This is a genomic window from Rhodanobacter fulvus Jip2 (assembly GCF_000264315.1).
GTDB classification, from domain to species: Bacteria; Pseudomonadota; Gammaproteobacteria; order Xanthomonadales; family Rhodanobacteraceae; genus Rhodanobacter; species Rhodanobacter fulvus.
In genome coordinates, this window is the sequence record NZ_AJXU01000015.1 from 57,672 (window position 1) to 101,318 (window position 43,647).

A 43,647-nucleotide genomic window follows, 5' to 3' on the forward strand; every position below is an offset into this window, starting at 1 on the left:
CCCGACCAGGTGCTGGTGCTGGTCAACGGCAAGCGCTTCCACACCTCGGCGCTGGTCAACACCGATACCAAGATCGGCCGCGGCACCACGCCGGTGGATTTCAACGCGATCCCGATCAGCGCGATCAAGCGCATCGAGGTGTTGCGTGACGGCGCCGGTGCGCAATACGGCTCGGACGCGATCGCCGGCGTGGTCAATATCATCCTCAAGGATTCGCCCGAAGGCGGCGAGCTGGAAAGCAGCTACGGCGTCAACCACACCTACTTTGCCCCGACCGGCAGCACCATAACCGACGGCCAGAGCAGCTACGGCGCCGCCAATTTCGGCACCCGGCTGGGCGGCAGCGGCTTCCTGCGTGCGGGCGTAGAAGTGACCCACCACGATGCCACCAACCGCGCCGGCCTGGACACGGTGCCGGACTGGCTGGCCGACCCCACGCCGGCCAACCTGGCGCTGCGCGACCAGCGCAACTACGCCGCCGGCGATCCGCAGAGCGAGAGCTACAACGGCTGGCTCAACAGCGAGATCCCGCTGGGTGACACGGCGAAGCTGTACTGGTTCGGCACCTATACGCAGCGCCATACCATCGGCGACAACTATTTCCGCTATCCGGACAGCAGCGCGAACATCGCCTCGGTCTACCCCGAAGGCTATCGGCCGGAATCGCTCGGCCACAATCGCGACGTGCAGACCGCCGCCGGCATCCGGGGCACCGCCGGCGAATGGAGCTACGACGCCAGCCTCGACTGGGGCAGCAACGCGTTCGACTACGACCTGCGCCACTCGCTCAACGTCTCGCTGGGCACGGACAGCCCCACCGCCTTCCATATCGGCAGCTACCGCTTCAACCAGGGCAGCGCCAACCTCGACGGCAGCCGCGAATTCGCCGTGGGCGAGCGTTCGCTGACGCTCGCCGTGGGCGGCGAATTCCGCCGCGAGAACTTCGCCACCCATCCCGGCGACCCCGCCTCGTACGCGGTCGGCCCGGTGCTCGGCGCGCCCGCCGGCGCACAGGCCGGCGGCGGCCTGCAGCCGCAGGACGCGGCCAACCTCTCGCGCCACGTCAAGGCGGTGTACGCGGAGGTTTCCAGCGACCTGACCGATCACGTGTTCGTCGACGCGGCCACCCGCTACGAGCACTACAGCGATTTCGGCGGCAACTGGAGCGGCAAGCTCAGCGCGCGCTGGGAATTCGCCCCCGGCTTCGCCCTGCGCGGCGCCGCCTCGAACAATTTCCGCGCGCCATCGCTGAGCCAGATCGGCTTCGAATCCACCAGCACCGGCTACGGCGCCGACGGCAAACTGGTCACCGGGCGCATCCTGTCGGTGAACAACCCGATCGCGCGCGGCCTGGGCGCGGTGTCGCTGACGCCGGAGAAATCGCGCAACTTCAGCCTGGGCTTCACCGCGCAGCTCGGCGGCGGTTTCGACGCCAGCCTGGACGTCTACCAGATCAGCATCGATAACCGCGTCACCCTGTCGCAGACCATCCGCAGCGACGGCCTGGAGGATTACATCCTGCAGACCTTCGGCGTGCCGGGCGTGCAGAGCGTGGCGTTCTTCACCAACGCGGTGGATACGCGCACCCGCGGCGCCGAACTGGTGGGCAACTACCGCACGCCACTGGCCGGCGGCCAGTTGCTGCTGACCGCGGCGTACAGCCACAACAGCACCGACATCCGCAAGGTGCGCGACACGCCGGCGCAGCTCACCGCGATCGGCGCCGGCAACGTGCTGTTCGGCGACGAGGAGCGCAATACGCTGACCGACGCCGCGCCACGCCAGCGCGGCTCGTTCAGCGCCCGCTGGGACAGCCCACGCTGGGGGCTGCTGGGCCGGGTGATCCGCCAAGGCGCCACCACCCGCGTGTTCGATTTCGGCGACGGCTACGAGCCGAAACAGACCTACGCGGCACGCTGGCAGCTCGACGCCGAAGTGGCGTTCCACGCCACGCCGCGGTTCACCCTCGCGCTGGGCGGCTACAACCTCACCAACCAGTACCCGACCCGCTCCAACAGCGACATCAACTACGCGGAGAATTTCCCGTACGACGTGATCTCGCCGATCGGCAACAACGGCGCCTACTGGTACGGCCGGGTGCGCTACGCGTTCTGAGGGAACGCTCGCGACGACGGGCGGCGACGCCACCAACAGACGCGCGGCCCGGTGCCGCGCGTTTCCTTTTGGCGGCCTCCGCTAACGGCATCGGCGGGATCGTGTCGAAAACGCGCGCCTTTGTTCGTCGCCCTTGCAAGCGCCACACTCTGACCGGCGCCCCACCCAGACCAAGGACATCGGCATGGCACGCACAACCCGCTTCGCAATTCCCACCGTCGGCCTGGCCGCCCTGCTGTCACTCGCCGCAGGTGCGGCCAGCGCCGCCAGCGTGCGTTACAACATCGACCCGGACCACACCTACCCCAGCTTCGAGGCCGACCATTTCGGCGGGCTGTCGGTATGGCGCGGCAAGTTCAACCGCAGCAGCGGCACGGTGATGCTGGACAAGGCAGCCGGCACCGGCACGGTGAAAGTCGTGGTGGACATGAAGAGCGCTGACTTCGGCCAGGATGCGCTGAACAAGGGCGCCCAGGGCAAGGAGCTATTCGAGTCGGACAAGTATCCCACCGCGACCTACGTGGGCAAGCTGGCCGGTTTCGTCGACGGCGCGCCGACCGAAGTGGTGGGCAACCTCACCCTGCACGGCGCCACCCACCCGCTGACGCTGAAGATCAACAGCTTCAAGTGCATGCCGCATCCGATGCTGAAACGCGAGGTCTGCGGCGCCGATGCGCTGGCCACGTTCAAGCGCGACGCATTCGGCATGGATGCCGGCAAGGACTATGGCTTCAGCATGGACGTGACGCTGCGCATCCAGGTCGAGGCGATCGCTGTTCCGTCCGCTTGAGCGAGCGTTCACGCGAAAGCGAGAGCAAGAGCGCCTCCATCCGCCCTGTCGGGCACCTTGAACTGATGCCATCCATGGCATCAGCCCTTCGGGCAGCGTTGCTGCTCAAGATGGCAATCCTGTCCCCGCTTCGCAGGGGAAGGAAACGTCTGGCTCCGCCCTTCGAGCCTCCCCCGCAAGCAGGGGAAGGAAAACCGGGTGCCGCACCAAGCACCGCAGGATGGGACTGGGCGCCTCAGCCCAGCGCCAGCACGTCGCCCAGCAAGGCCTGCGCCGTCACTTCCGGCCCCGCGCCCGGCCCCTGGATCACCAGCGGGGTGGTGTTGTAGCGGGTGGTGGTGAGGGCGAACTGGTTGTCGGTGCCGTTGAGGCGGGCGGCCGGGTGGGTGGCGGCGACTTCCACCAGGCCTACGCGGGCGCGACCGCGCTGGTTGAGGCGGGCCAGGTAGCGCAGCACGTTGCCGCGCGATTGCGCGTCGGCATGGCGGGCGGCCAGCGGCGCGTCCAGTTCTTCCAGGCGGGTCAGGAACTGCTCGGTGTCCAGATCGCGCAGGGATTCGGGCACCAGGCTTTCCACGTCCACCTCTTCACTGCCCAGCGCGAAGCCGGCATTGCGGGCCAGGATCAGCAGCTTGCGCGCCACGTCTTCACCCGAGAGATCGGCGCGCGGATCGGGCTCGGTGTAGCCGAGCTTGCGCGCGTCGCGCAGCAGCGCGGAGAACGGCTGGCTGCCGTTGTACTGGTTGAACAGGTAGGACAGCGAGCCGGAGAACACGCCTTCCAACGTGAGCAGGCTGTCGCCGCAACCGAGCAGTCGGCGCAGCGTGGAGATCACCGGCAGGCCGGCGCCGACGGTGGCGGCATCGCCATAGCTGCCGCCATGGGCACGGGCCGTCTGCAGCGCGCGCCAGCCGGAAAGATGACCGCCGGCCAGCGACTTGTTCGCCGTGACCACGTGATAGCCGCGGGCCAGCCAGTCGGCATGACGCGAGGCCAGCGTGGTACAGGCGGTGGCGTCGACCACGACCCTCAGCTCGCTGCCGCTGGCGTCCAGCGCCGCAAGCAGGGCGTCGTCGTCACGCGGCTGGCCATGCTGCTGCCAGGAGCCGTTCAATTCACGCGAAGCGATGCCGTCCGCGTCGATCTGCTGCTGGCGCGAATTGGCCACGCCGATCAGGCGCACGTGTTTCGCCACCGGGGTTTTCAGCAGCTCCAGCAGGGCGCCGCCCACTACGCCGGTGCCCAACAGCACGAGGGCGATATCGGACGTCTTGCGATGGGTGAACGGTGATGCGTCAGTGGCCGGCACACTCATGCGCTGACCCGACGTTTGGAGAGCACCGCCTGAGCGCGTTCCAGCGCGCCATCGAGATCGCGCAGCAGATCGTCACCGTCCTCGATGCCCACCGAAAGGCGCAGCAGGCTGTCGGCGATGCCAGCCGCGTGCCGCGCCTCCGCCGCCATTGAGGCATGGGTCATCGAGGCGGGGTGCGCCACCAGGCTTTCCACGCCACCCAGCGACTCGGCCAGCGAGAAATATTCCAGACCGTTGACGAAGGCCTCGACTTGCTGCAGATCGCCATCCAGCTCGAAGCTCAGCATCGCGCCGAAGCCCTGCTGCTGACGCGCCGCCAGCGCATGGCCGGCGTGGCTCGCCAGGCCCGGGTAGTAAACCTTGCGCACGGCACCGTGCGCCTCCAGCCGTGCGGCGATGCGCTCGGCGTTTTCCTGATGCTGGCGCAGGCGCACCGACAACGTGCGCAGGCCGCGCAAGGTGAGGTAGCTGTCGAACGGCGCGCCGGTGAGGCCATTGCAGTTTGCCCACCACTTGAGCTGCTCGAACACGGCGGCATCGCGCGCCACCACCGCGCCGCCGACCACGTCGCTGTGGCCGTTGATGTACTTGGTGGTGGAATGCAGCACCACGTCCGCGCCCAGCAGCAAGGGCTGCTGCAGCGCCGGCGAAAGGAAGGTGTTGTCCACCACCACCAGCGCGCCGACCGCATGCGCCGCCTGGGTGACGTGGCGCACGTCGGTGATCCGCAGCAGCGGGTTGGAGGGGGTTTCCACCCAGACCAGCGCCGGCTTGGTCGCCAGGCCGCGGGCCAGTGCCGCCGGGTCGGTGAGGTCGGCGAATTCGAGGGTGAAACGACCCTTCTTCGCCCAGGCGTCCAGCAGGCGCCAGGTGCCACCGTAGCAGTCGTGCGCCGCCAGCACCTTCGCCCCGGCCGGCACCAGCTCCAGCGCCAGCGCCACCGCCGACATGCCGCTGGAGGTGATCACGCCACCCGCGCCCTGCTCCAGCTCGGCCAGCGCATTGCCCAGCAGGTCGCGCGTGGGATTGCCGCTGCGCGAGTAGTCGTAGACGCGCTTGTTGCCGAACCCGGCGAAGCTGTAGTTGCTGGACAAATGCAGCGCCGGCACCACGGCGCCGTGCTGGGTGTCGCTCTCGATGCCGGCACGCACCGCGCGCGTGCTGGGGGCGGAAGTATCGCTCATGGGGTTCTCCGGATTACGGGTGTAGCGGCAGGTGCGCAAAAGGTTGAAGGCGGGCAGTCCGTGGCGGCGTTCATCGCAGCGCCTGGCGCAGCAGCGGTACGAGTTGTTCGGGCTCTTTCAGGAAGGCGTCGTGGCCGTACGGCGACTCGACCACTTCCAGCGTGGCCGGCCCGTGCAACCGGCGCTGCAGCTCGCACAGATCGGCCAGCGGCACCAGCCGGTCCGACGGAAAGCCGATCAGCGTGGACGGTGCGTGGACCTGTTCCGGTGCCACCTCGTGCAGGTCGATCGATTCGGACAGGGCCAGGAAACGGTCGGCGTCGAAGCGCTCCACGAAGCGCTGGCCGGCGTGGTCGAGGTAATCCTCCACCGGGAAATGAAAGCGGTCGCCACGCCATTGCGGCTCGCCGGAAAAGCGGCGGCCAAATTCGGCGCTGCCACGGTAGGTGGTCATCGCCAGCTGACGCGCCAGCGACAACGCCTGATCCACCTGGCCAGTGGCCTGACCCATGCGCACGATGCCGCGCTGCACGCTGCGCTGGGCCGTGGACAGCGGGTGGGAGCGATGGGCGCCGGCCAGCAAGACCAGCCGATTCACCTGGCGCGGATGGCGCTGGGCAAACGCCAGCGCGGTCATCGCGCCATAGGAGGCGCCCACGAAAGCATGCAACTGGGGAATGCCCAGCGCCTTCAGCAACGCGGCCAGCGCATCCGCCTGGTCTTCGCTGGATACCGCCCGGGCGTTCAATTCGTTCGGGGTCAGCCAGTCGATGGCCAGTACCCGGTAATGATCCAGATCCACGCCGCCGCCGGCGGACACCAGCGACTGCCACCAACCGGGCTTGCCGGCCTCGTCCAGCGAGGTGACGTCGCGGCTGGCCGAAATGCCGCCCAGCACCACCACCGTTGGCGCATCGGCCGCGCCGCACCACAGGTAGCGCACGTCGACTTCGCAGGGGCCATTACCGTACTTGGGGGTCAGCGTCAGTCGCCGGCTGCTGCGCTGCGCGCCGAGTTCGCCACGCGCACGCGTCGCCGGGAACTCCACGATGGAGGCAGTGTGGGCCGGGCTGATTTCGGGCTGACGGGTCATGCGGATCTCCGATCATCATCGTCTTGCGAAGACCGGAAGGGCCGCCCGGCGCAACAGGCGGAATCGCCGGTTACGCATGACGCCCATCTACCGGTTGATGCCGATCCGGCACCTCCGCAGGAGTTGGCACCGTCGCGAAATACATCCTCGCAGGTTGCCCCGGCATCCAAGGGCCTGTCCCTCCGCCGGTCTCGATGAGTGAAGCGCACACTAAATGCTTTATAGGGTGCTGTCAATAGCCGTCTAAACATCTAAACGCATATATGTTTATTCGAACATGCCATTAGCCTTCGGCGCGTCACGGAAGCATGCTCGTTGGCACCAACTACCGGAGAACCTTCCCATGAGCCTTCAGCTTGGCGACACCGCCCCCGACTTCACCATCGACTCCACCGCCGGGTCGACCAACTTCTACGATTACGCGGGCGACAACTGGGTGGTGTTCTTCTCCCATCCGAAGGATTTCACTCCGGTCTGCACCACCGAGCTGGGCGCGTTCGCCCGTCGCAAGGGCGAGTTCGACGCCCGCAACACCAAGCTGATCGGCCTGTCGGTCGACTCCGTGGACGATCATCACGGCTGGGCCAAGGACATCCAGGACGTCGGCGGCACCGCGCTGAACTACCCGCTGCTGGCCGACCAGGAGCGCAAGGTCGCCGGCCTGTACGGCATGATCCACCCGAAGGCCGATTCCACCGCCACCGTGCGCTCGATCTTCTTCATCGACCCGAAAAAGAAAGTGCGCACCGTGCTGACCTACCCGGCCAGTGCCGGCCGCAACATCGACGAAGTGCTGCGCATCCTCGATTCGCTGCAGCTCACCGACGGCCGCAAGCTGACCACCCCGGTCGACTGGAAGGCTGGCGAGGACGTGATCATCGCCCCGTCGGTGTCCGACGAAGAGGCCAAGGCGATCTACCCGAACGGCTGGAAGACCCTGAAGTCGTACCTGCGCCTGGTGCCGCCGCCGGCCGCCTGAGCGCGATCGCTGCGTGATACCCGTGCCTCCATCCGCCCTGCGGGTGGGGGCACCGTCGTTGATATGCATCACAATGAAAACTTTCGTCCACGGCCACACCGCTCATGAGCATTAGTCCCGACCTTTCCGCCAGCGTGGGACACACCCCGCTGGTACGCCTGCGCCACGCCTCCGAACTGACCGGCTGCCACATCCTGGCCAAGGCCGAGCTGCTCAACCCCGGCGGCTCGATCAAGGACCGCACCGCGCTGGGACTGATTCTCGACGCCGAACAACGCGGCGAACTGCTGCCCGGCGGCATCATCGTGGAAGGCACCGCGGGCAATACCGGTATCGGCCTGACCCTGATCGGCGCCAGCCGCGGCTATCGCACGGTGATCTTCATGCCGGAGACGCAGAGCCGCGAGAAGATCGATACCTTGCGCGTCTCGGGCGCCGACGTGCGGCTGGTGCCCGCCGTGCCGTACAGCAACCCCAACCATTACGCGCACCACGCCCGCGCCCATGCCGAGGCGCTGAACGCCGCCAGGCCCGGCAGCGCGTGGTTCGCCAACCAGTTCGACAACACCGCCAACCGCGATTACCACGAGGCCACCACCGGCGTGGAAATCTGGGAGGACACGGCGGGCAAGATCGACGGCTTCGTCTGCGCCGCCGGCACCGGCGGCACGCTGGCCGGCGTGGGCCGCGCGCTCAAGGCGCGCAACGCGGCCGTGCGCATTGCGCTGGCCGATCCGGCCGGCTCGGCGCTGGCGCATTACATCAATACGGGTGAGCTGCTGGCCAGCGGCAATTCCATCAGCGAGGGCATCGGCTCCAGCCGCATCACGGCCAACTTCGCCGACGCGCCGATCGACCTGGCCTGGTCGATCCCCGATGACGAATCGGTACCCCTGGTGCATCGCCTGCTGCACGAGGAAGGCCTGTGCGCCGGCGGCTCCAGCGGCGTCAACCTGGCCGGCGCGATCCGGCTGGCACGCGAGCTGGGCCCGGGCCACACCATCGTCACCATCCTGGCCGACGCCGGCACGCGTTATCAGGCCAAGCTGTTCAACCCGCCGTTCCTGCGCGAAAAAGCCATCCCGGTGCCGGCCTGGCTGGACCAGGCGTTCCCGGCCTGATCAGCCGCCTGCCGGGCGCGGCAGGATCAGCATCGCGTCGCCATAGGAGAAAAACCGGTAGCGCTCCGCCACCGCGTGGCGATACGCATCCAGGATCGCCTCGCGCCCGGCCAGCGCCGATACCAGCATCAGCAAGGTGGACTGCGGCAGGTGGAAGTTGGTCAGCAGGCCATCGATGCTGGTGAATGTGTAGCCGGGGAAGATGAAGATCTGCGTCTCGCCCGCGAACGGATGCAGTTGGCCATCCTTGCTGGCGCTTTCCAGCGCGCGCACCACCGTGGTGCCCACCGCGATCACCCGCCCGCCGGCGGCGCGGGTGCGGCGGATCTGCTCGATCAGATGCGCGCCCACGTTGAGCCACTCACGGTGCATGTGATGGTCTTCGAGGTTTTCCGCGCGCACCGGCTGGAACGTGCCGGCGCCCACGTGCAGCGTGATGTAGCCGGTATCAACGCCGCGCTCGCGCAGCGCGTCCAGCGTGGCCTGGTCGAAATGCAGGCCCGCCGTGGGCGCCGCCACGGCGCCGGGCTCGCGCGCGTAGACGGTCTGGTAGCGCTCCAGGTCGCTGGCGTCGGGATGCCGCGCGATGTACGGCGGCAGCGGCATTTCACCCAGTTTGAGCAGCAGCTTTTCCAGCGGCTCGGGCGCCTCGAAACGCAGGTGGAAGAAACCCTCGTCGCGCCCCAGCACCACCGCCTGGCTGCCATCGGCCAGCTCGATGCGCCCGCCCACCTTCGGCTTCTTGCTGACGCCCAGTTGCACCGTGGCCTCGTGCGCACCGGTGACGCGTTCGATCAATATCTCCACCGCGCCGCCGGTGCTCTTGTGGCCGAACAGACGCGCCGGCAGTACGCGCGTGTCGTTGAACACCAGCAGATCGCCGGGCCGCAACATCTGCGGCAACTCGCGAAACATGCGGTCCTGCAGCGCGGGCGCGGCGGCATCCAGCAACAGCAGACGGCTGGCGGAGCGCTCGGCCAACGGCGCCTGCGCGATCAGCTCGGGCGGCAACTCAAAATCGAAATCGGACTTCTTCACTGGGGACTCGTGCGGCACCCGCTCGTGGCGGGGAACGGAGCATTATCCCGCAGCGGACGCCCGCCGGCACGCCCGCGCGCCAATACGTCCCGGCGCCAGCGTCAAAGCCAGCCCTTTTGCCGCGCCAGCCGATAGGCCTCGATGCGGTTGCTGACGCCCAGCTTGCCGATCGCCTCGGACAGGTAATTGCGCACGGTGCCGTGCGACAGATTCAGCTGCGTGGCGATGTCGCCCGCGGCCTGGCCTTCGCCGGCCAGGCGCAACACCTGGCGTTCGCGGTCGTTCAACGGGTCGGCCTCCGACCACGCTTCCAGCGCCAGTTGCGGATCGATCGCGCGGCCACCGCGGTGCACGGTGCGCAGCGCCTCGGCCAGGTTTTCCGCCGGCGCATCCTTCAGCAAATAGCCCGATACGCCCGCATCCAGCGCGCGGCGCAGGAAGCCGGGGCGCGCGAAGGTGGTGACGATGACCACCTTGATCGGCAGCTCATGGCGCTGGATGCGCTGCGCCAGTTCCAGCCCGGTCAGGCCGGGCATCTCGATATCGGTGACCAGCAGATCGGGTTTCAGCCGCTGCAGCTCGCGCCAGGCGGTTTCGCCATCGGCCGCCGATGCCAGCACCTCGATGTCCGATTCCAGCCCCAGCAGGGCCGACAGCGCGCCGCGCACCATCGCCTGATCCTCGGCCAGCAGGATGCGGATCATGCCGCGACTCCGCAGCAGCTTGCGTGGCGTGGGGCGATGGAGGTGTTCGTGCTCGACAAGCAGGGAATTCTCATGCGGCCGGTTGCTCCGAAGCGGTGGCGGCGTGGTCTCGTGGCGTCGCGTCGGTAAACGCGGACGATGTCTCCACCAGGCGCAGTGTGGGCACCGGCACGATCACCTTCAGGCACGTGCCCCGGCCTCGCGGCGAGTCGATCGTCAACGTGCCACCCAGCGCCCGCACCCGTTCGCGCATGCCGCTCAAGCCATTGCCGTCGCCGTCGATGCCGCCGCGCCCGTTGTCGCTGACCTGCATGCACATGCGGGCGTGTTCGTGCACCCACTCGATCCGCGCGCGACTGGCCGCGGCGTGACGCGCGATATTGGTGGCCGCCTCGCGCAGCACCAGCGACAGGCCGCGCTCGATCTCGCCGGGCAATGCCGGTGGCGAGCCGTAATCCAGGTGCACCATGGAGGACGCCAGCAGCAGCCGCGCCGATGCCAGTTCGGCGGCGAGATCGGCCGTGCGGATGCCGGTCACCGCACTGCGCACTTCCGCCAGGGCGTGACGCGCGACTTTCTCGGCGTCCTCGATCTCGCGCCGAGCCGCTTCGCTATCGCGATCGAACAGTTTGCGCGACAGTTCCAGCTTCAAGGTGATCAGCGACAGCGTGTGGCCCAGCAGATCGTGCAGATCCCGACCGATGCGCTCGCGCTCGGCGGTCGCGGCCAGCCGGCGCACTTCGTCGTGAGAGAGCTGCAGCTGGGCATCCTTCTCTTCGTTCGCGCGCTCCGCGTTGATCACGATACCGACGATGAACGAGGTCACCGGGATGGTGAATATGGCCTGCCACGGATACTGCAGCAGCCACGTTTCCAGCAGCAGGGTCGCGTTGAGTACGGTCAACCACGCCAGGTACGAATAGAACCGCATGCGGCAGACGCGCAGCATCACGCAGCCATAGACGAAATAGGTCAGGCCACTGGGATACCAGGGCACCAGCACCATGCTCAGCAGCACCATCGCCAGCGCATAGCCGCGCGCCGTCGAGCGGGGCGCCACCACGCTCTTGTAATACAGCAGAAGAAACACCGGGTAGCTGACCAGAGTGCAGACCAGCCAGCGCGTGTTCCAACCCTCGCTGCTCCACAGCGGCGTGACAAACAACCAGAACGACCAGAGCAGGTGCACGGCATGCACCCACGGCGATTTGCCGTGCCGAAAGGCAGCCCCGGCCAGCGAGTCCGGTGCCGGCAGAAAAAATGCCGCGATGCGTCGATTCATGCCGCTTCCCTCGCCGAGCGTTCGAGCCTCGCCATGCTACTTCAACCGTGCCGGCGCAGGCGCCGCGCCGCTAGCAGCGTGAAGCCCGCGGTGACACCCAACAGCACCACCAGATGGCCCGCCAGCGGCTCGTCGTTCATCCCCACCGACGCCAGCGCCAGCCTGTCCAGGTGATAGGCGGGCCACACCGGCGCGACCTGCTGCAGAAACGTCGGCAGCATCGGCAACGGAAACCACAGGCCGGACATGAACGACATCGGCAGATAGATCAGTTGCAGCATGCCCGGCGCGCCCTGTCCCTTGATCAGCGTGCCCACGAACATGCCCAGTGCGCAGAACGGCAGTACGCCCAGCACGCCGGTGAGCAGCAACGCCGCGGCCTGGGCCACGCTCAACGTCACGTGCCCCAGCGATAGCGCCATCGCCAGCAACAGCAGGATGACCACCGCCGCGGCGGCCATCGCCATCAGCATCTTGCCCAGCAGATACGCGCCCGGCGGCATCGGCAACGCGCGCTTGAAGGTGAGCAGGCCGCCGTCGCGCTCCAGCGCCAGCGACACGCCGAAGCCGAACAGGCCCGGACTCATCACGCCGAACACGCCGTAGCTGGCCAGCAGGTAGCGCGCCGCATCGGCGCCGCCCGCTTTCGCCATCAGCACGCCGAACAGCAGATAGAACATCGCCGGAAACAGCATGATCGGCAGCATGAAACCGGGCGCGCGCATGTAACGCAGGCACTCGCTGCGCGCTTCTTCGAGATACGCGCCGAGGACGCGGCGACGCGGCATGGCAGGAACATGGGCAGACATGGCGGTTTCCATTCAGGCGGCCTCGCGTTGGTTGGCGGATGTTTCGGCGTCATCCCGGGTCAGTTCGGTGAAGGCCTCGGCCAGGCCGGCACGCTGCACCTCCAGTTCGCGCAGGTCAGGGTCGGCCGCCAGCAGGCGCCGCACCACCGCTTCCGCATCGGCGGCCGTGATGTGCAGGCGTTCGTTGTCCCGCTGCACGTCGGTGATTTCCGGCCAGGCACGCAAGGCGTCGATCGGCAACGTGCTTGCACAGCGAATGCGCCGCAGCGCCACCCGCGCCCGCAAGGCCTCGACCGTGCCTTCGTGGATCACCCGACCGCGCGTCATCACGCAAACGCGGTCGGCCAGCGCCTCGGCCTCCTCCAGGTAGTGCGTGGTCAACAGCACGGAGCAACCTTCGGCGATCAGCTGGCGGATTGCTGCCCACAGCTTCTGGCGCGCCTCGATATCCATGCCCACCGTGGGCTCGTCCAGAAACAGCAGCTCGGGCCGGCCACACACCGCCAGCGCGAATTGCACGCGTCGTTGCTGGCCGCCGGAGAGCTTCGCGTAGGGGCGCTTCAGCAGGTCGCCGATGCCGGCCATGGCGGCGGTTTCCTCCAGGCGGCGCGGCACGGGGTAATAGCTGGCGGTCAGCCGCAGCAGTTCGCCCACGCGCAGGGTCGGCGGCAATTCGGCGCTCTGCAGCATCACGCCGATGCGCCGGCGTGCCTCGATCCGCTGCGGATCCATCCCGAACAGCTCGACGGTGCCCGCATCGGCCCGCGCCAGCCCCAGCAGCAAACCGATGGCGGTGGTCTTTCCGGCCCCGTTGGGACCGAGCAAGGCCAGTAATTCGCCGCGCTGCACCACGAGATCCACGGCATCCAGCGCGGTCTGCTGTCCGTAGCGCCGGGTGGCGCCCGCAAGGCGTGCAACGGGGCGTGAGGCAAGGTCCATGAGGATCTCCGTGAGGGTGATTTATCGTGCACGGCACAAGAATTTTCAGGCAGTTGACGGCGTCAGCCATCACCTGTGACAGACGTCATGCGGGGGTACCGGGCGCCTGCGGCGCACGTTATCCTGCCTGGAACAATGTCGGTTTTTCCCCGCGAAACCTGGCTGCTGACGCAGAAAAACAAGCTCGGAAATGCCGGTTACCGCGTATCCCTTCCCGATACGTATTCACCCACTGGCCACTCCGGGCAACCGACGGCCGGTGGATCGACGGAGTAGTCAGATGGGCGTGATCGATCAGTTGCGTGAACTGCGCGAATTCGGCGGCAAGCCGCGGACCACCGGCCTGGATGACGCCAGCATCGAGCGCATGGCGGCTAACGATCCCGCGCTGGCCGAAGCCGTCGCCGAAGCGGTGGCGCGCCATCGCGAGCTGCGCACCGACATGGCCGATTTCCTGAAGCTGGACGAGGACGTTCAGCTGACCCGGGCGCAGGCCGGATTCGTCAACTTCTACCCGGACGACGCCATCAACCCGTATCTCCCGGCTGCCGCGCGCGGGCCGTGGGTGGTGACCCTGAAAGGCGCTGTGCTGCACGACAACGGTGGCTACGGCATGCTGGGTTTCGGTCACAACCACCCCGCGATCCTGGCGGCGCTGGCGCGCCCGCAGGTGATGGCCAACGTGATGTCGCCCAGCGTGTCGCAATGGCGCTTCACGCAGGCCATGGATGACGAGCTGGGCCGTCGCCGCGGTGGCAATCCGTATGCGCGCTATCTGTGCCTCAATTCCGGCTCCGAGTCGGTGACGCTGGCCTGCCGCATTGCCGACGTCAACGCCAAGCTGATGACCGATGCCGGCGCGCGCCACGCCGGGCGCACGATCAAGCGGGTGGCGGTGAAAGGCGCCTTTCACGGCCGCACTGACCGGCCGGCGCTGTATTCCGATTCCAGCCGCAAGGCCTACCAGCAGAACCTCGCCAGTTATCGCCACGAGGACAGCGTGCTCACCGTGGCGCCGTACGACGTGGAGCAACTGGAAAAGGTATTTGCCGAAGCGGACCGGCACGGCTGGTTCATCGAGGCGATGTTCCTCGAACCGGTGATGGGCGAAGGCGACCCCGGCCGCGCGGTCACGCCCGCGTTCTACAAGGCCGCGCGCGCATTGACCGAGGCACACGGCAGCCTGTTGCTGATCGACTCCATCCAGGCCGGCCTGCGCGCCCACGGCGTGCTGTCGATCACCGCCTACCCCGGCTTCGAGGAGCTGCCGCCGCCGGACATGGAGACATTCTCCAAGGCCCTCAACGCCGGCCAATACCCGTTGTCGGTGCTGGCGGTGAGCGAGCGCACCGCGGCGCTCTACCGCAAGGGCACCTACGGCAACACCATGACCGCCAACCCGCGCGCGCTCGACGTGGCGTTGGCCACGCTCGATCAGCTGACCGATGACGTGCGTGAGAACATCCGCACCCGCGGCCGCGAATTCGTGGACAAGCTCAACGCACTGAAGGACGAGCTGGGCGGCCTGATCACCAAGGTACAAGGCACCGGCCTGCTGTTTTCCTGCGAGCTGGCGCCGCAATACAAATGCTACGGCGCCGGCTCGATCGAGGAATACCTGCGCGAACACGGCGTGGGCGTGATCCACGGCGGCGTCAATTCCCTGCGCTTCACCCCGCATTTCAAGGTCACCAGCGCCGAGGTCGATCTGGTGGTGGCCAGCGTGCGCAAGGCCTTGCTGGAAGGGCCGCGCATCGCCGGGGACAAGGCCGCCTGAGCCGCCGGCGCGGCGACGGGCGACAAGGCGACGCTGCGGAATACGGCGTCGCCATCAGGCTTTTCCCACGGCCATGGCATCTTCTTCGAATCAGACTCGCAGTGGCCGGCATCCGCCGGTCACAAGGAGGATTCAAGGATGTCGATCTCATTGCGTGTACTGGCCGCCAGCGCGGCACTGGCGTTCGCCGGCAGCACTCTCGCCGCAGCCCCCAAAACCGAAGCGCCGCCGGTCAAGCACCGCACCGCGCAACAGCAGCGCATGGCCGATTGCAACAAGCGCGCGACCGGCAAGAAAGGCGACGAACGCAAGGCGTTCATGAGCTCCTGCCTGAAGAAGAAAGCCGCACCGACCGCGCACTGAATGAACAACCACGGCCCCGCGCAGGTGCATGCGCGGGGCCGCTTGGTTAAGCTCGAATGCCGCGCAAAACGGCACCCCACCATGAAGATTGTTGAAGTCCGGCATCCGCTGATCCAGCACAAGCTGGGCCTGATGCGCCGCGCAGGCGTCAGCACCAAGGATTTCCGTGAGCTGGCCACCGAAGTGGCCGCGCTGCTCACTTACGAAGCCACCAAGGATCTGGAAACCGCCGAGGAAACCATCCAAGGCTGGGCCGGGCCACTGCAGGTGCATCGCATCAAGGGCAAGAAGATCACCATCGTGCCGATCCTGCGCGCAGGCCTCGGCATGCTGCCCGGCGTGCTCGACATGATCCCCTCGGCCAAGGTCAGCGTGGTCGGCGTGCAGCGCGATGAAGCCACCCTGCAACCGGTGGCCTACTACGAAAAACTCAGCGGCCGCATGGACCAGCGCATCGCGTTGATCGTCGATCCCATGCTGGCCACCGCCGGCACCCTGATCGCCGCCGTCGACATGCTGAAAGCCGCCGGCTGCACGCGGATCAAGGGCCTGTTCCTGGTCGCCGCGCCGGAGGGCCTCGCGCGCATCGAGGCGGCTCATCCGGACATCGAGATCTACACCGCCTCGGTCGACGAGCGGCTCAATGAGCAGGGCTATATCCTGCCGGGTCTGGGCGATGCGGGCGACAAGATCTTTGGCACCAAGATGCCGTGATTCGGGATTCGGGATTCGCAAAGTCAAAAGCGAATCGCTCGCGCAACTCCGCTGCTTGCGCTGGCGCTTTTGATCCTGCGAATCCCGAATCCCGAATCCCGGCTTCACCCAAAACGATCCGTCGCTTCGATCAGCTCATGCAGATTGCCCGGCTCGAACGCGGAATGACCGGCATCCTGCACGATGCGCAGGTCCGCTTCCGGCCATGCGCGATGCAGATCCCACGCGCTGCGCAGCGGGCAGACCACGTCGTAGCGGCCCTGCACGATCACGGCGGGAATGTGGCGGATGCGGTCCACGTTGCGCAGCAGCTGGTCGTCGTGTTCGAAGAAGCCGCCGTTCACGAAGTAATGGCATTCGATACGGGCGAACGCGAGCGCGAATTCGTCCTCGGCGCTGGACTGGATGTGGGTGGCGTCCTGCCACAGGAAACTGGTGGCGCCCTCCCACACCGACCAGGCGCGCGCCGCGGCGACACGCGTGGCGGCATCGGCACTGGTCAGGCGGCGATGGTAGGCGCTCATCAGGTCGCCGCGTTCCACTTCGGGAATGGCGTTGAGGTAGGTTTCCCACGCATCCGGATAGAGCGCGTTGCAGCCGTGCTGGTAGAACCACTCCAGCTCCTGCCGACGCAGCATGAAGATGCCGCGCAAGACCAGCTCGGTGACCTTCTCCGGATGCGTCTGGGCGTAGGCCAGCGCCAGCGTGGAACCCCACGAACCGCCAAACACCTGCCAGCGGTCGATGCCCAGATGGGCGCGCACGCGTTCGATATCGGCCACCAGATCCCACGTGGTATTGCCGCTCAGCTCCGCATGCGGGGTGGACTTGCCGCAACCGCGCTGGTCGAACAACACGATGCGGTAGACCGCCGGGTCGAAGAAACGCCGGCATTTGGGATTGGTGCCACCGCCGGGGCCGCCGTGCAGAAACACCACCGGCTTCCCGTGCGGGTTGCCACACTGCTCGTAATACAGCGTGTGCAGGTCGGACACCTTGAGCATCCCGCGATCGAACGGCTCGATCTCGGGGTACAGCGAACGGCGTTCCGGTGACATGGCAACTCCTGAGGCGATGAAGCCCCGCAGGCTACCATCCCAGGACTCAGCGCGCCGTAGACAGTGGCGCTCAGTCGGCGGTCATCACCTTGCCGGGATTGAGGATGCCATTCGGGTCGAACACCTGGCGTACCCCGCGCATCAAGGCGATTTCCGCCGCACTGCGGGTGCTTTCCAGGTAGGCACGCTTGACCAGGCCGATGCCGTGCTCGGCCGAGATGCTGCCACCATGGCGGTGCAGCGTTTCGGCCAGCAGCTTGGTGACGTGCTCGCACTGCGCGATGAACGCATCCTCGGCCAGACCCTCGGGGCGCAACACGTTGATGTGCAGGTTGCCGTCACCGATGTGGCCAAACCACACCACTTCGATGTCCGGATATTCGCGCCCCAGCAGATCCTGCATTTCGTGCAGGAAAGCCGGCACGGCGCTGATGCGTACCGATACATCGTTCTTGTACGGCTTGTGCGGCGCCAGGCTCTCGGTGATGCCCTCGCGCAGGCGCCACAAGGCGGCCGCCTGGCTCTCGCTTTGCGCGATTGCGCCGTCGCTGACCCAGCCCTGCTCCATGGCGTGCTCGAACGCTGCCAGCGCCGTTTCCTGCGCCACTTCGTCGGCCGCATCGAATTCGGTGACCACGTAATACGGGTAATCGCCATCGATCGCCCGTTGCGCACCATGGGCCAGCACGTGGTTCAACGCGATGTCCGTGAAGAACTCGAACGCCTGCAGACTCAAACGCTGGCGGAACAGCGCAAACACCTGCATCAGGGCATCCATGTCCGGCAACGCCAGCAGCATCACCTGCGACGGCGGCGGCGGCTCGGCAAGTTTCAGGGTGGCTTCCACCACGATGCCCAGTGTGCCTTCGGAACCGATCAGCAACTGGCGAAAATCGTAGCCGCTGGAGTTCTTGATCAGGCCCCGGTTGAGGTCGAGCAACTCGCCATTGCCCGCGACGACCTTGAGGCCGGCGATCCACTCGCGCGTATTGCCGTAGCGGATCACCCGGATGCCGCCGGCATTGGTGGAAATGTTGCCGCCGATGGAGCACGAGCCGCGCGCGGCGAAATCCACCGGGTAGATCAGATCATGTTCCTGCGCGGCCTCATGCACCTTCTGCAGGATCACGCCCGGCTGCACGGTGAGCGTGCGGTCCACGGCGTTGAAATCCAGCACCTGGTTCATGCGCTCCAGACTCAGCACCAACTCGCCGTTGGCGGCCACCGCGCCGCCGGAAAGTCCGGTGCGCCCGCCCGACGGCACGATCGCCACGCGCTCCTCGTTGGCCCAGCGCACGATCGCCTGCACTTCGTCGATGTTGGCGGGCAACGCGATGGCCAGCGGTGCCGGCGTCCAGCGGCGGGTCCAGTCACGTCCGTAGTATTCGAGTTCTGCCGGCGTCGACAGCAGGCGCAGTCCGGGCAGGCGGGCGGCGAGCCCGGCGAGGCGAAGATCGGTCATCAAGATTCCAGGTGGTCAGCGGAAGCGTGGCAGCCCGGGTTGTGGCTGTCCAGTGCTGCGCTGCGACAAAAGGACAAATTCGTGGCATAGTATAGACGTCCATTTACCCCAAGGGCTCTCATGCAAACCTCGTTCCCGAAAGAAGATATCAAGGTGCTGTTGCTGGAAGGCCTCAGTGCCACCGCGGTCGATAATTTCCGCCGCGCAGGCTACAGCCAGATCGAGCTGCATGCGAAATCCCTGCCCGAAGCCGAGCTGAAGGAACGCATCGCCGACGCGCACATCATCGGCCTGCGCTCGCGCACCCAGCTGACCGCCGACGTGCTTTCGCACGCCAAGCGGCTGATGGCGGTGGGCTGCTTCTGCATCGGCACCAACCAGGTGGATCTGGTCGAGGCGAGCAAGCTGGGCATCCCGGTTTTCAACGCGCCTTATTCCAACACCCGCAGCGTCGCCGAACTGGTGGTGGCCGAAGCCATCATGTTGTTGCGCGGCATCCCGCACAAGAACGCCCAGTGCCACGTCGGCGGCTGGGACAAGTCGGCGGTGGGCAGCTACGAAGCGCGTGACAAGGTGCTGGGTATCATCGGCTACGGCCACATCGGCACGCAGACCGGCGTGCTCGCCGAAGGCCTCGGCATGCGGGTGCTGTTCTACGACATCGAAGCGAAGCTGGCGATGGGCAATGCCCATGCCGTGGCGAGCCTGGACGAGCTGCTGGAGCGCTCCGACGTGGTCACGTTGCACGTGCCGGAAACGCCCGCCACCAAGATGATGTTCGGTCACGAGCAGCTGGAAAAGATGCGCAAGGGCTCCATGCTGATCAATGCGTCGCGCGGCAGCGTGGTCGACATCGAGGCGCTGGCCGAGTCGCTGAAGAGCGGCCATCTGTCCGGCGCCGCCGTCGACGTGTTCCCGGTCGAGCCCAAGGGCAACGGCGAGGCGTTCGTGTCGCCGCTGGTCGGCCTGGACAACGTTATCCTCACCCCGCACATCGGCGGCAGCACGCTGGAGGCGCAGGACAACATCGGCGTCGAGGTTTCCAGCAAGCTGATCCGCTACAGCGACAACGGCTCCACGCTGTCGGCCGTGAACTTCCCCGAGGTGAGCCTGCCGGAACATCCGCAAAGCCGCCGCCTGCTGCACATCCACCAGAACGTGCCGGGCATCCTGTCGCGCATCAACGAGGTGTTCTCGGGCGAGAACGTCAACATCAACGCGCAGTTCCTGCAAACCGATGCCAAGGTGGGTTACGTGGTGATCGACGTTTCCGCCGAGGAGGCGAAGGCGAACGAGCTGAAGGCGAAACTGGCCGCCATTCCGGGCACGCTGCGCACCCGCATCCTGTACTGAGGCGCGCTACCGGCAAACCTTGTGGGAGCGGCTTCAGCCGCGATGCTCTTGCCCTGGAAGTTTCGATACCAGAAGAGCATCGCGGCTGAAGCCGCTCCTACAGGAGCCCAAGCCATCGGACACGCAGAAACGACAACGGCACCCGCAGGTGCCGTTGTCGTTTTCGATATTGGTCGGGGCGGCGAGATTCGAACTCGCGACCACTACACCCCCAGCGTAGTGCGCTACCAGGCTGCGCTACGCCCCGACAGAACCGGGATTCTAACAGCTACAGGGGTGTCCCCGGTAGCCGTAATTTCAACGACGCAGCAGCGTCAGCACTTCTTCCAGCTCCATCCGCACCTGACGCACGATCTGGTGCGAAATGCTGGCCTCCATGCGCGCCTGCGGGCCTTCCAGCCGGGCGCGGGCACCGGTGATGGTGAAGCCTTCCTCATACAGCAGCGAGCGGATCTGACGGATCATCAACACGTCATGACGCTGGTAATAGCGTCGGTTGCCACGCCGCTTGACCGGATTGAGCGCAGGAAACTCCTGCTCCCAATAGCGCAGCACGTGCGGCTTCACTCCGCAAAGCTCGCCCACTTCACCGATGGTGAAATAGCGCTTCGCCGGAATGGCGGGCAGCTCGGTGTTATTCCCCTGATCCAGCATAACTCTCGACTCTCACCTTGAGCTTTTGTCCCGGGCGGAACGTCACCACGCGCCGGGCGGAGATGGGAATCTCCTCACCGGTTTTCGGGTTGCGTCCCGGTCGCTGGTTCTTGAGCCGCAGATCGAAATTGCCGAAACCCGACAGCTTCACCTGCTCCCCTTTCTCCAGAGCTTCGCGGACTACCTCGAAATAGGCGTCCACGAATTCCTTGGCCTCACGTTTGTTCAGGCCTACGTCGAGGAAAAGCCGCTCGGCCATCTCCGCCTTGGTCAGCGCCATCTCATCCTCGCAACTTTGCCTTGCATGTTTGCTCCAACGCAGCTACCGCTTCTCGTATGCAACGGTCCGCGTCGTCATCAGTAAGCGTGCGTGAAGCGTCCTGTAAAATCAAGCCCATAGCGAGGCTTTTTCGGCCTTGCTCGACACCTTTTCCGCTGTAGCGGTCGAACAGACGCAGTTCCTGCAGGCGCTCGCCCAAGGCTTGCCGAACCGCTTCCTCGACCTGCGACCAACGCACTTCCTCAGGCAGATCCAGGGCGATGTCGCGGCGCACCGTGGGGAACCGCGGGACCGCCCGCGCCAACGGCAGGCGACGCGCCAGCAACGGCTCCAATGCCAACTCCATCACATGCACGTCGGCGCCCAGATCCAGCGCCTTGGCCAGCTGCGGATGCAACGCGCCAAGGTAACCCACCGTCTTGCCATCGCGCATGACCCGAGCACCGCGACCCGGGTGCAACCAGGCCGGCAGGCTGGTGGCGTCGACAGACCACCGCGCCGGCTCGCCACCCCAGGCGATCAGGGCATCGAGATCACCCTTGAGGTCGTGGAAATCCAGCGCGCGCGACGGCTCGCCCCACTGCTCGGCGCGAGCGTTGCCGCAGGCGACGATGGCGAGGCTCGGCGTTTCCCGCGGCGGATCGCCCGCCGCGAAAACGCGGGCCACCTCGAACAATCGCACCCGCTCCTGCTGGCGCGCCCGGTTGTGGCGCAGGGCTTCGATCAGGCCGGGCAGCAGCGAAGGTTGCATCACCGCCAGGTCGGCCGAAAGCGGATTGGCCAATGAAACCAGCTCGTCGGTAAAACCCCAGCGAGTCAGCAGTTCCAGCGACAGGAACGACAGATTGATCGCCTCGTGATAACCGCGCGCCGCCAACTGCTCGCGCAAGGCCAGCTCGCCGATACGCGTTTCCGGCTCGACCGCCAGCGCAAGCGCACCGCTGGGGCGCAGCGTGGGGATGTTGTCGTAGCCGAAGATGCGCGCCACCTCCTCGATCAGGTCTTCCTCCCGCTCGATGTCGAAGCGACTGCTCGGCGCAACGACCTGCCAGCCATCGGGATGGATGGTGACCTGCATCCCCAACGCGGTGAAGATGCGCGTCACTTCGCTATCGTCCACATCCACCCCGAGCACGCGTTTCAGCCGTGCGCGGCGCAGCGCCACCGGAGCGGGTCGCGGCAGGTCGGCGATATTTTCCGCCACCAGGATCGGACCCGCCTTGCCACCGGCGATTGCCAGAAGCAATTCGGTGGCACGCTCCAGTGCGCGACGCGGCAACTCGGGATCGACGCCGCGCTCGAACCGATGCGAGGCCTCGGTATGCAGGCCCAACTTGCGTGCGCGCCCCATGATCGCGGCCGGCGCGAAGTGGGCCGACTCCAGAAAGACGTTGCGAGTCGTTTCGGTGGCACGCGATTCGTGGCCACCCATGACGCCGGCCACGGCCAGCACCTGCTGCTCGTCGGTGATGAGCACAAAGCCCTCGTCGAGACGGGCGTCACTGCCATCAAGCAGCTTCAGCGTCTCGCCCGAACGCGAATGGCGCACCACGATGTCGCCATGCAACGCGTCGTTGTCGAACGCATGCATCGGCTGGCCCAGTTCCAGCATCACGTAGTTGGTGATGTCGACCACCGCACTGATCGGTCGCAGGTGGGCGCGCCGCAGCCGCTCGGCCATCCACAGCGGCGTGCGTGCGGAAGGATCGATGCCCTCCACGACGCGCCCCAGGTAACGCGGCGCATCCTTGCCCGCCTCCAGCCGAATCCCGCGGCGTGCGTCGGAGCTGACGGCAACCGCCACCGCAGCGGGAAGCTTCACGGCGCTGCCGAACAGCGCCGCCACATCGTAGGCCAGGCCGTGCAGGCTGAGGCAATCGGCACGATTGGGCGTGAGGCTGAGTTCGATGCTGGCATCGGGCAAGCCCAGATAGGTGGCCAACGGCTGCCCCACCGGCGCAACGGACGGCAATTCCAGCAGGCCGGACGCGTCAGCATCGATCGCCAGCTCTTTGGCCGAGCAAAGCATGCCGTTGGACTCGACGCCACGCAGTTTCGCCGCCTTTATCGCCACACCGTTGGGCAGCTTCGCACCCACGATCGCCAACGGAACCTTGATGCCGATGCGGGCATTCGGCGCGCCACACACGATCTGCAACGGCTGGCCCAGGCCCGCGTCCACCTGGCAAATCTGCAGGCGATCGGCCTGCGGGTGCCTCTCGGCGGCGACGATCTGCGCCACAACGACGTGCTCAAGGCACTCGCCCAGGGGAGTGACGTCCTCGACCTCCAGGCCGGCCATCGTCAGCGCGCGAACCAGGGTATCGCGATCGGCGTCGATCTCGACCAGTTCACGCAACCAGTTCTCGGAAAAATTCATTGTTCGGGCTCGGGAATGGGGAATGGGGAATCGAGAATGGAAAGAGCAAAAGCCATGGCACCGCGGCCGCTTTTACGATTCCCTATTCCCCATTCCCCATTCCCGTTTAAGCAAACTGTTTCAGGAAACGCAGGTCGTTCTCGAAGAACGCCCGCAAGTCCTTCACCCCATAACGCAGCATGGCGAGGCGCTCGACGCCCATGCCGAAGGCGAAGCCGGTGTAGCGTTCCGGATCGATGCCCACATTCTTAAGCACGTTGGGATGCACCATGCCGCAGCCGAGTACCTCCAGCCAGCGGCTCGATCCGTCCTCCTGCTCCCAGCGGATGATCACGTCCGCGCCGGGCTCCACGAAGGGGAAATAGGTGGGTTTGAACATCATCTCGAAATCGCGCTCGAAGAACGCGCGCAGGAATTCCGTCAGCGTGCCCTTGAGATCGGCCATGCTGGAAGTTTCGTCGACCAGCAGACCCTCGATCTGGTGGAACATCGGCGAGTGGGTCTGGTCCGAATCGCTGCGGTAGACCTTGCCTGGCGCGATGATGCGGATGGGCGGCTGGCGGCCGGCCATCGCGCGGATCTGCACCGGCGAGGTGTGCGTGCGCAACAGGCTGCCGTCGCCGAAATAGAACGTGTCGTGCATGGCGCGCGCCGGATGGTGCGGCGGAAAATTCAGCGCCTCGAAGTTGTGCCAGTCGTCTTCGATCTCGGGGCCGTCGGCGCGCTGGTAGCCCAGCCGCGCGAAGATGGAGGCGATGCGCTCCAGCGCACGGGTGATCGGATGGAGGCCACCGCGCTCGCCGTCACGCCCGGGCAGGCTGATGTCCAGCTTCTCGGAGGCCAGGCGGCGGTCAAGTTCCACCTGCTCCAGCTGCTGTTTGCGTGCGGCCAGCGCGTCGGCCAGGGCCTGCTTGACGGTGTTGACCTCGGCGCCGCGCGCCTTGCGCTCATCCGGCGCCAGCGCGCCCAGCGACTTCAGCGCGGCGGTGACGATGCCGCTCTTGCCCAGCAGGCCCACGCGCAGCGCGTCGAGCGCGTCGAGCGTGGCGGCGTTGCCGATATCGGCCAGCGCCTGCTTGGCGCGGCTTTCCAGATCATCCATCGATGCGATTCCGGTTTGTCCATGGGAATCGGGAATCGGGAATCGGGAATCGGAACAGCTGCGCACCCGCGCTCTTGCCATTCCCTATTCCCCATTCTCCATTCCCCGCCAAAAAAAAACGGGGAGGAGACCAAAGCCTCCTCCCCGCTTGCTTTACATCATATCGCGCTGACGCAGAGGCGTCCGACGATCAAGCGGCCAGACTGGCCTTGGCCTTCTCGGCGATCACTTCAAACGCCTTGATGTCGTGCACGGCGATATCGGCCAGTACCTTGCGGTCAACCTCGATCCCGGCCTTGGTCAGGCCATTGATCAGGCGGCTGTAGGACAGACCGAACATGCGCGCAGCGGCGTTGATGCGGACGATCCAAAGCGCACGGAACTGGCGCTTGCGCTGCTTGCGGCCGATGTACGCGTACTGACCGGCCTTGATGACGGCCTGGTTGGCAACGCGGAAGACCTTGCGACGGGCGTTGTAGTAGCCCTTGGCGCGGCCGATGATTTTCTTGTGACGACGACGGGCGGTAACGCCACGCTTTACACGAGCCATGGTTTATCTCCTCGTCTTCAGTACGGCAACATGCGGGCGACACCCGGGGCGTCACACGCCTTCAGGTGATTCTTGGCACGCAGGCCGCGCTTCAACTTGGTCGACTTCTTGGTCAGGATGTGTGACCGGTAAGCGTGACCGCACTTGATTTTGCCCGACGCGGTCTTGCGAAAACGCTTCGCCGCCGCCCGGTTGGTCTTGATCTTGGGCATGAAACTGCTCCTTGGGTGGGGAAAAACCCCGTTTCTGACTGATCTGGCGGCAACCGCAGGTTGCGCTTTCCGTCCTGCCACGATCGGTGCACGACCCATCCAGGCGGGTCGAACCGGCGATTATACGGAGTTCAAAGCCCCGATACCAGTAGGAGCGACTTCAGTCGCGATGCCTTTGCTCTGGAACCTCCAAAGCAAGAGCATCGCGGCTGAAGCCGCTCCCACAAAGTCGCACCTGCAAGACACCAAGGCCTCGCCGCGCGATTTATTTCTTCTTCGGCCCGATCATCATGACCATCTGGCGGCCTTCCAGGCGCGGATAGGACTCCACCTGGCCGTTGTCGCCGATGTCTTCCTGGATCTTGCGGGCCAGGTTCTGGCCCAGGTCCTGGTGCGACATCTCGCGACCGCGGAAACGGATGGTGACCTTGACCTTGTCGCCTTCCTCGAGGAACCGCAGCATGTTGCGCAGCTTGATCTGGTAGTCGCCCACGTCGGTGACGGGGCGGAACTTCACTTCCTTGATCTCGACCTGCTTCTGCTTCTTCTTGGCGGCCTGCGCCTTCTTCTGGGCTTCGAACTTGAACTTGCCGTAATCCATGATGCGGCAGACCGGCGGATCGCCGTTGGGCTGGATCTCGACCAGGTCCATGCCCGCTTCCTGCGCCAGTGCCAGCGCTTCGTCACGGGTCAGGATGCCGAGCTGTTCCGCTTCGGCACCGATGACACGTACCCGCGGCACACGGATTTCCAGGTTACGACGATTGCCCTTGTTGTCGGTGGTTGCGATACCACGATCCTCCAGAAGAAGTGATGAAAAAGACCGCCGAATCTGAGCGTTCGGGCTCAGCGCCGGGTTTCGGTCTCCAGTCGTTCGATGAAGTCGGCCAGCGGCATGCTGCCCAGGTCCTCGCCGGAACGGGTACGCACAGAAACTGTCCCCGTCTCTTTCTCGCGATCACCGACCACGAGGAGGTAAGGCACTTTCTGCATCGTATGCTCGCGGATTTTATAGCCGACTTTCTCGTTGCGCAAATCCGATTGTACCCGGAAACCTTTGTCGACAAGGGTTTGCGTCACCTGCGCGGCGTAATCGGCCTGCGCATCGGTGATGCTGAACGCCACCGCCTGAACCGGCGCCAGCCACGCGGGCAGCAGGCCGGCGTGATGCTCGATCAGGATACCGATGAAGCGCTCCATCGAGCCCACGATGGCCCGATGCAGCATCACCGGATGCCGCTTCTGCGAGTGCTCGTCGACGTATTCGGCGCCCAACCGCTCGGGCATCATGAAGTCCACCTGCATGGTGCCGACCTGCCAGTCGCGGCCGATCGAATCCTTCATGTGGTATTCGATCTTCGGACCGTAGAACGCGCCTTCGCCCGGCAACTCCGTCCATTTCACCCCGGCGGCCGACAGCGCGCTGCGCAGCGCGGCCTCGGCGCGATCCCACACGTCGTCATCGCCGATGCGCTTTTCCGGACGCAGCGCCAGTGCCACGTCGATGTGCTCGAAACCGAAATCGGCGTAGACCTGCATGGCCTGCGCGTGGAAGGCGGTGACCTCCGGCTCGATCTGTTCCGGCGTGCAGAAGATGTGGCCGTCATCCTGGGTGAAGGCGCGTACGCGCATGATCCCGTGCAGCGCGCCGGACGGCTCGTTGCGATGGCAGCCACCGAATTCGCCGTAGCGGATCGGCAGCTCGCGGTAGCTGTGCAAGGTGGTATTGAACACCTGCACATGGCCGGGGCAGTTCATCGGCTTCAGGGCGAACGTGTGCTTCTCCGACTCGGTGAAGAACATGTTCTCCTTGTAATTGTCCCAGTGGCCGGACTTCTTCCACAGCGACACGTCCAGCACCTGCGGGCAACGCACTTCCTGGTAACCACTCTTCCGGTACACGCCGCGCATGTACTGCTCGACCTGTTGCCAGATCGCCCAGCCGTTCGGGTGCCAGAACACCATGCCCGGGCTCTCTTCCTGTTGATGGAACAGGTCGAGCTGCTTGCCGATCTTGCGATGGTCGCGTTTCTCGGCCTCTTCCAGCTGGAACAGGTACGCCTTCAGGTCCTTGTCGTTCAGCCACGCGGTGCCGTAGATGCGGGTCAACATGGCGTTGTTGGAATCGCCACGCCAGTACGCGCCGGCCACCTTCATCAGCTTGAACGAGCGCAGCTTGCCGGTGTTGGGTACGTGCGGGCCGCGGCACAGGTCGGTGAACTCGCCCTGCGAATACAGCGAAAGATCCTCGTTGGCGGGAATGCCCTCGATGATCTCGGCCTTGTATTCCTCGCCCAGGCCACGGAAGAACGCCACCGCCTCGTCGCGCGACTTCACCGTACGCGTCACCGGCAACTGCTCGGCCACGATCTTGTGCATCTCCGCCTCGATCTTCGGCAGATCCTCGGGCGTGAACGGCCGCTCGTAGGCGAAATCGTAGAAGAAGCCATTGTCGATCACCGGACCGATCGTCACCTGCGCGCCGGGAAACAGTCGCTGCACGGCCTGCCCCATCAGATGCGCGGTGGAATGGCGCAGGATCTCCAGCGCTTCGGGGCTCTTGTCGGTCACGATCTGCAGGCTGGCGTCGTGATCGATCGAGAAGCCGGCATCCACCAGCTGGCCGTCGACCTTGCCGGCCAGCGTGGCCTTGGCCAGGCCGGCGCCGATGGAGGCGGCCACGTCCTGCACGGTAACGGGATGATCGAACGGCTTCTTGCTGCCGTCGGGTAGCGTGATCTCAATCATGGATGGCACCTGATGACCCGCCCCAGTGGCGGATCGAAAAACGAAGTATGACTGCAAGCGTGCTCACTGGCCGCAACGGGCGGGAAGCAGCCACGAAAAAGGGCGCAAAGCGCGCCCTTCGGTTCTGCCTTGCAGGATGGGATCAATCGGAAACGTTGCTAGTGTCCATGTCACACACTCGACCGGCAGTTACCCGCAGGCCACCACGGCAGGCGCGAAGGAACCAAAAAGTTACTTCGCACCCGTTCGGGTGTCAACGCCGCCGCTGATCCAGTCGGACACCCGTTCCGGGTGCGCCTTCACCCATGCGCGGGCATTTTCGTCGGCATTGGCGCCCGGCTGCCGATCGGCCGCCATCACCTGCTGCATCTGCGCCGACGTCCAGCGGAAGCCATCGAGTATCGCGTAGGCCTTGGGCTTGTCGTGCCGAAGACCCTTGCGCACCAGCGTGTCGATGTCTTCGGCACCGCCGAAACTGCCCTTGGGGTCGGCCAGATATTTCAGCTTCCAGCGCGCCCACATCCAGTGCGGCGTCCAGCCGGTCACCACGATCCACTGCCGCTCGTCGATCGCACGCCCCAGCGCGGCAGCCATGCTGGCGTCGGTGCCTTCGACGAGTTTCAGCGGCAGCTTGTAGGTCTCGATCGCCTTGCGTGCAATGCCCATTTCGCCGGCGTCGGGATCGATGCCGACGATGCGGTGGCCAAACTGATCGACGTGCGCGGCCAGCTGATCGATCGCGTCGATCGACACGTAATCAGGCACCACCAGGCCGATCCGGGTACCGGCCATGTTCGGCCCCAGGTTGATCAACCGGTCCTGGGCGCGCGCGTAATAAGCCGCGTGCGTGCTGGGCAACCAGGCGCAAACGGTGGCATCGGCGTCGCCTTGCGCCAGCGCCGAATACATCGCCGCTCCGGTCAGCTGGACGGCTTTCACGCGAAAGCCCTGTTGCTCCAGCACGGCCTTGACCACGTGGGTGGCGGCGGAGCAGCTGGACCAATCCACATAGGCGAGCTTTATGTCGTGCGAGGATTTGAACGACGTATCCGCCGGGTCGCCGGAGGGCGCGGTGCAGCCGCTCACCAGGGCAAGCGCAAGCATGCAGGCAAGCACCGGACGACGCTGGAGCAGCTTGTCGATCATGGCATTCACCTGAAGAGCCGCATGCGGGCAAACATTGTAGAGCGATCGCATGGCGATGCGTCCCGCCGCGCGGGCAGCGGCCGGTAGAATGAGCGGACCTGCACTCATCGGATCCCCTCCATGCGCATCCTGGTTACCGGCACCGCCGGCTTCATCGGCGCCGCCCTGGCGCAACGGTTGCTGGATCGTGGTGACGAGGTCTATGGCTTCGACAATCACAACGATTACTACGACCCGGCGTTGAAGGAGGCGCGGCTGGCGCGCTTCATCGATCACCCGAACTACACGCACCAGCGCGCCGACCTGGCCGATGCCGCCGCGGTGGATCAGGCGTTTGCCGCGTTCCAGCCGCAGCGGGTGGTGAACCTGGCGGCGCAGGCGGGTGTGCGCTATTCGATCCAGAACCCGCGCGCCTACGTGCAAAGCAACCTGGTCGGCTTCGTCAACATCCTGGAAGCGTGCCGCCATGGCAAGGTCGGGCACCTGGTCTATGCGTCATCCAGCTCGGTCTACGGCGCCAATCGCAAGATGCCGTTCGCGCTGGAGGACGCGGTCGATCACCCGGTGAGCCTGTACGCCGCCAGCAAGAAGGCGAACGAGCTGATGGCGCATACGTACAGCCATCTATACGGCCTTCCCACCACCGGCCTGCGCTTCTTCACCGTGTATGGTCCGTGGGGCCGGCCGGACATGTCGCCGATCCTGTTTGCCGATCGGATCAGCCGCGGCGAGCCGATCGACGTATTCAACCACGGCCACCACAGCCGCGATTTCACCTATATCGACGACATCGTGGAAGGTGTGATCCGCGCGCTCGACCACCCGGCCAAACCCGACCCCGCGTACGACGCCGAACACCCCAACCCCGCCACGTCGAGCGCGCCTTACCGCGTCTACAACATCGGCAACGACCAGCCAGTGCAGCTGATGCGGTTCATCGAGTTGCTGGAGCAGAACCTTGGCCGCACGGTGGAAAAGCGACTGTTGCCGATGCAACCCGGCGACGTGGCCGATACCTGGGCCGACGTATCGGCCTTGCGCCGCGACGTGGGCTACGCGCCCGCCACCTCGATCGAGGATGGCGTGGCGCGCTTCGTGGCGTGGTACCGGCAATACCACGGGCAATAAGCCGATCTGTAGGAGCGCACCCTGTGCGCGATGCTTTTCGTTACGTGACGAAGAGCATTCGCGCACAGGGTGCGCTCCTACAAAATCGCATCAGAACGGCTTGGCGAGCACCAGGAAGATCACGCCCAGCAGCAGCAGCACCGGCAGCTCGTTGATCCAGCGCAGCGCCCGCGACGACGGCAGGCTACCGCCCGCGGCCTTGCGCTTCAGCGCCCGCCCGGCCCAGATGAAGTACGCCAGCAAGATGGCCACCAGGGTCAGCTTGGCGTCGATCCAGTGCATGCCCGCGGTGACGTTCGGCAGGCTCGCCGGGAATACCCGCCAGCCTTGCCACAGGACCAGGCCGAAGATGAACGCCATGCCGAACATGTTGTGGCCGAATTTGTACAGCCGCCGCCCCATCAGCTGCAGCCGCGCCTGCACAGCTGGCTCGTTGGCGGTCTCGGCCAGGTTCACCAGGATCCGCGGCAGGTAGAACACCGTGGCCATCCAGGCGATCACGAACAGCAGGTGCAGCGACTTGATCAACAGATAGGTCATGACAACGCTCCGTGGACAAACAAAAACGGCGCGGCCTGTGGGGCCGCGCCGTTCGGGGTATTGGTGGGCGGTACAAGGATCGAACTTGTGACCCCTACCATGTCAAGGTAGTGCTCTACCGCTGAGCTAACCGCCCGTCTCGCCACGGCATGCCGTGCGAGCCGCGCAGTATACGGTAGCGGTGGGCGGTCGACAATAACCCGTGTACCGAGAGCAAGCAGCCCCGCCAGGTGCCCGTAAAAACCCCGAGGGCCTGGCGCTTCGACGGCTTGGTGCGGAGCCGGACGTTTCCTTTCCCCCGCTTTGCGGGGGAAGGTGCCGAAGGCGGATGGGGGCGCCTTTGATCGCGCTTCCAAGGCGGAAAGCGCCCCCTTCAGCCCTTCGGGCAGCTTCCCCCGCAAAGCGGGGGAAGCAAAAAATCAGCGCAGGGATTGCTCGCGCAACTGGTGAATCTGGTCGCGCAGCTTGGCGGCGTCCTCGAACTCCAGGTTCTGCGCGTGCTTGTACATCTGCGACTCCAGCTTTTTCAGCATGCTGGCGGCCTGCGAGGCGCTGAGGCTGGCGTAGTCGGCCGGCTGCTCGGCCACGGCGCGGCCGCGTGATTTGCTGCCGCGACGATTGCCGGCGTCGCTGCGCGCGCCTTCCATGATGTCGGCGATGCGCCGCACGATGGTGGTGGGCACGATGCCCTGCTCCAGGTTCCAGGCCAACTGCTTTTCGCGGCGGCGGGCGGTTTCGTCCATCGCCGCCTGCATCGAGCGGGTGACGTTGTCGGCGTACAGGATGGCTTTGCCGCGCACGTTGCGGGCGGCGCGGCCGATGGTCTGGATCAGCGAGCCGGTGGAACGCAGGAAACCCTCCTTGTCCGCATCCAGCACCGCCACCAGCGAGACCTCGGGCATGTCCAGGCCCTCGCGCAGCAGGTTGATGCCGACCAGCACGTCGAACTCGCCCAGGCGCAGGTCGCGAATGATCTCGCTGCGCTCGACCGTCTCGATGTCCGAATGCAGGTAACGCACCTTGATATCGTGCTCGGCCAGGTATTCGGTGAGGTTTTCGGCCATGCGCTTGGTCAGCGTGGTGACCAGCACGCGATCGCCCATGGCGATGCGCTTGTGCGCCTCGCTGAGCAAGTCGTCCACCTGGGTGCGCACGGGGCGCACTTCCACTTCCGGATCGACCAGGCCGGTGGGGCGCACCACCAGTTCAGTCACCGCGTCGCCGGATTTCCGCAGTTCGTAGTCGCGCGGGGTGGCGGAGACGTAGATCGCGCGCGGCACCCGCTGTTCCCATTCCTCGAACTTCAGCGGCCGGTTGTCCATCGCCGAGGGCAACCGGAAACCGAACTCCACCAGCGTCTCCTTGCGCGAGCGGTCGCCCTTGTACATGGCGCCCAGCTGCGGCACGGTGACGTGCGATTCGTCCACCACCAGCATGCCGTCGGGCGGCAGGTAGTCGAACAGGGTCGGCGGCGGTTCGCCTGGCAGGCGACGGGTGAGATGGCGCGAGTAGTTCTCGATACCCTGGCAGTAGCCCACCTCCACCATCATCTCCAGGTCGAAGCGGGTGCGCTGGTCCAGCCGCTGCGCCTCGACCAGCTTGTTGTCGCGGTACAGCACTTCCAGCCGGTCCTTCAGCTCGGTCTTGATCGTTTCGGTGGCGTTGAGCACGCTCTCGCGGGTGCTGGCGTAGTGGGTGCGGGGATAGACGGTGTAGCGCGGAATCTTGCAGATCGTCTCGCCGGTGAGCGGATCGAACAGCGCCATGTTTTCCACTTCGCCATCGAACAGCTCGATGCGCAGCGCCTCGGTTTCCGATTCGGCGGGAAACACGTCGATGATCTCGCCACGCACGCGGTAGGTGCCGCGGCGCAGTTCCATTTCGTTGCGGGTGTACTGCAATTCGGTCAGCTGGTGGATCAGCTTGCGCTGGTCGATCCGCTCGCCCTTGGCCAGGATCAGCCGCAGGCTGAGGTAGTCCTCCGGATTGCCCAGGCCGTAGATCGCCGACACCGTGGCGACGATGATCGAGTCGCGCCGCGACAGCAGCGCCTTGGTCGCCGACAACCGCATCTGCTCGATGTGCTCGTTGATGGAAGCGTCCTTCTCGATGAAGGTATCGGACGCCACCACGTACGCTTCCGGCTGGTAATAGTCGTAATAGCTGACGAAGTACTCCACCGCGTTGTGCGGGAAAAACTCCCTGAATTCCCCGTACAACTGCGCCGCCAGGGTCTTGTTCGGCGCCATCACGATGGTGGGGCGCTGCACCTTCTCGATCACGTTGGCGATGGTGTAGGTCTTGCCCGAGCCGGTGACGCCCAGCAGGGTCTGCGCCGCCAGGCCGGCCTCGAAACCCTCGGCCAGGCGTGCGATCGCCTGCGGCTGGTCGCCTGAAGGCTGGTACGGAGCAACGAGTTGGAAGCGGTCGGTCATCGGCTACATGTGTGGGTGCGACGGGCCATTTTAAATCGGGCCTGCTGACAGCTGGCGTCAGCAGTGACCGACGCCGGAGGCGCCGGTCGGGCGACAGCCACGCTCCCGGCCGACGCCTAGCATGCCGGTTCCAGGCGACGCAGGAGCGTGAACGTGCCGAATCAGGGATGGATGAGGTGCCACAGGGAGCATGGTGTCACGCTCGTCGAACAGGTCATGGTGGTCGCGATCATGGCGACCCTGGTCGGCGCCGCGATGCCGTCGATGCGGCGCCTGCTCGACCGGAACCAGTTGCGGACCGCCCAGGCCGATTTCATCGGCGCCCTGCATCACACCCGCGAAGCGGCCGTGATTGCGCGGCAGGCCACGGTGTTCTGTCCCAGCCGCGACGGCCAGCAATGCGCCGACGAAGAGCGCTGGGATCACGGCTGGCTGCTTGCCGCCGATCGCGATCATGACAACCAGCCCGACGGCCAGCCGCTGCATGTCAATGGCAACTATGCCGAACGCCTCACGATCCAGAGTTCGGTCGGCCGGCGCCACGTGCGTTTCCAGGCCGATGGCAGCGCCCGCGGCAGCAATCTCACCTTCGTGTTCTGCCGCCGCGGAACGGCCGAACAGGCGCTCAGCGTCGTGGTGGCCAACTCCGGACGCATCCGCGGCGGCGCAGCCAGCGCCGAACAGGCAGCCGACTGCGCACGACAGCGTTGAGCCCTACGCGTAGCTTGCACGGCCCCTTGCGACGATTATCTTGCACAGCGCGATCAAGCCGTGACCACGCCGGAAAAATGATTATCCGAACACGTTCCGAACGCGCCACGAAATCGTATGGAACGGCGCAATTGCGTTACCATGCAAGCCTCCATTGCCGCGATATATGGACGCCATGTCAAACCATGATCTGGAATCGTTGATTGCTCCGCTCGGGGATGAATTGCCCACCGGTGAAAACCTGGAATACGACCAGGATTTTCTGGCGCTCGACCGTGCCGCCTCGCCCAAGGCCGAACGCGCCATCGGCGACAGCGTCAAGGCGGCCGAAGAGCCGGATTGGGAAAAGGTCGCCAGCATGGCCGAGGCGCTGCTGGGACGTTCCAAGGATCTGCGCGTTGCCACGCACCTGGCCACCGCCTGGATGCGTACCGACGGCATGCCGGGCTGGGCGGCGGGGCTGGGCCTGATTCGCGCCTTGCTGGAGAACTACTGGGATGCCGTGCACCCGCAACTGGACGCCGAGGACGACAACGATCCGACCGCCCGCGTCAACGCCGTGGTGCCGATCAGCGACACCCAGAGCGTGCTCGGTTATTTCCGCACCACGCCTTTTGTGCAGTCATCGCGACTGGGGCGTTTTTCACTGCGCGATCTGCACATTGCCCAGGGCACGCTGAAAATCAGCTCACCTGATAGCGAATCCGGCGAAGCACCCAGCCTGACCGAGCTCGAAGCGTGCTGCATGGATTGTCCGGAAGAGCAATTGCTGGCCAACGCCACGGCGATTAACGAGGCGCTGGATCAGGCCAAAGCGATCGACGGCATTTTCAGCGAGCAGATCGGTACCGCCGGCCCTGATCTGAAGGCATTGATCGGCGATATCCATGAGCTGAAAAAATTCGTGGAAGCGCAGCTTGCCAAGCGCATGCCGCAAGACGAGGCCGCGGGCGAGTATGAGGCTGAGGACGGTGCGGAAGCCGTTGCATCGGGCCACGCAAAACCCGTGGCCAGTGGCCGCATCGAGAATTCGCAGGACGTCATCAAGCGACTCGACGAATTGTGCGATTACTACGCGAAAAACGAACCGTCCAGCCCGATCCCGCTGTTGCTGGAGCGCGCCAAGCGCCTCGTCGACAAGAGCTTCCTGGACCTGCTGAACGACCTCGCCCCCGGCGGAGTCAGCGAGCTGCAGGTTGTTTCCGGCCGCACCGAGTACGAATGAAACACGACGAGGGCGTCAATGGACGCCCTTGCAGGTATTCGCGCCGGAGCGCACGAACATCGTGTGGATCGAGGGATTCCAGTTGAGCGAAAGCCCGCCGGGCAAACCGGCGGTGATGCTGGCATTGGCGCTCTGCACGATCGGCCCGATCGATGCGCTGCTGCCGTCCGCGCGCCGGACCGTGGCGCTTACCGCGTAGCTCAGCGGATCACCGCAGGCGGTGGTATCGATCTGCTGCGAAACGGTACTGCCGTAGGCACTGATGTCGGGCAAGGTGCCCGCGCCCAGCGGCACGTTTTTCCCTGCGCCACCGTGGTCGGCGGCGCACATGGCGGTCAACGTGTAATCCACGGAAAGTCGCAGCGGTTTCGCGATCTGCACCACGGCAACCGCTTCGGGCTGGGTGACGCAGCCGAGCAGGAAGGTCTTGCGCTTGGGCACGACATGCAGCACGTAGCTGCCAGGTTCGAGCATCTGGCTAGGTGGCAGTTTCAGCTCGATGCGGGCCGCCGAGACACCGGTGATCACCGGTTGCACTGCAAGCGGTGCGCCCTGTCCGTCGGTGGCCGTGACCCCGGGATCGGCACATTGCGCGTCCGACAGGTTCGTGCCGATCAGGGCGAACGCCAGCGGCTGGTCGCCGGGATGCAGGGCGAACAACGGTTTGTGATCCAGCGTCTCGACCGCGTCGATCACCGGCTGCGCGTCCTTGGACGAATCCTCGGCGTGGGCCAGTCGCTTGACGCTGGCGGTCAGGGCATCGGCAAGCGCGCGGGCGTCGCCGCCGAGGCATCCGTCGGAAATGGCGAGATAGGCGCGCGTGCGTTGTGCGGCGGCCTGCGCACGCCGGGCTCTTGCCTGCGCGCGTCCGTCGATGATGTCCACGGGCTTGGCCGCGTCGGAACCGCTCAGCGTGGCACGCAAGTCGCTGGCCATGTGCGCCAGTTGTTCGCTGGTGGCCACAAGTTGCGGATCGGCCGATGCATGCGCCTTCGTGGCCAGGTCACGCTGCGCCGCGTCGAGCTGGGCGATCACCGTTTCACCGGTGACCCGCGGCGCCAGCTGGGCACCGGCGGAGGTCGCCAGCGCGCAACCGGCCACGGCAATCCACCATCGCATCGCACGTGCACGGGTGGGACAGGCTTTACTCATCATCGCAATCCAGCTCATCCGGTGCGCAGCGCTGCTGGTCGGGCGGCAGCAGCAAGCCCGAGGGCACGATGCCGAAAGCACGGTAGTTTGCCGAGATCACGCTGGGGTCGATGTACGAGTCGGTGTGCTTGTTGGTGTTCTGCGCACGGCTGGTCAACGCCGACGTGGGCACGTTGATGCTGCTGCCACCGGTGAGCGGCAGGATGTTGCCCTGCCGGTCCACCGCATAGAAATACGCAGGCGAAATGCCACCCGGGACGATGACCTGCGCGTCGACACCCGTCACGTAGATCGGCGCGCCGCCGACACCGATATGGCCGGTCGATGCCCACGTGCCCACGCCGTTGTACAACGGCGCCTGGTCTGTCTGCAGCAAGTCGCCATTGATCACCGAAAGGTAGGTCGACGACGTGCCGGCATCCACCGTGTAGTCGCTGCCATTCACGGCTGCCAGGGTCAGGGTCTGGGCGTTGGTGAGGCTGAAGCCGGCCGGCGCCGAGAAGCCGCCCAGCGTGCCGATGTAGTTGGCCAGCGGGTGCGCCGCATCGCCCAGCATCACCATGCCTGCCGCGCTGCCGGTCAGCGTATCGGCGGTGAGGCTGCCGCTGGCGCCTTCGTTGATGGCACCGGCGGAAACCAGGGTCATCATGCCGCCCTGAACGGCACCGTCGATCGACAGGTCGCCGCCGCGGGTGGTGGTGAGCGTGGTACGCGCACCGCCTTCGATCGGACCGGTCACGATCAGGGATTGCCCGTTGGTGAAGCTGAAGCCTGCGGCCTTGAAAGCCTCCAGCGTGGCCACCCGGTTGCCGCCGCCTTCCAGCGTGGTGGCGCCCGTCGAGCTGCCACTCAGCGTGCTGGCGGCAATGCCACCTGCCGAGCCCTGATTGATGGCACCGGCCGAGGTGAGCGTGGTGCGGGTGCCACTGACCAGACCGTTGATGATGATGTCGCCATTGGTGGTGATCAGGTTCACGTGGTCACCGCCATCGACCGGGCCGATGACCGTCAGCGTCCGGTCGGTGGCCAGGTCGAAGCCTTCGGCACTGAAGCTGCCCAGCGCGGCGACATGGTTGACCGGATCGAGCACGGTGCTGCCGACGGAACGCCCGGTAAGCGTGCCAGCGGTGACGATGCCGCTGGCGGTCTGGCTGATATTGCCGCCGGAAACCAGCGCCACCATGTCGCCCTGCACTGCCTGGGTCAGCGTCAGGTCGCCGGCGGAACCCAGGCCCACGTCGCCACCGCGCAATGCGGTGTTGACCGACAGCAGGCCCGATGTCGTCGTCAGGTGCAGACGCCCGCCGCTGGCGATCGTCAGCGGGCCGTTGACCGACAGCGCCTGCGCGTTGGTGAAGTCGAAGCCCGCTGCATTGAAGCTGCCCAGGGTACCGACACGATTGGCACCGTTGAGCGCGGTGACGCCGGTCGACCGCCCGGTCAGCGTGGCGGCGGTGATCACCCCCTGGCTGCCTTCGTTGATCGCGCCGGCCGAGTCCAGCGTCATGGCCGTGCCTTTCAGCGCGCCGTTGATCGTCAGATCGCCGCTGGTGGTGGTCAACGTGGTGCTGGTGCCGCCGTCGACGGTGCCGGCCACCGTCAGTGCCTGGGCATTGCCGAGGTTGAGGTAGGCCGCACTGAAATCGCCCAGCGAACCGATGCGATTGTTGCCGGTGAGGCTGACGGCCCCGGTGGTGTCGCCATTGAGCCGGCCGGCGACGATGCTGCCCGCGCTGGCCTCGCTGATGGCGCCGGTAACGTCGAGCGTGGTGGTCGCACCGGTGAGCGTGCCGTTGATGACCAGGTTGCCTGTCGTCGCCAGTCCCGCGCTGCTGCCGCCATTCACCGTGCCGGCGACGGTCAGGTCCTGCGCGTTTTTCAGGCTGAAACCGGCGGCGCTGAAATCACCCAGCGTACCGATATGGTTGTTGCCACCGAGCGCTACCGCGCCCCCCGCCGTGCCGCGCAACGTAGCCGCCGTGATGACGCCGCCGCCCCCCTGGGTGATGTTGCCGGCAACGTTGAACGCGGTGGTGGTGCCGTTCACGGCACCGTTGATCGCCAGGTTGCCGGCCGTGGTCGCCAGTGACGTGCTGGCGCCGCCATTGACCGGACCGGCGACCGACAGCGACTGGCTGTTGGTCAGACCGAAGCCCGCCGCGGTGAAGCTGCCGAGCGTGCCGATTTTGTTGCCCGATCCGTTGAGCGTGGTGCTGCCCACCGAATGGCCGGTCAAGGTGGTGGCCGTGAGCTTGCCCGATGCCGTCTGGCTGATGGTGCCGCCCGACGCCAGCGTGACCAGGCCACCGCTGACTTCGTGCGCTAACGCCAGGTTGCCGGCCGAGTCCAGGCTGACGGCACCGGCGCTCAACACTGAATTGACCGTCAGGATCCCCGACGTCGTCGTCAGGCTGACACCGCCGCTGGGGCTGGTGATCTGCAGCGGGCCGTTGACGGACAGGTCCGTGGCATTGACCAGGCTGAAATTGGTGGCCTTGAAACTTCCCAGCGTGCCGACCAGGTTGGCGCCGCCCAGCGTGGTGGTGCCGGTCGACTGGCCCGTCAATGTGCCGGCCGTGATGACGCCGGTGCTCTGGTTGATGTCGCCGCCAGCGGCCAGCGACACCGCGGTGCCGTCGATATCGTGGGTCAGCGTGAGATCGTCGGCCGAGGTCAGCGCAACGGCAGCCGCCGTCAGGTCGCCATTCACGCTCAAGGTGCCGCTGCTCGTCTTCAGGTCGATGCTGCCGGCGTTGCCCGCTGTCGTCAGCGGACCGTTTGCCGCCAGATCCTGCGCGTTGACAAAGCTGAAGTTGGCCGCGCCGAAACTGCCGAGCGTATCGACCAGGTTGGCGCCGCCAAGCGAGGTGTTGCCCTGCGAAGTGCCCGTCAGCGTGGCCGCGTCGATGACCCCGGAATTGCTTTGGCCGATCGCGCCCGCGGAGGTGAGCGTGACCGCCGTGCCCTTGAGCGTACCGTTGATCGTCAGGTTGCCGGTCTGCGTGGTCAGCGCGGTGCTGCCGCCGCCGTCGACCACGCCGCTGACGACCAGGGCGGCGCCGTTGGTCAAGCTGAATCCATCGGCGCTGAAATCGCCCAGCGCAGCCACCTGATTGAGCTGGCCCAGCGTGACAGCATTTGTGGCACTGCCGCTCAGCGTGCCGGCCGTGATGATGCCGGCACTCTGGCTGATGCCGCCACCGGAAGACTTCAGCTCGACCGCGCTGCCGGTAATGTTGTTGGCCAGCGCAAGACCGTCGGCCGAGTCCAGCGAAATGGCGCCGCCGGTCAGGTCGCTGCCCAGGCTCAAGGCACCGTTGCTCGTCTTCAGGGTGATGCTGCCGGTGCCGCCGGTCGTCGTCAGCGCACCGTTCGTGGCCAGGCCCTGCGCGTTGACAAGCGTGAAGTTGGCCGCACTGAAACTGTCGAGCGTGTCGACCAGGTTGGCGCCGTCAAGCAAGGTATCGCCCTGCGAAGTGCCCGTCAGCGTGGCCGCCTCGATCACCCCGGACGCACCTTCGCCGATCGCGCCGGCCGAGGTGAGCGTGACCGTCGTACCCTTGAGCGTACCGTTGATCGCCAGGTCGCCGGCCAGCGTGGTCAGCGCGGTACTGCTGCTGCCATCGACCACGCCATCGACGGCCAGAGCCTTGCTGTTGGTCAGGCTGAATCCGCTGGCGCTGAAATCGCCCAGGCTGTCGATGTAGTTGGTGCCGGCGAGCAGGGTGATGCCATTCGAACCGCCGATCAGCTCGGCCGCGGTGAGGCTGCCGGTGCTTTGGCCGATCGCCCCCGCAAGGCTGGTCAGGCTCAGCGTTCCCGTCGCCTTCACCGCATCGCTCAGGGTGATGTCGCCCTGGCTGCTGAGCGTCACGTTGGCGCCGCTCAGTGCGCCGGGCGCAATCAATGTCCCGCCGTTGGCAGCCAGCGTCAGGTCGGCAGTGCCGGTGTCGATCGCACCGGTGGGCAGCAGCAGCGCGCCCCCGGCGATCAGGCTCACGGTGCCGTTGCTGCCGTTGTTGAGGGTGTCGATCGTCAGGTCGTCATGAGCGGTGATCGACACCCCGGTACCCGTTGCCGTCACGGCGTCCTGGAAATCATTGTCGGTGTTGTCCAGCGTGATCGCGTGCCCATTCATGGCGGTGAAGTTCGACGTTCCCGCCACCTTGAATGCACCCGCACCGCCTTGCGTGATATCGCCGGCGCGGGTGGTCACCGACAGTCCGCCGGTACCGATGTTCAGCGCGTTCGCGCTGAAGCTGCCGGCGGTGACGGTGAGACCGGTCAGGGCCGTGGTGCCACCAACTGTTCCAGTCAGCGTGACCGCGCCCGCGGTACCGGCATCCAGGGTCAGGCCGGACGCACCGTCCAGTGCATCATTGAAGGTGATCGCCGCGCCCGCCGTTGCCCCGCCGCCGGTGGTATTGATGCCGGTGGTGGGCGAGCCCAGGGTCACCGGGCCGGACAAGGTGATCGCACCGCCCGTGGTGGTGAGGTTGCCGGCCAGCGTCGTTTGACCCGTGCCCTCAAGGCTGAAGGTACCGCTGCCCAGCGTGGACGTGCCCAGGGTCAACGCGTGGGTACCGTTGTCCAGCGTCACGTCGTGGTTGCCGCTGTTGTTGAGGCTTACCGCGCCGGTGAGGGTATTGGCATTGTCCAACTGGAGTACGCCGGCACCGGCATTGAATTGCGCCGCAACCGCACTCGCGGTCTGGGTGATCGTGCTGCTGGCCGCTTGCGTGATGCCCACACCCGCTACCGACAGCGTGCCGCTGCCCACGTGGACGTCGCCCAGCACCAGCGCATGGCTGCCATTGTCGAGCGTGACGTCGTTGGCGCCGCTGTTGGTGAGGCTCACCGCACCGGTGAAGTTATTGCCCGCGTGATTCAACGTGATGGCATGCGCGCCCGCGTCGAAGCGCGAGGTGCCGCCGACCGTAAACGCACCGCCTTGCGTGATATCGCTGGCCAGGGTGGTGACCGACAACCCGCCGGTACCGATGTTCAGCGTGTTCGCGCTGAAGCTGCCGGCCGTCACGTCGAGGCCGGTCAAGGCTGTCGTGCCGCCAACCGCTCCACCCAACGTGACCGCACCGGCCGTACCGGCATCCAGGGTCAGGGTGGAAGCGCCGTTCACGGCGCCGCTGAACGTGATCGCCGCGCCGGCCGCCACGCTGCCACCACCGGTCGTATCGACACCGGTGCTGGCCGCACCCAGCGTCACCGGGCCGGACAAGGTGATCGCACCGCCCGCAGTGGTGAGGTTGCCGGCCAGGGTCGTCTGGCCCGTGCCCGTAAGGTTGAAAGCACCACTACCCAGCGTGGATGTGCCCAGGATCAGCGCGTTGGCGCCGTTGTTCAGCGTGACATCGTTGGCGCCGCTGTTGGTGAGGCTTACCGCACCAGTGAGCGTGTTGCTGTTGCTCAGCTGAAGCACGCCGGCACCGGCGTTGAATTGCGCCGCACCAGCACCCGCAATCTGGGTGATCGTGCTGCCGGTCGCTTGCGTGATGCCGACACCCGTCACCGTCAGCGCGCCGCTACCCACCTGCACATTGCCCAGCTCCAGCGCAGTGGCGCCGTTGTTGAGCGTGACGGCGTTCGCGCCGCTGTTGGTGAGATCCACCGCGCCGGTGAAGGTGTTGGCCTTGTCCAGCTGAAGTACGCCGGCACCGGCGTTGAATTTCGCTGCACCCGCACTCGCCGCCTGGGTGATCGTGCTGCCGGTCGCTTGCGTGATGCCGACACCCGTCACCGTCAGCGCGCCGCTACCCACCTGCACATTGCCCAGCTCCAGCGCATTGGCGCCGTTGTTGAGCGTGACGTGGTCCGCGCCGCTGTTGTTGAGACTCACCGCACCGGTGAAGTGGTTGCTCGTGTTGTCCAGCGTGATGGCATGCGTCCCCGCGTCGAAACTCGATGTGCCGCCGACCGTGAATGCACCGCCTTGCGTGATGTCACTGGCATGGGTAGTCACCGCCAATCCACCCGTGCCGATGTTCAGCGCATTCGCGCTGAAGCTGCCTGCCGTAACGTTGAGGCCTGTCAGTACTGTCGTGGCACCGACAGCTCCGCCCAACGTGACCGCACCTCCCGTACCGGCATTCAGCGTAAGGGTCGAAGTACCATCCACCGCGCCGTTGAACGTGATCGCCGCGCCGGCCGCCACGTTGCCACCATCGGTCGTATCGACGCCGGTGCTGGCCGCACCCAGCGTCACCGGGCCGGACAAGGTGATCGCACCGCCAGTCGTGGTGAGGTTGCCGGCCAGGGTCGTCTGGCCGGTGCCCGTAAGATTGAAAGCACCGCTGCCCAGCGTGGACGTACCCAGGGTCAGCGCGTTGGCGCCGTTGTTCAGCGTGACATCGTTGGCGCCGCTGTTGGCGAGGCTTACCGCGCCAGTGAAGTGGTTGCCGCTGTTGCCGAGCGTGATGGCATGCGCGATCGCATCGAAGCTCGATGCACCGGACACCGTGAACGCGCCACCCTGCGTGATGTCGCCCGCCGAGGTGGTCACGTTCAGATCGCCGTCGACGTTCAATGCCTGCGCATTGAAGCTCCCCGCCGTGACGGTGAGGCCGGTCAACTCGGTCGTATCGCCTACCGCCTGGTTCAGCGTGACCGCACCTCCGGTACCGGCATTCAGCGTCAGGTTGGAAGCGCCGTTCACCGCTCCGCCGAAGGTGATCGCCGCACCTGTCATCACAGTGCCGCCATCGGTGGTGTCGATGCCGGTGGTGGCCGCACCCAGCGTCACCGGACCGGCCAGGCTGATCGCGCCGCCGCTGGTGCTGAGGATGCCGGCCAGGGTCGTCGCCCCGGTGCCTTCAAGGCTGAACGTGCCGCTGCCCAGCGTGGACGTGCCCAACGTCAACGCGTGGGTGCCATTGTCCAGCGTTACGTCGTAGGCGCCGCTGTTGGCGAGGCTCACCGCGCTCGTAAAACTGTTGCTGTTGCCCAGCTGGAGTACGCCCACACCGGCGTCGAACGATGCTGCGCCGGCACTCGCTTCCTGGGTGATCGTGCTGCCGGCGGCCTGCGTGATGCCGGTACCGGTCACCGCCAACGTGCCGCTGCCCACCTGCACGTCGCCCAGCACCAGCGCGTGGGTGCCGTTGTCCAGCGTCACGTTGTGGCCGCCGCTGTTGGCGAGGCTCACTGCGCCGGTGAAGTTATTGCCGGTGTTGCCGAGCGTGATGGCATGCGCACCCGCGTCGAAACTCGATGCACCCGTGACCGTGAACGCGTCACCCTGTGCGATGTCGCCCGCCGAGGGGGTCACGTTCAG

General features: G+C 65.9%; 34 protein-coding genes, 2 tRNA genes and 1 riboswitch (1 of these 37 cut by a window edge). Of the genes, 11 read left to right on the plus strand and 25 right to left on the minus strand.

What is annotated here, in order from left to right:
• Together UU9_RS03295 and UU9_RS03300 are read left to right on the plus strand one after the other, a co-directional pair.
• Nucleotides 1-2,115 carry the 3' portion of a TonB-dependent receptor plug domain-containing protein gene (locus UU9_RS03295; RefSeq protein ID WP_007080298.1) on the plus strand. 342 nt of this gene lie to the left of the window's left edge, so the window shows 2,115 of its 2,457 coding nt (coding positions 343-2,457); its start codon lies off the left edge, out of view; the stop codon is at nucleotides 2,113-2,115.
• 184 nt (nucleotides 2,116-2,299) lie between these two features.
• Nucleotides 2,300-2,905 carry a YceI family protein gene (locus UU9_RS03300; RefSeq protein ID WP_007080299.1) on the plus strand — a complete coding sequence of 202 codons (606 nt, stop codon included), beginning with the start codon at nucleotides 2,300-2,302 and terminating at the stop codon, nucleotides 2,903-2,905.
• A gap of 235 nt (nucleotides 2,906-3,140) precedes the next feature.
• Here the strand turns inward: UU9_RS03300 and UU9_RS03305 are convergent, their stop codons facing one another.
• The 3 genes from UU9_RS03305 to metX all read right to left on the minus strand — a co-directional run bounded on the left by UU9_RS03305 (nucleotide 3,141) and on the right by metX (nucleotide 6,497).
• Nucleotides 3,141-4,220, minus strand: coding sequence for a homoserine dehydrogenase family protein (locus tag UU9_RS03305; protein ID WP_007080300.1), 1,080 nt, complete (start codon nucleotides 4,218-4,220; stop codon nucleotides 3,141-3,143).
• Nucleotides 4,217-5,404 (minus strand): cystathionine gamma-synthase, encoded by a 1,188-nt coding sequence (gene metB, locus UU9_RS03310; RefSeq protein ID WP_007080301.1) that lies wholly within the window; start codon nucleotides 5,402-5,404, stop codon nucleotides 4,217-4,219. The genes UU9_RS03305 and metB overlap by 4 nt, the downstream gene beginning before the upstream one ends.
• A 70-nt stretch (nucleotides 5,405-5,474) precedes the next feature.
• Entirely contained in the window at nucleotides 5,475-6,497 is a 1,023-nt protein-coding gene (gene metX, locus UU9_RS03315; RefSeq protein WP_007080302.1) for a homoserine O-succinyltransferase MetX, read from the minus strand.
• A gap of 80 nt (nucleotides 6,498-6,577) precedes the next feature.
• Nucleotides 6,578-6,698: riboswitch (SAM riboswitch) on the minus strand.
• Between the two features lie 142 nt (nucleotides 6,699-6,840).
• Between metX and UU9_RS03320 the strand changes: the two genes are divergently transcribed.
• Nucleotides 6,841-7,476 carry a peroxiredoxin gene (locus tag UU9_RS03320; protein WP_007080303.1) on the plus strand — a complete coding sequence of 212 codons (636 nt, stop codon included), beginning with the start codon at nucleotides 6,841-6,843 and terminating at the stop codon, nucleotides 7,474-7,476.
• A 104-nt stretch (nucleotides 7,477-7,580) separates the two neighbouring features.
• Nucleotides 7,581-8,597, plus strand: a complete 1,017-nt coding sequence (locus tag UU9_RS03325; RefSeq protein WP_040670139.1) for a cysteine synthase A — start codon at nucleotides 7,581-7,583, stop codon at nucleotides 8,595-8,597.
• Here the strand turns inward: UU9_RS03325 and queA are convergent, their stop codons facing one another.
• The 5 genes from queA to UU9_RS03350 form a co-directional block, all read right to left on the minus strand.
• Nucleotides 8,598-9,635, minus strand: a complete 1,038-nt coding sequence (gene queA / locus UU9_RS03330; RefSeq protein WP_007080305.1) for a tRNA preQ1(34) S-adenosylmethionine ribosyltransferase-isomerase QueA — start codon at nucleotides 9,633-9,635, stop codon at nucleotides 8,598-8,600.
• 101 nt (nucleotides 9,636-9,736) lie between these two features.
• Nucleotides 9,737-10,339 (minus strand): response regulator transcription factor, encoded by a 603-nt coding sequence (locus UU9_RS03335; RefSeq protein WP_007080306.1) that lies wholly within the window; start codon nucleotides 10,337-10,339, stop codon nucleotides 9,737-9,739.
• Between the two features lie 70 nt (nucleotides 10,340-10,409).
• The gene (locus UU9_RS03340; protein WP_007080307.1) at nucleotides 10,410-11,621 is read right to left on the minus strand and encodes a sensor histidine kinase; all 1,212 of its coding nucleotides are present in this window, start codon (nucleotides 11,619-11,621) and stop codon (nucleotides 10,410-10,412) included.
• Between the two features lie 41 nt (nucleotides 11,622-11,662).
• Complete coding sequence (locus UU9_RS03345; RefSeq protein WP_007080308.1) at nucleotides 11,663-12,442, minus strand: ABC transporter permease; 780 nt, start codon at nucleotides 12,440-12,442, stop codon at nucleotides 11,663-11,665.
• Nucleotides 12,443-13,369: an ABC transporter ATP-binding protein gene (locus tag UU9_RS03350; protein ID WP_007080309.1), complete on the minus strand. Its 927-nt coding sequence runs from the start codon at nucleotides 13,367-13,369 to the stop codon at nucleotides 12,443-12,445. It abuts the gene before it with no gap.
• Nucleotides 13,370-13,649: 280 nt separating this feature from the next.
• Here UU9_RS03350 and UU9_RS03355 point away from each other — a divergent pair, with 280 nt between their 5' ends.
• The 3 genes from UU9_RS03355 to upp all read left to right on the plus strand — a co-directional run bounded on the left by UU9_RS03355 (nucleotide 13,650) and on the right by upp (nucleotide 16,223).
• Nucleotides 13,650-15,146 carry an aminotransferase class III-fold pyridoxal phosphate-dependent enzyme gene (locus UU9_RS03355; protein ID WP_007080310.1) on the plus strand — a complete coding sequence of 499 codons (1,497 nt, stop codon included), beginning with the start codon at nucleotides 13,650-13,652 and terminating at the stop codon, nucleotides 15,144-15,146.
• A 138-nt stretch (nucleotides 15,147-15,284) separates the two neighbouring features.
• A complete protein-coding gene (locus UU9_RS03360; protein ID WP_007080311.1) occupies nucleotides 15,285-15,509 on the plus strand; it encodes a PsiF family protein in 225 nt (74 codons plus the stop codon).
• 81 nt (nucleotides 15,510-15,590) lie between these two features.
• A complete protein-coding gene (upp, locus tag UU9_RS03365) occupies nucleotides 15,591-16,223 on the plus strand; it encodes a uracil phosphoribosyltransferase (protein WP_007080312.1) in 633 nt (210 codons plus the stop codon).
• Nucleotides 16,224-16,327: 104 nt separating this feature from the next.
• Here upp and pip read toward each other — a convergent pair whose 3' ends face one another.
• Together pip and UU9_RS03375 are read right to left on the minus strand one after the other, a co-directional pair.
• Nucleotides 16,328-17,281, minus strand: a complete 954-nt coding sequence (gene pip, locus UU9_RS03370; protein WP_007080313.1) for a prolyl aminopeptidase — start codon at nucleotides 17,279-17,281, stop codon at nucleotides 16,328-16,330.
• Nucleotides 17,282-17,351: 70 nt separating this feature from the next.
• Nucleotides 17,352-18,743, minus strand: coding sequence for an FAD-binding oxidoreductase (locus UU9_RS03375; RefSeq protein WP_007080314.1), 1,392 nt, complete (start codon nucleotides 18,741-18,743; stop codon nucleotides 17,352-17,354).
• A gap of 120 nt (nucleotides 18,744-18,863) precedes the next feature.
• Between UU9_RS03375 and serA the strand changes: the two genes are divergently transcribed.
• Nucleotides 18,864-20,096, plus strand: coding sequence for a phosphoglycerate dehydrogenase (serA, locus tag UU9_RS03380; protein WP_007080315.1), 1,233 nt, complete (start codon nucleotides 18,864-18,866; stop codon nucleotides 20,094-20,096).
• Nucleotides 20,097-20,266: 170 nt separating this feature from the next.
• Here serA and UU9_RS03385 read toward each other — a convergent pair.
• The 10 genes from UU9_RS03385 to UU9_RS03430 all read right to left on the minus strand — a co-directional run bounded on the left by UU9_RS03385 (nucleotide 20,267) and on the right by UU9_RS03430 (nucleotide 29,168).
• Nucleotides 20,267-20,343 (minus strand) — tRNA-Pro (locus UU9_RS03385).
• 50 nt (nucleotides 20,344-20,393) lie between these two features.
• Nucleotides 20,394-20,750: a MerR family transcriptional regulator gene (locus UU9_RS03390; RefSeq protein WP_007080316.1), complete on the minus strand. Its 357-nt coding sequence runs from the start codon at nucleotides 20,748-20,750 to the stop codon at nucleotides 20,394-20,396.
• Nucleotides 20,731-21,030 (minus strand): integration host factor subunit alpha, encoded by a 300-nt coding sequence (gene ihfA / locus UU9_RS03395; protein ID WP_007080317.1) that lies wholly within the window; start codon nucleotides 21,028-21,030, stop codon nucleotides 20,731-20,733. The genes UU9_RS03390 and ihfA overlap by 20 nt, the downstream gene beginning before the upstream one ends.
• A gap of 1 nt (nucleotide 21,031) precedes the next feature.
• Nucleotides 21,032-23,410 (minus strand): phenylalanine--tRNA ligase subunit beta, encoded by a 2,379-nt coding sequence (gene pheT / locus UU9_RS03400; RefSeq protein WP_007080318.1) that lies wholly within the window; start codon nucleotides 23,408-23,410, stop codon nucleotides 21,032-21,034.
• Between the two features lie 106 nt (nucleotides 23,411-23,516).
• Nucleotides 23,517-24,512, minus strand: a complete 996-nt coding sequence (pheS, locus tag UU9_RS03405) for a phenylalanine--tRNA ligase subunit alpha (protein WP_007080319.1) — start codon at nucleotides 24,510-24,512, stop codon at nucleotides 23,517-23,519.
• Nucleotides 24,513-24,702: 190 nt separating this feature from the next.
• Nucleotides 24,703-25,062 carry a 50S ribosomal protein L20 gene (gene rplT, locus UU9_RS03410; RefSeq protein WP_007080320.1) on the minus strand — a complete coding sequence of 120 codons (360 nt, stop codon included), beginning with the start codon at nucleotides 25,060-25,062 and terminating at the stop codon, nucleotides 24,703-24,705.
• 17 nt (nucleotides 25,063-25,079) lie between these two features.
• On the minus strand, nucleotides 25,080-25,274 hold the full coding sequence (gene rpmI, locus UU9_RS03415; protein ID WP_007080321.1) for a 50S ribosomal protein L35: 195 nt from the start codon (nucleotides 25,272-25,274) through the stop codon (nucleotides 25,080-25,082).
• 265 nt (nucleotides 25,275-25,539) lie between these two features.
• The gene (gene infC / locus UU9_RS03420) at nucleotides 25,540-26,064 is read right to left on the minus strand and encodes a translation initiation factor IF-3 (protein ID WP_377342163.1); all 525 of its coding nucleotides are present in this window, start codon (nucleotides 26,062-26,064) and stop codon (nucleotides 25,540-25,542) included.
• A gap of 56 nt (nucleotides 26,065-26,120) precedes the next feature.
• On the minus strand, nucleotides 26,121-28,022 hold the full coding sequence (gene thrS / locus UU9_RS03425; RefSeq protein WP_007080323.1) for a threonine--tRNA ligase: 1,902 nt from the start codon (nucleotides 28,020-28,022) through the stop codon (nucleotides 26,121-26,123).
• A gap of 231 nt (nucleotides 28,023-28,253) precedes the next feature.
• Nucleotides 28,254-29,168, minus strand: coding sequence for a glycine betaine ABC transporter substrate-binding protein (locus UU9_RS03430; RefSeq protein WP_007080324.1), 915 nt, complete (start codon nucleotides 29,166-29,168; stop codon nucleotides 28,254-28,256).
• A 120-nt stretch (nucleotides 29,169-29,288) separates the two neighbouring features.
• Between UU9_RS03430 and UU9_RS03435 the strand changes: the two genes are divergently transcribed.
• Complete coding sequence (locus tag UU9_RS03435; RefSeq protein ID WP_007080325.1) at nucleotides 29,289-30,296, plus strand: NAD-dependent epimerase; 1,008 nt, start codon at nucleotides 29,289-29,291, stop codon at nucleotides 30,294-30,296.
• A gap of 90 nt (nucleotides 30,297-30,386) precedes the next feature.
• Here the strand turns inward: UU9_RS03435 and UU9_RS03440 are convergent, their stop codons facing one another.
• From UU9_RS03440 to uvrB, 3 genes are all read right to left on the minus strand, one after another.
• Nucleotides 30,387-30,836, minus strand: a complete 450-nt coding sequence (locus tag UU9_RS03440) for a CopD family protein (protein ID WP_007080326.1) — start codon at nucleotides 30,834-30,836, stop codon at nucleotides 30,387-30,389.
• 61 nt (nucleotides 30,837-30,897) lie between these two features.
• Nucleotides 30,898-30,972: transfer RNA gene (locus UU9_RS03445), tRNA-Val, on the minus strand.
• Between the two features lie 283 nt (nucleotides 30,973-31,255).
• Nucleotides 31,256-33,271, minus strand: coding sequence for an excinuclease ABC subunit UvrB (gene uvrB, locus UU9_RS03450; protein WP_007080327.1), 2,016 nt, complete (start codon nucleotides 33,269-33,271; stop codon nucleotides 31,256-31,258).
• A 216-nt stretch (nucleotides 33,272-33,487) separates the two neighbouring features.
• Here uvrB and UU9_RS03455 point away from each other — a divergent pair, with 216 nt between their 5' ends.
• Both UU9_RS03455 and tssA read left to right on the plus strand, forming a co-directional pair.
• Nucleotides 33,488-33,982, plus strand: coding sequence for a GspH/FimT family pseudopilin (locus UU9_RS03455; RefSeq protein ID WP_007080328.1), 495 nt, complete (start codon nucleotides 33,488-33,490; stop codon nucleotides 33,980-33,982).
• 166 nt (nucleotides 33,983-34,148) lie between these two features.
• Nucleotides 34,149-35,207 carry a type VI secretion system protein TssA gene (gene tssA, locus UU9_RS03460; RefSeq protein WP_007080329.1) on the plus strand — a complete coding sequence of 353 codons (1,059 nt, stop codon included), beginning with the start codon at nucleotides 34,149-34,151 and terminating at the stop codon, nucleotides 35,205-35,207.
• A gap of 15 nt (nucleotides 35,208-35,222) precedes the next feature.
• Here tssA and UU9_RS03465 read toward each other — a convergent pair whose 3' ends face one another.
• Together UU9_RS03465 and UU9_RS18160 are read right to left on the minus strand one after the other, a co-directional pair.
• A complete protein-coding gene (locus UU9_RS03465) occupies nucleotides 35,223-36,359 on the minus strand; it encodes a hypothetical protein (RefSeq protein WP_156804164.1) in 1,137 nt (378 codons plus the stop codon).
• On the minus strand, nucleotides 36,352-43,641 hold the full coding sequence (locus tag UU9_RS18160; RefSeq protein WP_040670143.1) for a beta strand repeat-containing protein: 7,290 nt from the start codon (nucleotides 43,639-43,641) through the stop codon (nucleotides 36,352-36,354). The genes UU9_RS03465 and UU9_RS18160 overlap by 8 nt, the downstream gene beginning before the upstream one ends.
• Between the last annotated feature and the right edge of the window lie 6 nt (nucleotides 43,642-43,647).

Bases quoted from the DNA above. Each gene is read 5' to 3' on its own strand.
- tssA (WP_007080329.1), top strand. From the start codon at position 34,149: ATGGACGCCATGTCAAACCATGATCTGGAATCGTTGATTGCTCCGCTC.
- rplT (WP_007080320.1), bottom strand. From the start codon at position 25,062: ATGGCTCGTGTAAAGCGTGGCGTTACCGCCCGTCGTCGTCACAAGAAA.
- metX (WP_007080302.1), bottom strand. From the start codon at position 6,497: ATGACCCGTCAGCCCGAAATCAGCCCGGCCCACACTGCCTCCATCGTG.
- UU9_RS03430 (WP_007080324.1), bottom strand. From the start codon at position 29,168: ATGATCGACAAGCTGCTCCAGCGTCGTCCGGTGCTTGCCTGCATGCTT.
- upp (WP_007080312.1), top strand. From the start codon at position 15,591: ATGAAGATTGTTGAAGTCCGGCATCCGCTGATCCAGCACAAGCTGGGC.
- ihfA (WP_007080317.1), bottom strand. From the start codon at position 21,030: ATGGCGCTGACCAAGGCGGAGATGGCCGAGCGGCTTTTCCTCGACGTA.
- UU9_RS03440 (WP_007080326.1), bottom strand. From the start codon at position 30,836: ATGACCTATCTGTTGATCAAGTCGCTGCACCTGCTGTTCGTGATCGCC.
- UU9_RS03345 (WP_007080308.1), bottom strand. From the start codon at position 12,442: ATGGAAACCGCCATGTCTGCCCATGTTCCTGCCATGCCGCGTCGCCGC.
- UU9_RS03335 (WP_007080306.1), bottom strand. From the start codon at position 10,339: ATGATCCGCATCCTGCTGGCCGAGGATCAGGCGATGGTGCGCGGCGCG.
- UU9_RS03325 (WP_040670139.1), top strand. From the start codon at position 7,581: ATGAGCATTAGTCCCGACCTTTCCGCCAGCGTGGGACACACCCCGCTG.
- UU9_RS03390 (WP_007080316.1), bottom strand. From the start codon at position 20,750: ATGCTGGATCAGGGGAATAACACCGAGCTGCCCGCCATTCCGGCGAAG.
- pheT (WP_007080318.1), bottom strand. From the start codon at position 23,410: ATGAATTTTTCCGAGAACTGGTTGCGTGAACTGGTCGAGATCGACGCC.
- UU9_RS03360 (WP_007080311.1), top strand. From the start codon at position 15,285: ATGTCGATCTCATTGCGTGTACTGGCCGCCAGCGCGGCACTGGCGTTC.
- metB (WP_007080301.1), bottom strand. From the start codon at position 5,404: ATGAGCGATACTTCCGCCCCCAGCACGCGCGCGGTGCGTGCCGGCATC.
- UU9_RS03320 (WP_007080303.1), top strand. From the start codon at position 6,841: ATGAGCCTTCAGCTTGGCGACACCGCCCCCGACTTCACCATCGACTCC.
- UU9_RS03455 (WP_007080328.1), top strand. From the start codon at position 33,488: ATGGTGGTCGCGATCATGGCGACCCTGGTCGGCGCCGCGATGCCGTCG.
- thrS (WP_007080323.1), bottom strand. From the start codon at position 28,022: ATGATTGAGATCACGCTACCCGACGGCAGCAAGAAGCCGTTCGATCAT.
- pheS (WP_007080319.1), bottom strand. From the start codon at position 24,512: ATGGATGATCTGGAAAGCCGCGCCAAGCAGGCGCTGGCCGATATCGGC.
- UU9_RS03300 (WP_007080299.1), top strand. From the start codon at position 2,300: ATGGCACGCACAACCCGCTTCGCAATTCCCACCGTCGGCCTGGCCGCC.
- UU9_RS03350 (WP_007080309.1), bottom strand. From the start codon at position 13,369: ATGGACCTTGCCTCACGCCCCGTTGCACGCCTTGCGGGCGCCACCCGG.
- pip (WP_007080313.1), bottom strand. From the start codon at position 17,281: ATGTCACCGGAACGCCGTTCGCTGTACCCCGAGATCGAGCCGTTCGAT.
- UU9_RS03465 (WP_156804164.1), bottom strand. From the start codon at position 36,359: ATGAGTAAAGCCTGTCCCACCCGTGCACGTGCGATGCGATGGTGGATT.
- UU9_RS03305 (WP_007080300.1), bottom strand. From the start codon at position 4,220: ATGAGTGTGCCGGCCACTGACGCATCACCGTTCACCCATCGCAAGACG.
- uvrB (WP_007080327.1), bottom strand. From the start codon at position 33,271: ATGACCGACCGCTTCCAACTCGTTGCTCCGTACCAGCCTTCAGGCGAC.
- serA (WP_007080315.1), top strand. From the start codon at position 18,864: ATGCAAACCTCGTTCCCGAAAGAAGATATCAAGGTGCTGTTGCTGGAA.
- UU9_RS03355 (WP_007080310.1), top strand. From the start codon at position 13,650: ATGGGCGTGATCGATCAGTTGCGTGAACTGCGCGAATTCGGCGGCAAG.
- UU9_RS03435 (WP_007080325.1), top strand. From the start codon at position 29,289: ATGCGCATCCTGGTTACCGGCACCGCCGGCTTCATCGGCGCCGCCCTG.
- UU9_RS03340 (WP_007080307.1), bottom strand. From the start codon at position 11,621: ATGAATCGACGCATCGCGGCATTTTTTCTGCCGGCACCGGACTCGCTG.
- rpmI (WP_007080321.1), bottom strand. From the start codon at position 25,274: ATGCCCAAGATCAAGACCAACCGGGCGGCGGCGAAGCGTTTTCGCAAG.
- UU9_RS03375 (WP_007080314.1), bottom strand. From the start codon at position 18,743: ATGACCGATCTTCGCCTCGCCGGGCTCGCCGCCCGCCTGCCCGGACTG.